Source organism: uncultured Allobosea sp., assembly GCF_945957345.1.
Lineage (GTDB): Bacteria > Pseudomonadota > Alphaproteobacteria > Rhizobiales > Beijerinckiaceae > Allobosea.
On sequence record NZ_CAMFKW010000043.1, the window covers coordinates 1 to 47324 of the forward strand.

45 protein-coding genes are annotated in these 47324 nt (G+C 65.9%); 26 read left to right on the plus strand and 19 right to left on the minus strand.

Annotation, left to right across the window (positions count from 1 at the left end; all coding sequences use genetic code 11):
• Window positions 1–99 (plus strand): aldehyde dehydrogenase family protein (locus Q0Q36_RS18945; RefSeq protein WP_293800405.1); only part of this gene is annotated, 99 nt, incomplete at its 5' end.
• A 97-nt stretch (window positions 100–196) separates the two neighbouring features.
• Window positions 197–1168, plus strand: coding sequence for an amino acid ABC transporter substrate-binding protein (locus Q0Q36_RS18950; protein ID WP_293800407.1), 972 nt, complete (start codon window positions 197–199; stop codon window positions 1166–1168).
• 233 nt (window positions 1169–1401) lie between these two features.
• On the opposite strand, the gene Q0Q36_RS18955 is transcribed toward Q0Q36_RS18950, so the two are convergent.
• Window positions 1402–2679, minus strand: coding sequence for an FAD-binding oxidoreductase (locus Q0Q36_RS18955; protein WP_293800340.1), 1278 nt, complete (start codon window positions 2677–2679; stop codon window positions 1402–1404).
• 11 nt (window positions 2680–2690) lie between these two features.
• A complete protein-coding gene (locus Q0Q36_RS18960) occupies window positions 2691–3359 on the minus strand; it encodes a haloacid dehalogenase type II (protein WP_265056949.1) in 669 nt (222 codons plus the stop codon).
• Window positions 3360–3680: 321 nt separating this feature from the next.
• Here Q0Q36_RS18960 and Q0Q36_RS18965 point away from each other — a divergent pair, with 321 nt between their 5' ends.
• The 7 genes from Q0Q36_RS18965 to Q0Q36_RS18995 all read left to right on the plus strand — a co-directional run bounded on the left by Q0Q36_RS18965 (window position 3681) and on the right by Q0Q36_RS18995 (window position 12178).
• Window positions 3681–4532, plus strand: coding sequence for a GNAT family N-acetyltransferase (locus tag Q0Q36_RS18965; protein WP_293800343.1), 852 nt, complete (start codon window positions 3681–3683; stop codon window positions 4530–4532).
• 14 nt (window positions 4533–4546) lie between these two features.
• Window positions 4547–5923 carry an aspartate aminotransferase family protein gene (locus Q0Q36_RS18970; protein ID WP_293800345.1) on the plus strand — a complete coding sequence of 459 codons (1377 nt, stop codon included), beginning with the start codon at window positions 4547–4549 and terminating at the stop codon, window positions 5921–5923.
• Window positions 5924–6215: 292 nt separating this feature from the next.
• The gene (locus Q0Q36_RS18975; RefSeq protein ID WP_293800346.1) at window positions 6216–6932 is read left to right on the plus strand and encodes an HAD-IA family hydrolase; all 717 of its coding nucleotides are present in this window, start codon (window positions 6216–6218) and stop codon (window positions 6930–6932) included.
• Window positions 6933–6996: 64 nt separating this feature from the next.
• Window positions 6997–8610 (plus strand): ABC transporter substrate-binding protein, encoded by a 1614-nt coding sequence (locus Q0Q36_RS18980; RefSeq protein ID WP_293800347.1) that lies wholly within the window; start codon window positions 6997–6999, stop codon window positions 8608–8610.
• Window positions 8611–8699: 89 nt separating this feature from the next.
• Complete coding sequence (locus Q0Q36_RS18985; protein ID WP_265056952.1) at window positions 8700–9650, plus strand: ABC transporter permease; 951 nt, start codon at window positions 8700–8702, stop codon at window positions 9648–9650.
• 3 nt (window positions 9651–9653) lie between these two features.
• The gene (locus Q0Q36_RS18990) at window positions 9654–10511 is read left to right on the plus strand and encodes an ABC transporter permease (RefSeq protein WP_293800348.1); all 858 of its coding nucleotides are present in this window, start codon (window positions 9654–9656) and stop codon (window positions 10509–10511) included.
• Window positions 10511–12178 (plus strand): ABC transporter ATP-binding protein, encoded by a 1668-nt coding sequence (locus Q0Q36_RS18995; protein ID WP_293800409.1) that lies wholly within the window; start codon window positions 10511–10513, stop codon window positions 12176–12178. The genes Q0Q36_RS18990 and Q0Q36_RS18995 overlap by 1 nt, the downstream gene beginning before the upstream one ends.
• 3 nt (window positions 12179–12181) lie before the next feature.
• Here Q0Q36_RS18995 and Q0Q36_RS19000 read toward each other — a convergent pair whose 3' ends face one another.
• A complete protein-coding gene (locus Q0Q36_RS19000) occupies window positions 12182–12670 on the minus strand; it encodes an Lrp/AsnC family transcriptional regulator (RefSeq protein ID WP_293800349.1) in 489 nt (162 codons plus the stop codon).
• A 213-nt stretch (window positions 12671–12883) separates the two neighbouring features.
• Between Q0Q36_RS19000 and Q0Q36_RS19005 the strand changes: the two genes are divergently transcribed.
• The 6 genes from Q0Q36_RS19005 (at window position 12884) to Q0Q36_RS19030 (ending at window position 18819) form a co-directional block, all read left to right on the plus strand.
• A complete protein-coding gene (locus Q0Q36_RS19005) occupies window positions 12884–14209 on the plus strand; it encodes an FAD-binding oxidoreductase (RefSeq protein WP_293800351.1) in 1326 nt (441 codons plus the stop codon).
• A 145-nt stretch (window positions 14210–14354) separates the two neighbouring features.
• Window positions 14355–15101 carry an ABC transporter substrate-binding protein gene (locus Q0Q36_RS19010; RefSeq protein ID WP_293800353.1) on the plus strand — a complete coding sequence of 249 codons (747 nt, stop codon included), beginning with the start codon at window positions 14355–14357 and terminating at the stop codon, window positions 15099–15101.
• 21 nt (window positions 15102–15122) lie between these two features.
• Window positions 15123–15779 carry an amino acid ABC transporter permease gene (locus Q0Q36_RS19015; protein WP_293800355.1) on the plus strand — a complete coding sequence of 219 codons (657 nt, stop codon included), beginning with the start codon at window positions 15123–15125 and terminating at the stop codon, window positions 15777–15779.
• Window positions 15780–15781: 2 nt separating this feature from the next.
• Entirely contained in the window at window positions 15782–16510 is a 729-nt protein-coding gene (locus tag Q0Q36_RS19020) for an amino acid ABC transporter ATP-binding protein (RefSeq protein WP_293800411.1), read from the plus strand.
• Window positions 16511–16521: 11 nt separating this feature from the next.
• Window positions 16522–17832, plus strand: a complete 1311-nt coding sequence (locus tag Q0Q36_RS19025; protein WP_293800357.1) for an FAD-binding oxidoreductase — start codon at window positions 16522–16524, stop codon at window positions 17830–17832.
• An 87-nt stretch (window positions 17833–17919) separates the two neighbouring features.
• Entirely contained in the window at window positions 17920–18819 is a 900-nt protein-coding gene (locus Q0Q36_RS19030) for a LysR substrate-binding domain-containing protein (RefSeq protein ID WP_293800359.1), read from the plus strand.
• A 10-nt stretch (window positions 18820–18829) separates the two neighbouring features.
• Here Q0Q36_RS19030 and Q0Q36_RS19035 read toward each other — a convergent pair whose 3' ends face one another.
• Genes Q0Q36_RS19035 through Q0Q36_RS19050 form a run of 4 tightly spaced genes read right to left on the minus strand, consistent with a single transcriptional unit; the run spans window position 18830 to window position 24580 of the window.
• Window positions 18830–20212, minus strand: coding sequence for an FAD/NAD(P)-binding oxidoreductase (locus tag Q0Q36_RS19035; RefSeq protein ID WP_293800361.1), 1383 nt, complete (start codon window positions 20210–20212; stop codon window positions 18830–18832).
• Window positions 20209–20526 carry a (2Fe-2S)-binding protein gene (locus tag Q0Q36_RS19040; RefSeq protein WP_293800363.1) on the minus strand — a complete coding sequence of 106 codons (318 nt, stop codon included), beginning with the start codon at window positions 20524–20526 and terminating at the stop codon, window positions 20209–20211. Before Q0Q36_RS19040 ends, Q0Q36_RS19035 begins: the two co-directional genes overlap by 4 nt.
• Window positions 20523–22511 carry a hydantoinase B/oxoprolinase family protein gene (locus tag Q0Q36_RS19045; RefSeq protein WP_293800365.1) on the minus strand — a complete coding sequence of 663 codons (1989 nt, stop codon included), beginning with the start codon at window positions 22509–22511 and terminating at the stop codon, window positions 20523–20525. Before Q0Q36_RS19045 ends, Q0Q36_RS19040 begins: the two co-directional genes overlap by 4 nt.
• A 5-nt stretch (window positions 22512–22516) precedes the next feature.
• A complete protein-coding gene (locus Q0Q36_RS19050; protein WP_293800367.1) occupies window positions 22517–24580 on the minus strand; it encodes a hydantoinase/oxoprolinase family protein in 2064 nt (687 codons plus the stop codon).
• Between the two features lie 184 nt (window positions 24581–24764).
• Between Q0Q36_RS19050 and Q0Q36_RS19055 the strand changes: the two genes are divergently transcribed.
• Window positions 24765–25907 (plus strand): FAD-binding oxidoreductase, encoded by a 1143-nt coding sequence (locus Q0Q36_RS19055; protein ID WP_293800369.1) that lies wholly within the window; start codon window positions 24765–24767, stop codon window positions 25905–25907.
• Between the two features lie 13 nt (window positions 25908–25920).
• Here the strand turns inward: Q0Q36_RS19055 and Q0Q36_RS19060 are convergent, their stop codons facing one another.
• Entirely contained in the window at window positions 25921–27975 is a 2055-nt protein-coding gene (locus Q0Q36_RS19060) for an FAD-dependent oxidoreductase (RefSeq protein ID WP_367187186.1), read from the minus strand.
• A 157-nt stretch (window positions 27976–28132) separates the two neighbouring features.
• On the opposite strand from Q0Q36_RS19060, the gene Q0Q36_RS19065 reads away from it, so the two are divergent.
• The 4 genes from Q0Q36_RS19065 (at window position 28133) to Q0Q36_RS19080 (ending at window position 32070) form a co-directional block, all read left to right on the plus strand.
• The gene (locus Q0Q36_RS19065) at window positions 28133–29113 is read left to right on the plus strand and encodes a LysR substrate-binding domain-containing protein (protein ID WP_293800371.1); all 981 of its coding nucleotides are present in this window, start codon (window positions 28133–28135) and stop codon (window positions 29111–29113) included.
• Between the two features lie 160 nt (window positions 29114–29273).
• Window positions 29274–30275: an ABC transporter substrate-binding protein gene (locus tag Q0Q36_RS19070; RefSeq protein WP_293800415.1), complete on the plus strand. Its 1002-nt coding sequence runs from the start codon at window positions 29274–29276 to the stop codon at window positions 30273–30275.
• 47 nt (window positions 30276–30322) lie between these two features.
• Complete coding sequence (locus Q0Q36_RS19075) at window positions 30323–31312, plus strand: iron ABC transporter permease (RefSeq protein ID WP_293800417.1); 990 nt, start codon at window positions 30323–30325, stop codon at window positions 31310–31312.
• Window positions 31309–32070, plus strand: a complete 762-nt coding sequence (locus Q0Q36_RS19080; protein WP_293800373.1) for an ABC transporter ATP-binding protein — start codon at window positions 31309–31311, stop codon at window positions 32068–32070. Before Q0Q36_RS19075 ends, Q0Q36_RS19080 begins: the two co-directional genes overlap by 4 nt.
• Here the strand turns inward: Q0Q36_RS19080 and Q0Q36_RS25130 are convergent.
• The 4 genes from Q0Q36_RS25130 to Q0Q36_RS19095 all read right to left on the minus strand — a co-directional run bounded on the left by Q0Q36_RS25130 (window position 32058) and on the right by Q0Q36_RS19095 (window position 35858).
• Complete coding sequence (locus tag Q0Q36_RS25130) at window positions 32058–32624, minus strand: hypothetical protein (protein ID WP_367187187.1); 567 nt, start codon at window positions 32622–32624, stop codon at window positions 32058–32060. The two genes, Q0Q36_RS19080 and Q0Q36_RS25130, sit on opposite strands and share 13 nt — an antisense overlap.
• A gap of 179 nt (window positions 32625–32803) precedes the next feature.
• Window positions 32804–33292 carry a hypothetical protein gene (locus tag Q0Q36_RS19085; protein ID WP_293800375.1) on the minus strand — a complete coding sequence of 163 codons (489 nt, stop codon included), beginning with the start codon at window positions 33290–33292 and terminating at the stop codon, window positions 32804–32806.
• A 12-nt stretch (window positions 33293–33304) separates the two neighbouring features.
• On the minus strand, window positions 33305–34177 hold the full coding sequence (locus Q0Q36_RS19090) for a hypothetical protein (RefSeq protein WP_293800377.1): 873 nt from the start codon (window positions 34175–34177) through the stop codon (window positions 33305–33307).
• The gene (locus Q0Q36_RS19095) at window positions 34116–35858 is read right to left on the minus strand and encodes a caspase family protein (protein WP_293800379.1); all 1743 of its coding nucleotides are present in this window, start codon (window positions 35856–35858) and stop codon (window positions 34116–34118) included. The genes Q0Q36_RS19090 and Q0Q36_RS19095 overlap by 62 nt, the downstream gene beginning before the upstream one ends.
• A 395-nt stretch (window positions 35859–36253) precedes the next feature.
• Between Q0Q36_RS19095 and Q0Q36_RS19100 the strand changes: the two genes are divergently transcribed.
• On the plus strand, window positions 36254–36967 hold the full coding sequence (locus tag Q0Q36_RS19100; protein WP_293800381.1) for a LuxR family transcriptional regulator: 714 nt from the start codon (window positions 36254–36256) through the stop codon (window positions 36965–36967).
• A 155-nt stretch (window positions 36968–37122) separates the two neighbouring features.
• Here the strand turns inward: Q0Q36_RS19100 and Q0Q36_RS19105 are convergent, their stop codons facing one another.
• Window positions 37123–37290 (minus strand): hypothetical protein, encoded by a 168-nt coding sequence (locus tag Q0Q36_RS19105; RefSeq protein ID WP_293800383.1) that lies wholly within the window; start codon window positions 37288–37290, stop codon window positions 37123–37125.
• A gap of 86 nt (window positions 37291–37376) precedes the next feature.
• Between Q0Q36_RS19105 and Q0Q36_RS19110 the strand changes: the two genes are divergently transcribed.
• Window positions 37377–38519, plus strand: coding sequence for an MFS transporter (locus tag Q0Q36_RS19110; protein ID WP_293800385.1), 1143 nt, complete (start codon window positions 37377–37379; stop codon window positions 38517–38519).
• 6 nt (window positions 38520–38525) lie between these two features.
• Here the strand turns inward: Q0Q36_RS19110 and Q0Q36_RS19115 are convergent, their stop codons facing one another.
• Window positions 38526–38699 (minus strand): hypothetical protein, encoded by a 174-nt coding sequence (locus Q0Q36_RS19115; protein ID WP_293800387.1) that lies wholly within the window; start codon window positions 38697–38699, stop codon window positions 38526–38528.
• A 436-nt stretch (window positions 38700–39135) separates the two neighbouring features.
• On the opposite strand from Q0Q36_RS19115, the gene Q0Q36_RS19120 reads away from it, so the two are divergent.
• From Q0Q36_RS19120 to Q0Q36_RS19130, 3 genes are all read left to right on the plus strand, one after another.
• Window positions 39136–40923 (plus strand): peptide ABC transporter substrate-binding protein, encoded by a 1788-nt coding sequence (locus Q0Q36_RS19120; protein ID WP_293800389.1) that lies wholly within the window; start codon window positions 39136–39138, stop codon window positions 40921–40923.
• A gap of 223 nt (window positions 40924–41146) precedes the next feature.
• On the plus strand, window positions 41147–42121 hold the full coding sequence (locus Q0Q36_RS19125) for a tripartite tricarboxylate transporter substrate binding protein (RefSeq protein ID WP_293800390.1): 975 nt from the start codon (window positions 41147–41149) through the stop codon (window positions 42119–42121).
• Window positions 42122–42197: 76 nt separating this feature from the next.
• Complete coding sequence (locus Q0Q36_RS19130; RefSeq protein ID WP_293800392.1) at window positions 42198–42344, plus strand: hypothetical protein; 147 nt, start codon at window positions 42198–42200, stop codon at window positions 42342–42344.
• Window positions 42345–42364: 20 nt separating this feature from the next.
• Here Q0Q36_RS19130 and Q0Q36_RS19135 read toward each other — a convergent pair whose 3' ends face one another.
• Window positions 42365–42850: a RecX family transcriptional regulator gene (locus Q0Q36_RS19135; RefSeq protein WP_293800394.1), complete on the minus strand. Its 486-nt coding sequence runs from the start codon at window positions 42848–42850 to the stop codon at window positions 42365–42367.
• Between the two features lie 91 nt (window positions 42851–42941).
• The gene (gene arfB, locus Q0Q36_RS19140) at window positions 42942–43361 is read right to left on the minus strand and encodes an alternative ribosome rescue aminoacyl-tRNA hydrolase ArfB (RefSeq protein ID WP_293800396.1); all 420 of its coding nucleotides are present in this window, start codon (window positions 43359–43361) and stop codon (window positions 42942–42944) included.
• 99 nt (window positions 43362–43460) lie between these two features.
• Between arfB and mazG the strand changes: the two genes are divergently transcribed.
• Window positions 43461–44297 carry a nucleoside triphosphate pyrophosphohydrolase gene (gene mazG / locus Q0Q36_RS19145; protein WP_293800398.1) on the plus strand — a complete coding sequence of 279 codons (837 nt, stop codon included), beginning with the start codon at window positions 43461–43463 and terminating at the stop codon, window positions 44295–44297.
• 12 nt (window positions 44298–44309) lie between these two features.
• On the opposite strand, the gene hflX is transcribed toward mazG, so the two are convergent.
• From hflX to Q0Q36_RS19160, 3 genes are all read right to left on the minus strand, one after another.
• A complete protein-coding gene (hflX, locus tag Q0Q36_RS19150; protein WP_293800419.1) occupies window positions 44310–45638 on the minus strand; it encodes a GTPase HflX in 1329 nt (442 codons plus the stop codon).
• A 73-nt stretch (window positions 45639–45711) separates the two neighbouring features.
• Window positions 45712–45960 carry an RNA chaperone Hfq gene (gene hfq / locus Q0Q36_RS19155; RefSeq protein ID WP_038365847.1) on the minus strand — a complete coding sequence of 83 codons (249 nt, stop codon included), beginning with the start codon at window positions 45958–45960 and terminating at the stop codon, window positions 45712–45714.
• A gap of 270 nt (window positions 45961–46230) precedes the next feature.
• Window positions 46231–47324, minus strand: a 1094-nt coding sequence (locus Q0Q36_RS19160; protein WP_293800403.1) for a sigma-54 dependent transcriptional regulator, incomplete at its 5' end; no start/stop codon positions are given.

A 47324-nucleotide genomic window follows, 5' to 3' on the forward strand; every position in this document is an offset into this window, starting at 1 on the left:
TTCGGCGGCGTCAAGCAGTCGGGCCTCGGCCGCGAGGGCTCGCAGCTCGGCATCGAGGAGTATCTCGAGGTCAAGGCCTTCCATATTGGCGGGCTTTGACGAGCAGCAGGGTCGGCTTCACAGAGTTGACGAAACAAGGGGGACTACCGTGAAAATCATAGCTTCCGCACTACTGGCACTTACTGTCTCGGCGACGATCGCGCCCGCCGAAGCCCAAACCACGACGCTCACCACGGTGAAAAGCCGCGGCGACCTGATTTGCGGCGTCAGCCCCGGACTCGCCGGCTTCGGGATTCCCGACGCGAAAGGCGAATGGATCGGCCTCGACGTCGATCTGTGCCGTGCCATCTCGGCTGCGATCTTCAACGATCCGATGAAGGTCAAGTTCACGCCGCTCTCGTCGAAGGATCGCTTCACGGCGCTCCAGAGCGGCGAGGTCGACCTGCTCTCCCGCACCTCGACCTGGACGATGTCGCGCGACACCACGCTGGGCCTGACCTTCGCCGGCGTGAACTATTATGACGGGCAGGCCTTCCTGGTGCAGAAGAAACTCGGCATCGACACCGCCCGCAAGCTCGACGGCGCCTCGATCTGCCTGCAGCAGGGCACGACGACCGAGCTCAACGTCGCCGACTATTTCCGCAAGAACAAGATCAAGTACGAGCCGGTCACCTTCGACAAGGGCGACGAGGCGATCAAGGCCTTCGAATCCGGCCGTTGCGATGCGCTGACCGACGATTCCTCGGCCCTCTACGCATTGAAGCTGAAGCTGGTGAAGCCGGAGGAGGCCGTCGTCCTGCCCGAGCTGATCTCGAAGGAGCCGCTCGGCCCTGTCGTCCGCAGCAGCGACCTGCAATGGTTCAATCTGGTGAAGTGGACGCTCGACGCCATGCTGAACGCCGAGGAGCTCGGCGTCACCAAGGCGAATGTCGACGAGATGCGGAAGTCGGACAATCCGGAGATCCGCCGCCTGCTCGGCGTGGAGGGCAAGTTCGGCGAGGGTATCGGCCTGACCAACGACTGGGTCTACCGCATCGTCAAGCTCGTCGGAAACTACGGCGAATCCTTCGAGCGCAATGTCGGCCAGGGCTCCGAGCTCAAGATCGCGCGCGGCAAGAACGCGCTCTGGACCGAGGGCGGCCTGCAATACGCTCCGCCGGTCCGCTGAAGGACGCAGGCAGCATCTTAAGGTATCGGGCCGAATATAACATTCAGCCCGATACTCGAGGTCATCCGATCTGCATCGGCTGTTCCGAAAATCGCATGACAATTTTCAGGCCGATGCTTCACAACCCCGCGAAGCTTTCAGCTTTGCGACAATAACGAAAATGGCACGCCCTGCACCGAGGGGCGTGCCAATCAACGTTTTCGCTATCGCAGGGTCCCCGCGCGCCTCTGCGCTCACTGAATCCGGTCGAGCATCTTGTAGTACATGCCCACCAGCGGCAGGAACCAGGGCTTGCCGAAATGGCCCGGCACCGCCGGCCAGGACAGCCCCTCGAGCGGATTGCGATTGGGGCGGCCGAGGATCGCATCGGCCATGATCATGCCCAGATGCGTCGACATCTGCGCGCCGTGGCCGGAATAGCCCATCGCATACCAGACGCCGTCCTCGTAGCCGGCGCGGGGATAGCGATCCCTGGTCATGTCGACCAGCCCGCCCCAACAATAGTCGATATCGACATCCTTGAGCTGCGGGAAGATGCCGGCAAGGCTCGCGCGCAGGATGGCACCGCTCTTCGCGTCGGAGGTCTGGTCGGACGTCGCGGAGAAACGCGCCCGCCCGCCGAAGATCAGCCGGTTGTCCGGCGCGAGGCGGAAATAGTTGCCGATATTGAGCGAGGTCACGGCCGTACGGTTGCTCGGCATGGTCGCCGCGACCTCGGCCTCGCTCAGCGGCCGCGTCGCGATCAGGAACGAGCCGACCGCAATGATTCGGCGCCGAAACCAGGAGAAGGGCCCGGAGGTATAGGCCCCCGTCGCCACCAGCACATCCTTCGCCAACACGCTTCCGCGCGGCGTCTGGAGGACATGCCGCCCACCTTCCAGCCGCCGCTCGGTCACGGGCGCGCGCTCATGGATCACCGCGCCGTGCCCGGCGGCCGCCGCGGCCAAGCCTGTTACGAAGCGGCCCATATGCATCATGGCGCTTTTCTTCGAAAGCATCGCGCCATGGAACGCGTCGGAGCCGACCTCACCCACGAGCTCGGCCCGGCTCAACATGGCCGTGTCGGGATCCGCCTCGCGATGCAGCACCTCGAAATTGCGGGTGAGCGAGGCGACGTGCTCCGGCTTGGAGGCCAGCTTGAGCTTGCCGGCCCGCCGGAACGAGCAGTCGATGCCCTCCTCCGCGACGATCCGCTCGATCGTGTCGACGGAATCGTCGAAGGCCCTGTAGAGGGCCACCGCACGCTCCCTGCCGAGCGCCGCCTTGGCGGCGATGAAGCTATGGGCGAGGCCGTTGTTGAGATGGCCGCCATTGCGGCCGGACGCTCCGTATCCGACGCTTTCCGCCTCCAGCACCACGACCTTCGCCCCGGCCATGGCGAGCTGGCGCGCTGCGGCGAGGCCGGTGAAGCCGCCACCGACGACGGCCACGTCATAACTGCCTTCGACCGGCCCCTTGGCGGCGCCGGTGAAGCTGTTGGCCGTGTCATGCCAATAGGATTTGAATTGCATCGGCCGGGGCCTCAGAGCCCGAACACGCCGGGCAGGCCCGAAATGTCCTTGATCTCGGTATAGCCGTAATAGGGATTCGCCGGCTCGTGCCCGCGATTGACCCAGACCTTGTTCTTGATCCCGAGATCATGCGCGGTCATCAGGTCGTAGCGGAACGAGGACGAGACGTGGCAGACGTCCTCCGGCCCGCAGCCCAGCATGTCGAACATGTACTCGAAGCCCTTCATGCGCGGCTTGTAGGATTGCGCCTGCTCGGCCGTGTAGACGGCATGGAAAGGCGCGCCGAGCCGGGCGACGTTATGCGGAATCTGGTCGTCCATGGCATTGGACAGGATGACGAGCGGGATTTCCTTCGCCACCTTGGCGAGGCCTTCCGGCACGTCCGCATGCGGCCCCCAGGTCGGCACCTGCTCGTAGACCCAGCGCGCATCCTCGGGGCGGAAGGCGACGCCATTCCGGCGGCAGGTCCGCTCCAGCGAATTGTAGACGACCTCTTCATAGGGCTTCCAGTCGCCGAGGATCTCGTCGAGCCGATAGGCCGAGAAATTCGTGATGAAGGTGCGCATCGCCGGCTCGTCCAGCTTGTCGCCGTAAAGCGCGCGCGCAGCCTTATCCATCGCGAAATAGATCAGTGTGCCGTGGCAGTCGAAGGTCACGAATTTGGGCTTGATGACGGTCATCCGCGGAAATCCCCTGTGGCGAAACGGTTGTATCCGTTAGCCAGGATCATAGCCGGGGCCGGAACGGCGCGAGCACCGCATTGCCCGCGACGGGAAGCACAAACTGCCGTCCGCCCTTGAGGCTATGGCAGAGAGTTCCGCCCGCATCGCAGTGGAGACCCACCTCGCTCCCCGATTGCCGGCCCCTTTCCGGCGTTCGTGGCATTCCATGCGGTCGCCGCGCATTCCTACGGTCGAAGATATCGCCCGGCGCCGTTCCTCAGGAGCAACTGCGCCGGCGCACCGCCTATCCATGAAGCAACGGATAAGAAGCGAAGCATCATGGACCAGGAAACGATCGATCTCGTCGCCTTCGACGAACGCCATCTCGATGGCGCCGTTCTGCTCTCGCGCGAGGCGGGCTGGCCCCACCGGCGCGAGGACTGGGCGATGCTCCTGGCTCTCAGCCACGGCTTCGTCGCGCTCCAGGGCGATGTGGTGGTCGGCACCGCGATGCTGACGCCATTCGGAGACAACTGCGCCACCGTGAATATGGTGATCGTCGCAGCCAGCATGCGCGGGCGGGGCCTTGGCCGGAAGCTCATGGATGCCGCCCTGCAGGCCTGCGGCGCCCGCGAATGCCGCCTCACTGCAACCGCGGATGGGCTGCCTCTCTATGAGAAACTGGGATTCAAGGCGACGCACGAAATCCGCCAGCACCAGGGCATTCCCGCCCCGCTGCCGGCGGATGCGGCGAACGACGCCGTCGAGCTGGAATGGGTCGGTTCGGAGAATTTCCCCTCAGTCGCCGCGCTCGACCTGGAGGCGCAGGGGATGGACCGCCGCCCGCTGCTCCGGCTCCTGACCGAGGCCGGGCGAATGGTCGTCCTGCGCGATGCCGGCCGAAGCGTCGGCTATGCCGCGCTGCGCCCATTCGGCCGCGGCGAGGTGATCGGCCCGGTCGTCGCAAATACGCTGGAACAGGCGCAGAGCCTCCTGAGCTTCCTGATCGCCAGCCGCCCCGGCGCCTTCCTGCGCGTCGACACGGCCGAATGGCATGAGCTTTCGCCATGGCTTTCCGCGCGCGGCCTCGTGGGCGTCGGCGGCGGCATCGCCATGCGCCGCAAGCCGGCCGGCCGGCAGCCGCCCGGCCCCGCCAAACCCTTCGCTCTCGCCAGTCAGGCGCTCGGATAGTCTGGAGAACCGCCATGTTGAGCAATTCCCTGATCGAACTCGATCGCGAACACTGGATTCACCCGGTCGCCTCCTATCGCGGCCATGAGAAGGCCGGCGTGCGCGTGCTACGCTCGGCGAAGGGCGCAACCATCACCGACGCGTCCGGCAAGCAGCTCATCGACGGCTTCGCCGGGCTGTGGTGCGTGAATGCCGGCTACGGGCATGAGAGCATCGTCGAGGTGGCTGCGAACCAGATGCGCGAACTTGCCTATGCGACGGGCTATTTCGGCCTCGGCTCCGAGCCCGCCATCCGTCTGGCGGCCGAACTCGCCGAGCGTTCGCCGGGCGACCTGAACCGCGTCTATTTCACGCTCGGCGGCTCCGACGCCGTCGACAGCACGGTCCGCTTCATCCGCTACTACCAGCAGGCCCGCGGCAAGCCGCAGAAGGACCAGTTCATCTCGATCGAGCAGGGCTATCACGGCTCCTCGACCGTCGGCGCCGGCCTCACCGCCCTGCCCGCGTTCCATGCCGGCTTCGGTGTGCCCTATGACTGGCAGCACAAGATTCCGTCGCATTACACCTACCGCAACCCGGCGGGCTCGGCGCCGGAGGCCGTCATCGCCGCCTCGCTGGCCGCCCTCAAGGCCAAGGTCGAGGCCGTGGGCGGCGCGGATCGCGTCGCGGCCTTCTATTGCGAGCCGATCCAGGGCTCCGGCGGCGTGCTCGTCCCGCCGCCCGGCTGGGTCAAGGCGATGCGCGAGCTCTGCCGCGAGCTCGACATCCTCTTCGTCGCCGACGAGGTCATCACTGGCTTCGGGCGCACGGGCCCGCTCTTCGCCTGCGAGGACGAGGGCATCGTTCCCGACCTGATGACCGTCGCGAAGGGACTGACCTCGGGCTATGTGCCGATGGGCGCCGTACTGATGTCGCAGGAGGTCTACGACGTCATCGCGGACGGCTCGGGCGCGGCCGCGGTCGGCCACGGCTACACCTATTCCGCCCATCCGGTCAGCGCCGCTGTGGGTCTCGAGGTGCTCAGGCTCTACGAGAACGGCCTGCTCGACAACGGCCGCAAGGCCGGCGCGCGCCTGATGGCAGGCCTCGGAAACCTCCGCGATCATCCTCTCGTCGGCGACGTGCGCGGCCGCGGCATGCTGGCCGCCGTCGAGCTCGTGACCGACAAGGCGAAGAAGACGCCGCTGCCGGCCGCTGCCGCGCCGGCCCAGCGCATCTTCGACCGCGCCTGGGACAAGGGCCTTGTCATTCGGGCCTTCGGCAACGGCGTGCTGGGCTACGCCCCCCCGCTGTGCTGCACCGACGCCGAGATCGATGCGATCGTCGAACGCACCCGCGCGACGCTCGACGAGACGTTGGCCGATCCGGATGTGCGCGCCGCGATGGCGTGACGCCGCGAGGCCCCGTGAAGGAGGGGCGGACGCTGGGTCAATCCCACGGCCGCCTCCCGAAGCCGAGATTCCGCGAAGGCTGCGAATTCGGAATTTTGTGCCGCGCGGTTTTCGACATTCAGCGTATCCGGCGAGCCAGCAATGGGAAACTCCCTCATGGCCGACGGAGACCGGCCAGGGGAATAGAGCGCAACCGTCACGACCAGCGGCCGAACAGCCCGATGACGATGCGACTGCGCTTGCTGACGACCACGGATTCCCGCCAGCGACCGGCGGGAGAAGCGGAGAGGCGATGGCTAAGAGTTTCGGCGACTTCCGCTATATGACGTTCGACGTCGTGGGCACCCTCATCGATTTCGAGGGCGGCCTTGTCGATTGCCTGGCGGCAATCGCCCGCGAAGCCGGCGTGCCCTTCGATGGCGAGGAAGCCCTCAGTCTCTACCGGGCAGCCCGTTACATGCCCGATGTCCAGCACTTCCCGGACGATCTCGCCCGCGTCTACGGCGTCATCGCGCCGAAGCTCGGCCTGCCCTTAGGCGAGAGCCGCGGGCAGCGCCTGCGCGACGCCGTCAAGGATTGGCGCCCCTTCCCGGACAGCGTCGACGCGCTTGCCCGCTTGTCGAAGCGCTACAAGTTGATCGCCATGACCAACGCTCAGTGCTGGGCCTTCGCGCATTTTTCCCGCGCGCTCGGCAACCCATTCTATGCGGGCTTCACCGTCGACGATACCGGTACGGAAAAGCCGGACCCCGCCTTCTTCGAGCAGGTCTTCGCCTTCGTCGAGAAGGATGGCGGCTCGCGCGAGCAGATCCTGCATGTCGCGCAGAGCCAGTATCACGACATCGGAATCTCCCGGAAGCTCGGCCTGACCAATTGCTGGATCCAGCGGCGCCACGCCCAGCCTGGCTATGGCGGCACGATCGAGCCCGAAAGCTTCACCGAACCCGACTTCCACTTCACCTCGATGGGTGCGCTCGCCGATGCCGTCGAGGACAGTCTGGTAGCCTGAAGAAACCCGCAACGAAGAAGACCAACGCCGAAGCAACGGCGCAAATCAGAAGAGGGGAATTCGCATGACCGACAAGATTTCTTCCAGCTGGACGAGCGCCGACGACGCCATCGTCGAGAATTCAATCCGCCGCGGCGCAAGCCGCCGCGACCTCCTGCAGATGCTGATGGCCGGCGGCCTTGCCGCTTCCGCCAGCAGCCTCGTGCTGGCGCGTGCCACCTCTGCGCTCGCGGCGACGCCGGTCAAGGGCGGCAACCTGAAGGCTGCCGGCTGGTCCTCCTCGACCGCCGACACGCTTGATCCGGCCAAGGCCTCGCTCTCGACAGACTATGTCCGCTGCTGCGCCTTCTACAACCGCCTGACCTTCCTGGACGGCGACGGCAAGCTGCAGATGGAGCTCGCCGACAAGTTCGAGACCAAGGACGCCAAGGTCTGGACTGTCACGCTCAAGAAGGGCGTCACCTTCCATGATGGCAAGCCACTGACCTCGGCCGACGTCATCTACTCGCTGAAGCGCCATCTCGACCCGGCCGTCGGCTCGAAGTCGAACTCGCTCGCCAAGCAGATGACCGAGTTCAAGGCGGTCGACCCGCTGACCGTGGAGATCACGCTGGCGGCGCCCAACGGCGACCTGCCGACCATCCTGTCGACGCACCACTTCATGATCATCGCCGACGGCACCACGAACTTCGCCAAGGCGAACGGCACAGGCGCCTTCGTCTGCGAGAACTTCGAGCCCGGCGTGCGCTCGATCGCGGTCAGGAACAAGAACTACTTCAAGCCCGGCGGCGCGAACCTCGACTCCTTCGAGTTCTTCGCGATCACCGACGATACGGCGCGCGTCAACGCGCTGCTCTCCGGCGATATCCAGCTCGCCGCAGCGATCAACCCGCGCTCGATGCGCCTGGTCGAGAGCCAGCCGAACGTCGTGCTGTCGAAGACCACGACCGGCAACTACACAAACCTCAACATGCGGCTGGACATGGCGCCCGGCAACAAGGCGGATTTCGTGGCGGGCATGAAGTATCTGCTCAACCGCGAGCAGATTCAGAAATCGGCGCTGCGCGGCCTCGCCGAGATCGCCAACGACCAGCCCGTTCCGCCGATGAACGTCTATCACAACAAGGACCTGAAGCCGAAGGCGTTCGACCCCGAGCGGGCCAAGGCGCTCTTCCAGAAGGCCGGTGTTCTCGGCCAGTCGATCCCGATCGTCGCCTCGGACGCTGCCGGCTCTTCGGTCGACATGGCCGTGCTCGTCCAGCAGGCCGGCAACGCCATCGGCATGAAGTTCGACATTCAGCGCGTTCCCTCGGACGGCTACTGGTCGAACTATTGGCTGAAGGCCCCGGTCCATTTCGGCAACATCAACCCGCGGCCGACGCCGGACATCCTGTTCTCGCTGCTCTACGCCTCCACGGCGCCGTGGAACGAGAGCCAGTACAAGTCCGAGAAGTTCGACAGGATGCTGCTTGAGGCGCGCGGCTCGCTCGACGAGGCCAAGCGCAAGCAGATCTACGGCGAGATGCAGGTGATGATCGCCGACGAGGCCGGCACCGCGATCCCGGTCTACATCTCCAACGTCGACGCCATCTCGAACAAGCTCAAGGGCCTGCTCCCGAACCCGCTCGGCGGCATGATGGGCTACGCCTTCGCCGAATACGTCTGGCTCGAAGGCTAAAGCCCTGCTTCTCCTGCGGGCCGGGCGCGTGCGTCCGGCCCGCATTTCGTGCCACACTCCGATCGGAGGTGTCAGCTGCGGGAGCGTCGATGAACCTTCACCTGTTGTCCCTGCTGGGCGGACGGCTGCTCGTCGCACTGCTGACGCTGCTGATCGTCTCCTTCGTGGTGTTCTGCGCCACCCAGATCCTGCCCGGCGACGTGGCAGAGGTGCTGCTCGGCCAGGCGGCGACGCCTGAGGCCGTGGCGGGCTTGCGCGCGGCGATGCACCTGAACGACCCGGCTATCCTGCGCTACTTCCGCTGGCTCGGCGGGATGCTGACAGGCGATTTCGGCATCTCCTACGCCAATAACCGACCGATCGCGGAGCTGGTCGCGGGGCGCCTGGGCAATTCGCTCCAGCTCGCGGCGGCGACAGCGCTGTTTTCGGTTCCGATCGCGCTCGCGCTCGGCATCACCTCCGCCATGCTGCGCGGCTCGGTTTACGACCGCTCGGTCACGATGGCGACGATCATGGTGATCTCGGTGCCGGAATTCATGATCGCGACCGCCGGAGTGCTGATCTTCGCGGTCTGGCTGAAATGGCTGCCGGCGCTGTCCTTCGCGCGGGACGTCCACTCCTTCGGCGAGATGCTGCGCATCTATGCGATGCCGGTCTTCACGCTGAGCTTCGTGATCTCGGCCCAGATGATCCGCATGTCGCGCGCCGCCGTTGTCGAGGCACTGAACACGCCCTATGTCGAAATGGCTCAGCTCAAGGGCGCCTCTCGCCCGCGGGTCGTGCTGCGCCATGCGCTGCCCAATGCGCTCGGCCCCATCGTCAACGCCGTAGCGCTGTCGCTTTCCTATCTGCTCGGCGGCGTCATCATCGTCGAGACGATCTTCAACTATCCCGGCATCGCCAAGCTGATGGTCGACGCCGTTTCGACGCGAGACCTGCCGCTCATCCAGAGCTGCGCGATGATCTTCTGCGCCGTCTACCTGCTCCTGATCACGACGGCGGATGTCATCGCCATCCTGTCGAACCCGAAATTGCGCTGACCCATGGCCATCGACGCAGCCAACACGACAGCCGCCAGCCCGCGCCGCGCGGGGTATCGGTTCAACCTCACGGGCTGGATCAGCCTTATCGTCATCCTCGCCTGGGCGGCGGTCGCGATCCTCGCGCCCTATGTCACGCCCCACGGCATCAGCGACATCGTCGACACCGACTATTTCGGCCCGATGAGCCTGCAGTTTCCGCTCGGGACGGACTATCTCGGGCGCGACATGCTCTCGCGTATCCTCTTCGGCGCGCGCTACACGGTCGGCATCTCGCTGGCGGCAACGCTGATCGCCTGCACCATCGGCGTCACGCTCGGCATGGCGGCGGCCGTGACCGGCGGCTGGTTCGATACGGCGTTGAGCCGCTTCGTCGATGCCCTGAGCTCTATCCCCAGCAAGCTGTTTGCGCTCGTTGCCGTCGCCGGCGTCGGCTCGTCGATCCCCGTGCTGATGCTGATCCTCGGCATCATCTACACGCCCGGTTCCTATCGCTTCGCCCGGGCGCTGGCCGTCAACGTCAACACCGCGGATTTCGTCACCGTGGCGCGCATTCGCGGCGAGAAACTGAGCTACCTGATCCGCGCCGAGATCCTGCCCAACATCATCGGGCCCGTGCTGGCCGATGTGGGCCTGCGCTTCGTCTTCATCGTGCTGCTCCTGTCCGGCCTGTCCTTCCTCGGCCTCGGCGTGCAGCCGCCGGAGGCGGATTGGGGCTCGCTGGTGCGCGAGAATATCGGCGGCCTGCCCTTCGGCGCGCCGGCCGTGATGGCGCCCTCCTTCGCCATCGCCAGCCTGACGATCGCGGTGAACATGCTGATCGACAACCTGCCGCAGAAAATCCGCGACCGGAGCGAATGATGGGCTCTCTCGTCGAAATCCGGGACCTCAAGGTCGAGGCGACCACCGATGCCGGCCGGCGCGTCGAGATCATCAAGGGCGTGAGCTTCGAGATCGCGCCGGGCGAGATCGTCGCGCTGATCGGTGAGAGCGGCTCGGGCAAGACCACGATCGCGCTGACCCTGCTCGGCTACACCCGCGCGGGCTGCCGCATCACCGGCGGAAACGTGCGCGTCGACGGCCGCGACATGGCCGCACTGTCCGAGAAGGAGCGGGCCAAGGTCCGTGGCGTCGCAGTGTCCTACGTGCCGCAAAGCGCGGCCGCCGCCTTCAACCCGGCGCAGCGCATCATGGACCAGGTGATCGAGATCACCCGCATCCATGAATTGATGCCGCGTGCCGAGGCCGAGGCCAAGGCGGTGGATCTTTTCCGTGCGCTCTCCCTGCCCTCGCCCGAGACGATCGGCGGGCGCTATCCGCACCAGGTTTCCGGCGGCCAGCTCCAACGCCTTTCGGCGGCCATGGCCCTGATCGGCGACCCGAAGGTGGTGATCTTCGACGAGCCAACGACGGCCCTCGACGTCACCACGCAGATCGAGGTCCTGCGCGCCTTCAAATCCGTGATGCGCCAGAGCCGGATGGCCGGCGTCTATGTCTCGCACGATCTGGCCGTCGTCGCGCAGATCGCCGACCGCATCGTCGTCCTGAAGGGCGGGGTCATCCAGGAAATCGGTGCGACCGCGCAGATCCTGTCGGCGCCGACACACCCCTATACCCAGGAACTGCTCGCTGCCTTCGCCCCTCCCGGGCGCGCGCCCGCACAGGTGGCGAGCCCGGAAGGCACGACTCCTCGCCCCGTGCTGGAGCTCGACTCGGTCAGTGCCGGCTACGGCAAGCTGCAGGCGGACGGGACCCCGCTGATCCTGGCTGTCGACAAGGTCGGCTTCAAGCTGGAGCGTGGCCGCAATCTCGGCATCATCGGCGAATCCGGCTGCGGAAAATCGACGCTCGCGCGCTGCATCGCCGGCATCATCCCGCCCACCTCGGGCACGATCGCCTTCAACGGCAAGCCGATGGCACCCCGCGCGCAGGACCGCAGCGCCGATGAATTGCGCAAGCTGCAGATCGTCTTCCAGTCGGCCGATACCGCGCTCAACCCGGCCAAGTCGATCGAAGACATCCTGGGCCGGCCTCTCACCTTCTATCATGACCTGCGCGGCGCCGCCCGCGACACACGCATCGACCGGCTCCTCGAGCTCGTACACCTGCCTCGCGCCCTGAAGCACCGGCTGCCGAGCGAATTGTCGGGCGGGCAGAAGCAGCGCGTGAACCTGGCACGCGCGCTCGCCGCCGATCCCGAACTCATCCTGTGCGACGAGATCACCTCCGCGCTCGACACCGTGGTGGCGGCGGCAATCATCGAATTGCTCAAGGACCTGCAGCGCGAGCTCGGCCTGTCCTATCTCTTCATCAGCCACGACCTGACGACGGTACAGGCGATCTGCGACGAGGTCGCGGTCATGTATCGCGGCGTGAAGGTCGAGCAGTTGCCGGCCGATCAGGTCGGCAAAGCAGGCGGCCACCCCTATGCGCGGCTGCTAATGTCCTCGGTGCCGAAGCTCGACCCGAGCTGGCTCGACAAGCTCGAACGCGACCCGGAACTCGTCGCCGCCTTCGCGAAACGCTGAAACTCAGTTCGTCGCCGTGACCGGAAACAGGCTGGTCAGCGGCATATGCGGTTTCACGATCGGCGATTTCAGCACGACGAAGCTGAAATACTTGTCGATGCCGATATCGAGGTCGATCAGCCGCTCCATCAGCGTCTGGTACTCGATAATGCCGCTGGTCACGAACTTGACGAGATAATCGTAGCCGCCCGAGACCAGATGGCACTCGATCACCTGGTCGAGTTTTTCGATGGCGGCGAGGAAGCGTGCGAAATCGATCTGCCGGTGGTTCTTCAGCGTCACTTCGGTGAAGACCGTCAGAGTCTGGCCGAGCTTTCCGATATTGATGCGGGCGGAATAGCCGGTGATGTAGCCGTCCTGCTGCAGCTTCTTGACCCGCATCAGGCAGGGGCTCGGCGACAGATTCACCAGCTCGGCCAGCTCGACATTGGTGATCCGGCCATTCTTCTGCAGTTCGTAGAGAATCTTGATGTCGATCTGATCAAGCTTCATGGGTCCCACCTCGATCGACAGATGATTGCGCCGCGCGTCGCGGCGCTGCGACAGCAGATCATGCCGTGAACGCTTCGCAGTGTCTAACAGGCGCCGGGCGCAGGCGATGACAGAATTGGCCTGTCGAAACCGAAGGAAATGCCGTGGCGATCCGATCTGCGGTGCACATGCCCGCCGGCAGGCAGATAGTCTCGCCTCCGCAAGGAGATCGTGATGCCGGCGCCACTGTTCGAGATCGAGACCAGCCCCGCCCTGCCCGAGAGCGCCGATGTCGCGGTCATCGGTGGCGGCATCGTCGGCGTCTGCGCCGGGTACTATCTGGCGCGCCGCGGCCTGAAGGTCGCGCTTGTCGAGAAGGGCCGCATCGGTGCCGAGCAGTCGAGCCGCAACTGGGGCTGGTGCCGGCAGCAGAATCGCGATGCCCGCGAGCTGCCGATGGCAACGGAGAGCCTCACGCTTTGGGATCGCTTCGCCGAAGAGATCGGAGAAGATCTCGGCTTCCGTCGCTGCGGCCTGCTCTACCTCAGCGACGACGACTCGCAGCTCGCCGGCTGGGCGAAATGGCGCGACTTCGCCATTGGCGAAGGCGTCGTCACCCATATGCTGTCCCCAGACGAAGCGTCGGCGCGAGGCAGCGCGACCGGCAAAAGCTGGAAAGGCGGCGTGTTCTCGCCGACGGACGGCACGGCCGATCCCGCCCGCGCCGCGCCGGTGATCGCGCGCGGCATCCTCAAGGCCGGCGGCAGCGTGCACCAGTTCTGCGCCGCGCGCGGCCTCGAGACGATGGGCGGGCGTGTCTCGGCCGTCGTGACCGAGAAGGGCACCATCCGCACCAAGACGGTCGTCCACGCAGGCGGCGCCTGGGCCTCCTCCTTCCTCAATCAATACGGCATCCGTTTCCCGCAATCCTCTGTCCGGTCGTCGATTCTCTCGGTCGGGCCGGGCGCTGCCGGCCTGCCGGAGGCGCTGCATACGGCCGCAGTCTCGGTCACCCGCCGCGGCGACGGCGGCTATACGCTGGCGATCAGCGGCGGGGCCCGCGTCGACCCCACGCCGCAGCAACTGCGCTTCGCCCGCCAGTTCGTGCCGATGTTCCTGCGGCGCTGGCGCAGCCTTGCGATCGGCGGGCTCGAAGGCTGGAAATCCGGCCACGAGACGCTCGGCCGCTGGAAGCTCGACGCGCCCACGCCGATGGAGGCCAGGCGCATCCTCGACCCGACGCCCGACCCGCGCCAGATCGCCGAGACCCATGCGCGCGCGCAGGCCCTGCTGCCGGCCCTCAAATCCGTGCCGGTCGCGGCGCGCTGGGCTGGCTATATCGACTCGACGCCGGACGGCGTGCCCGCCATCGGCGAGCTTGCCGGCCTGCCCGGCTTCATCGTCGCCGCCGGGTTCAGCGGCCATGGCTTCGGCATCGGTCCCGGCGCCGGCCACATGATCGCGGATATCGTCACGGGCGCGAAGCCGATCCTCGACCCCCGGCCCTATCGACCTGAGCGACTGGAGGGCTCCGCCTTCGGCAAGGTGGCCGAGTTCTAGAAGCCACCCTGCCCCGCATCGGGCCGCATAAGTCCGTCTTATGGGTCCGTCACGAATTCGTCTTGTCGCTCGCTCCGACAGGTACGGATGCTGCATGGCCCGGCGTGGACGACCGGGTGACCACGAAGCAACACAGGGGAACGGGATGATCGGGTTCAGAACAACGGTTGCCGCGCTCGGCATGATGGTCGCTGCTGCGACAGCCCAGGCGCAGACGGTCTACAAGGTCGGCTCTACGCCCACCGGCACACCCTTCACCTTCCTCGACGCGAAGACCAACACCATCCAGGGCATGATGGTCGATGTCATCGAGGAGATCGGCAAGGATGCCGGCTTCAAGGTCGAGATCCAGCCGATGCAGTTCTCGACGCTGATCGCGGCGCTCACCTCCGGCAAGATCGATATCATTTCCGCCGCCATGTACGGCTCCCCGGAGCGCGCCAAGGTCGTCGACTTCAGCCAGGACGTCTACGCCTATGGCGAGGGCCTGGTGGTCAAGTCCGACGACGCCAAGGACTATGTCGGCTTCGAGGATCTCAAGGGCAAGAAGGTCGGCGGCCAGATCGGCACACGCTATATCGACGCCCTCAAGGCATCCGGCGCACCGGCCGAGGTAAACGCCTATGACAGCCTGCCCGACATCCTGCGCGACGTCTCCAACGGCCGCCTGGACGCCGGCATCGGCGACTACCCGATCCTGGCTTACAACCTCGCGCAGGGACGTTTCCCGCAACTGCGGCTGGTCAAGTCCTACAAGCCGTCCGTGCCGGGCCCGATCAACATCGCCGTCAAGCAGGGCAATGCCGAACTGCTGGCGAAGATCAACACCAGCCTCGCGAACATGAAGAAGGACGGCCGCTTCGACACGATCCTGAAGAAATGGGGTCTCTGAGCGCGCGCCATTTCCTCAGCCATGACGCATTTTCTCAGCCAGGTTCCGACGTACCTGCCGATCCTGATGCAGGGCGTCTACCTCACTCTGCTGGTCACGCTCGGCGCCTTCGTCCTCGCGACGGTACTGGGCCTGGTCTGGGCCTTCATGCGGGTGAGCGGCATCGCGCCGCTCGCCTGGACGGCGCGCACGATCATCGTGGTCGTGCGCGGCATCCCCGGCATCGTCACCCTGTTCTACATCTATTTCGTGCTGCCTGATCTGGGCCTGTCGCTCAGTGCCGTGCAGGCCGCCATCATCGGCCTCGGCATCGCCTATTCGCCCTATATGGCGGAAGTCTTCCGGGCCGGCATCGAGGCGATCGACCGCGGGCAGACGGAAGCCGCGCTCTCGATCGGCATGGGCTGGGACCTGCTGATGCGGCGTGTCGTGCTGCCCCAGGCGATCCGCGTGGCGCTGCCGCCTTATGGCAGCACGATGGTCATGCTGCTCAAGGATTCCTCTCTCGCCTCGACGATCACGGTCGCTGAGCTGTCGCTGCAGGGCAAGCTGCTGGCGTCCTCGACCTTCGAGAACACCACGATCTTCACGCTCGTTGCATTGATCTACCTCGCCATGAGCCTGCCGCTCACGGCCTTCAACGCCTGGCTCGAACGCCGCATGAGGCAGGCCCGATGAGCATCATCGAACTGCGCAACATCAGAAAGTCGTTCGGCACGGTCGAGGTCATCCACGACGTCTCCTTCTCGGTCGAGAAGGGCGAGGTGGTCTGCATCATCGGGCCGTCCGGCTCGGGCAAGTCGACGCTCCTGCGCTGTATCAACGGGCTGGAGACCTACCAGGGTGGCGAGATCACGGTGCATGGCGAGCGCGTCGACACGGGCTCGTCGCGCATCCGGCAGGTGCGGGCACGCGTCGCCATGGTCTTCCAGCGCTTCAACCTGTTCCCCCACCGGACGGCGCTCGAAAACGTCGCGGAAGGCCCGATCTTCGTGAAGAAGGAGCCGCGCGAGGAGGTTCTGGCGCGCTCGCGCGAGTTGCTCACGCGGGTCGGGCTCGGCGCCAAGATCGATGCCTACCCGGCCCAGCTCTCCGGCGGCCAGCAGCAGCGCGTCGCGATCGCACGCGCGCTCGGCATGAAGCCCGACGCGATCCTGTTCGACGAGCCGACCTCGGCGCTCGATCCGGAACTGGTCGGCGAGGTCCTCGCCGTCATGCGATCTCTCGCCGACGAGGGCATGACGATGGTGGTCGTCACCCATGAGATGGGCTTCGCCCGCGAGGTCGCGGACCGCGTGCTGTTCCTCGATGGCGGCGTTCTGGTCGAGCAAGGCCCGCCCGACGAAGTGCTGAGCCGGCCACAGCATCCGCGCACGCAGGATTTCCTGCGGCGCATCCTGCCGTCCTGAGGGTTTCGCGCATGGCACGCCTGTCCGGTCCGTTCTTCAGCGACGACGCGGTCGACACGCCCTATTGGTGGGATGCGGCGAGGCCTGTGCCACAGTCCCCAGCCGAACTGCCGGCGCAAAGCGAGGTCACCATCGTCGGCGCCGGCTTCACCGGGCTCAACGCCGCGCTGACCCTGGCGCGTGCCGGCAAGCAGGTGACCGTGCTGGACGCGCAAGCGCCCGGCTGGGGCGCCTCCTCCCGCAATGGCGGGATGCTCGGCCCCGGCTGGGCCACCTTCGACACCGCAATGGCCTACGGGCCGGACAAAGCACGCGCCATCGTCGCGGAAAGCTTTCTGGCCCTGCAGCACGTCAAGGATGTCGTGGCGCGCGAGGCCATCGCCTGCGATCTCGCGGTGGTCGGCTACTTCAGGGGCGCAATGACGCCGCGGCTCTACGAGGCGATGGGGCGCAATCTCGACCGCATTCGGCAGGTCATGCCCTGCGATGCCTATCTGGTGCCGCGTAGCGAACAGCAGGGCGAAATCGGCACCGAGCTTTATCATGGTGGCCTCGCCATGCCCGGTTATGCCGGCCTGCACCCGGCGCGCTATGTCGCCGGCCTCGCTGAAGCTGCGCGCCGGCTCGGCGTGCAGGTCGTCAGCGGCGCACGGGTCACAGCGATCTCGCGGCAGGCGGGTGGGTTCGATCTCTCGGTCGGCGAGCGAAAGATCGCAACAAAGCAGCTGCTCGTCGCGACCAACGGTTATACCGGTGCGCTCCTGCCCTTCCTGCAACGGCGGATCATTCCGATCCGCAGCGCGCTGATCGCGACCGGACAGCTCCCGGCCGAGGTTATGGATCGCCTTATGCCGAAGCGGCGCATGCTGGCCGGCAGCCAGCGCGTCGTGACCTATTACCGTCCCTCCCCGGACGGGACGCGGGTTCTCTTCGGCGGTCGCGTCCTCAAGGTGAACGGCGAGAATGTCGCCCACGCCAATGCCGCGCATCTGCGGAAGCAAATGCTGCAGGTCTTCCCCGAGCTCGAACGGACGCCGATCACGCATTACTGGCACGGTCAGACCGGCTTCACCTTCGACAAGCTGCCGCATCTCGGCGAGCAGGAGGGCGTCTTCTACGCCTGTGGCTACAACGGCACCGGCATCGCGCGGGCGAGCTGGTTCGGCCATAAGATCGCGCAACGCATGCTGGGCAGCACGGAGTGGCCCAGCGCCTATGCCGATCTGCCCTTCCGCAGCCGCCCGCTCTATTACGGCAAGCCCTGGTTCCTGCCGCTGGCCGTGCTCTTCTACGAAATGCGGGATCGCTGGGACCAGCGATAGAGCGGGGAGATGCCCAGCGGCGCTTGAGGCTGGACATCCACGCTGGCGGCGGCGATGTCTGCGCTATCGCCGTTGATGGGACGACAGATGCGGGCGCGCCAACTCGAAGTCTTCTGCACACTGATGCGCTGCGGCACTGTCACCGGCGCGGCCGCGATGCTGAACATCTCGCAGCCGGCGCTGAGCCAGATCCTCCTCCATGCCGAGGATCAGCTCGGCTTCAAGCTGTTCAACCGCGTGCGCGGCCGGCTGGTGCCGACGCAAGAGGCGGAGGAGCTCTACTCCCAGGCCGAGCACATCTTCGGAGAGCTCGATGCGCTCCGCCGCCGGACGATCGACATGCGGCATGGCCGCACCGGGCTCGTCCGGCTCGCTGCATCGGCCCCGCCTTCCATGTCGATCGTGCCACGCGCGCTGACCGCGTTTCGTGAGGAGCATCCGGAGATCGTGGTGCGCTCGCTCATCGCCTCGCAGACATCCATCGTCGAGATGCTGCGCAGTGGCGAGGTGTCGCTGGGCATCGCCATGAACAACCTGCCACATGCGGGAATCCATGCCGAGACGGTGGGGCGCGCCACGCTGGTCTGCGTCGTTTCGGCCGAGCATCGGCTGGCCGCGCTCGATCGCGTCCGCTTCGCCGATATCCTCGACGAAACGCTGATATCGTATCGCGCCGACACGTTGCCGGGGCGCTTGCTGGCAGCCTCGGCCGAGGCGGAGGACTTCGCCTATGCGCCGGCGATCGAAATCGACCTGTCGATCACGGCCCTGCCCTATGTGCGCGACGGTCTCGGCATCGCCATCGTCGACAGCCTGCTGCCATGGGAACAGTTCAACGGCGTCGTGACCCGGCCTTTCGAGCCCCGGATCGAGGTGCCCATCGCCATCCTGACTAGCAACGACAGGCCGCTCTCGGCGAGCCACGAATTGATGCGTGATTGCCTGCGGGCGGCCTGCCGGGATCTCAATCGCGCTCCCGACGCATGAGCACTCGATCCTATCCGTTGCCCGCCGAATCCTGGAGCAGGGCAGAGATTGGGGCCGGCCTCACCGGCGCCTGCCCGCGCAACCGGCCCGCCGCAGCCGCGCAGGCATGGCCCGCGCTGCCAGCGACGATTTCCGACGCGGCGAGCTCGCAGTAGCGGCCCTGACAGCGCCCCATCCCCACGCGCCCGAGCGATTTGACGCGATTGACCTCGCCTCCACCGAAATCGGCGGTCTTGCGCAACTCGCCGGCCGTCACGCCTTCGCAACGGCAAACCACCGTCTCATCCGGCAATCCGGTCGCGGCGTGGGACGGCCAGGGAAAGGCCTGCGCTACGCCGTGCGCAAAGCGGCTGAACCGGGCAAGGCGCCGCTTCTCCGACGAAACACCGGCAGCCGGCAAGCCGAGATCCTGCAGGCAGGCCACAGCGGCAAGGCGCCCTGCGACCTCTGCCCCGTCGGCCCCGAGTATCCTGAGGCCGTCGCCGGCGAGATAGACGCCGCGTCCCGCCCGCCCCATGGCATCGGCCTGCGGCAGCCATTGCCGCCAGGTCTCATCATAGGCGAAGTCGCATCCGGCGAGGTCCGCGAGGCGTGTCTCGGCCCGCAGGTGCCAGCCGAGGCCGACCGCATCGCAAGGCGTGCGCTGCTCCCGGCCCGCTCCATCGCGCCAGAGCGCGGCGACCGGGCCGCGCTCATCCGCCTCGATGCGATCCAGCCGGACGCCGGCATGGTAGAGCCGACCAAGGCTGCGACGCATCATCAGCCCGCGCAGGGCAAAGAGCGGCCGCGCCGCGAGACCGGAGAAGCCGCGCAATTGCTGGCGCATGGATGAGGTATCGAGCACCGCCGCGACCTGCGCGCCAGCCTTCAGCAATTGCACAGCAAGCAGGGTGAGCAGCGGGCCGGTGCCGGCCAACACGATGCGCCGCCCCAGGGCGGCTCCTTGCGCCTTTAGCGCGATCTGCATCGCGCCGAGCCCGTAGACCCCGGCAGTCTCCCAGCCCGGCACAGGCAAGACGCGATCCATCGCGCCGGTGGCAAGGATCAAACGGTCATAGGAAATCCAGCGCGAGCCCGTGCCATCAAGCACCTGCAATCGCCCGTCCGCGATGGCGATGACGGAGCTGCGGGAATGATGAACGAGGCGGCCCGCCGCCGCCAGGGAATCGAAGGTCCGGTGCAGCGCGACGGCCTTGCCGGCCTCCGAGCCATAGAGGACCTCGGGCGGACGCGTGAAGCCCTGCGGCGGTCGCCGATAGATCTGGCCGCCGGCACGTTCGCCTTCGTCGATGACGATGGGCGTGAGGCCCCCGGCGACCAGCGCCTCGGCAGCCCGGATGCCGGCCGGCCCCGCCCCGACGACGACGACCCGAGGTCCCGTTGCGTCGCTCACGGCCATTCCCCCGGAGCATCGGACAGGAGGCGCATGCCTTCGATCAGCGGCGTCGAACAGGCCCGCAGCCTCGGTCCATCCTCCTGCCAGATCCAGCAGTCCTGGCAGGCGCCCATCAGGCAGAAGCCTGCACGCGCTTCCGGACCGAATTCCGAGCGGCGCAGGGCCGGCGCGACCGAGAGCACGGCGCTGAGCACGGTGTCACCCGTCAGGGCTCCCCGCTGGACGCCATCGAGGAAGAAGCGCAAGGGCGGACGATCCGTCTCTGCCAGTCGAACCAGCCGCCCCGCGGCCTCTCCCGCAGCCACGCTCATTCGGCCGCCTCGGCGAAGGAGGGCCGAGGCTCCGGCATCTCCGGGAAGCGGACCCGGGCTGCGGCAAAGGCTTCGTCGACGCCCTGAGCGCCAACCCGGCCCTTCATGCGGCGGAATATCTCCGTCTTGGCGAAGAAGCGCCAGTGGATCGGCAGGCCGGCAAGCAAGACCGTGAGCCTGTCATAGGCGTCCCGCGTCCACTGCGCCTCATAGCCGTCACGCTCCGGGCCGAAATGGAAATGACCGGATACCGGCGAGCGCTCGGCGCGCCGCGCCTTCGTTGCCTTTTCGTCCAACACCTCACCCTGCATGACGACGCCGTAATCCCGCTCCGCCGCTTCCGGCGAGACATAGCCGCGCACGACATCCTCCGCCACACGCCAAGCCTCCCGGTCGAAGGGATGGCCACGGCCGCCGCCGCCCGCCGAGCGGATTTCCAGCACGTCGCCGGGCTGCAGGACAGCGGTGTCGATATTGCCGAGCCGCCGCTCCTCCGGCTGGCCTGGATTGACCACCATGTCGGAAAGGCCCGCCGCCCTCCCGCCCAGCACGCCCCAGGGCCGGAAGAAGCTGCGGTCGCGATTGCGAGCGGTGATGCGGCTGTCCGGCGCGAAGACGCGAAACGCCATTTCGGTGGCAAGCCCGCCGCGCCAGCGCCCGGCACCGCCGCTGTCCTTGGCCAGCCCGTATTTGACGAACTCCACCGGCGTCTCGGTCTCGGTGATCTCGATCGGCGTGTTCTTGAGATAGGCCGCGTCAGCCCCGGAGCCGTTGGTGCCGTCACGATGCGGCATGCCGCCGCCGCCGCCCACCACCGGGTTGACCGCGGCGATGACGGTCCGGCTCGTGCGCTCGTCCGTCGTCATCACGTTGACGATGCAGTTGTTGCCGGCAGGCGCGGCGGGCAGCCGCTCCGGCACCGCCTGCGAGAACGCCCCGAAGATCACCGAGCGTAACCGCGCGCAGGTCAGCGAGCGCATGCCGACTGCCGCGGGGAAGACCGGGTTCAGCACCGTCCCCTCCGGCGCGATGCAGGTGAAGGGGCGCGTCAATCCGGTATTGAGCAGGATCTTCGGGTTCAGCGTGTAGAGGACGTAATAGACCCCGACGAGCAGGATCGTGTGTCGCGGGTTGCCGCCGCTCGGCACATTCAGCGAGGAGGCGAGCTGCGGGTCGGAGCCGGTGAAGTCCAGCACCGCCTCGTCGCCGCGGATAGTGAGCTTGAGCTTGAGGCGGCAGGGATTGGCCTCGACCGAATCCTCGTCGGCATAATCGGCGAACTCCCAGGTTCCGTCCGGCATGCCGCGCAGCACCTCGCGCGCCTGCGCCTCGGCCTGGTCGAGCAGTGCCTCGACGCCACCGAGGAACCCCTCGCGCCCAAATTTCTCGATCATGGCCAGGACCTTGCGCTCGCCGGTGTTCAGCGCGCCGACCAGCGCCTTGATGTCTCCGATGTTCAGGTCCGGCTTGCGGACATTCGTCGTCATGATCCTGAGGATCTGCTCGTCGAAGACCCCTTCGTTGACGAGCTTCATCGGCGGGAAGCGGATGCCTTCCTGATGGATCTCGGTCAGCGCCCGCGACAGCGAGGCCGGCACCGCGCCGCCCATGTCGGTGTTGTGGATATGCCCGCCGGTCCAAGCGACGATCTCGCCCTCATGGAAGACCGGCTTCCAGAGATGGGTATCGGGCGCGTGGGTAGCGACGAAGCAGGCATAGGGATCGTTGGTGAAGCCGACATCGCCGGGCTTGTAGTCGCCGATCATCTTGATCGCCGGAGCCCAGGACAGGCCCGGATACCAGGTGGCGCCCAACTCCATCGGCACGGCGAAGGTGTCGCCGCTGCGGCTGATCAGCATGACCGTGAAATCCTCCGTCTCCTTGACGAAGGCGGAATGGGCCGTGCGGTGCAACGTATGCGCCATGTTCTCGGCGGCGGCGCGCGCATGGTTCGCGAGCACCTGAAGCTTCATCCGGTCGAACATCGGCATCACTCCGCGAAAGTCAGATGAAGGTTGAGATGGCCATCGATCCGCGCGGTGGCGCCGGCAGGAATGGCGACCGTCGTGTCCTCCTGGGCGACGACGGCCGGGCCTGCGAAGCGGCTGCCGGGCGGCAGGTCGGCACGACGGTAGAGGCCGACGGCCTTTCGTTCCCCGCCCGTGTGGATCGTCAGCTCGCGCTCCGGGACGGCAACCGCATCCGTTTCCGCGGTTTCGGGAAAGGACAGGTTGGGGCCGGCGCCGATGGCCGAGAGCCGCAGATTGACGATTTCGATGCGGCCATCAGGATCGTCGAAATCGTAGATTCGCTGGTGTGTCCGGTGGAATTCCCCCGCGATCGCCGCCGGATCACCGGCTTCGAGCCAGGCCGGCTGCAGGGGGACCTCGATCTCGTAGCTCTGGCCGACATAGCGCATATCCGCCGAGAACCTGAGATCGGCCGGGCCGGCATGGCCTTGGGCCGCAAGCCAGCTTCGGCCCTCCTGAACCATCGCAGCCGACGCCGCCTTAAGTTGCGGCAACACCGTGGCGGACAGCTCGGCGAAAAGCGTGCGGACGAAATCGCCGCGCAGATCGGCAACGAGCCCGCCCAGCGCCGAGACGACGCCCGGCCGGCGCGGCGCCAGCACCCGGCTCATGCCGAGCTCCCGCGCAAGGAAGGCGCCTAGCATCGGGCCGCCGCCGCCGAACGGCATCAGCGTGAAGTCCTTGAGGTCGACGCCGGCCCGTGAGGACAGTTTCTCGACCTCGACGAACATCTCGGAGACGGCAATGTCGAGGATCGCCTGCGCGGTGTCGTCGAGAGAACGGCCAAGCTTGTCGGCCAAGTGCCCGACGGCGGCGCGGGCAAGGCCGGCATCCATCTTCAGCTGGCCATAGGCCATCTCGCTATGGCCGAGCCAGCCGCAGACCACCATGGCGTCGGTGACGGTCGCCTGCTCGCCGCCGCGCCCGTAACAGGCCGGGCCGGGCGTGGAGCCGGCCGATTCCGGGCCAACGCGCAGCACGCCCTGCCCGTCGACCGTCGCGATCGAGCCGCCGCCGATTCCGATCGAGCTGACCGAGACGGACGGGATGTATAGCGGAAACTCGCCGATCATCTCGCCGGTGCCGTATTGCGGCTCGCCGTCGATGATGAGAGCGAAATCGGCGGAGGTGCCGCCGATGTCGAGCGTCAGCACGCGTTTCTCGCCGGCTTGCCGGGCGAACCAGGTTGCGCCGATCACGCCCGAAGCCGTGCCGGAAAGCAGCATGGAGACGCAGGCGCGCTTGCCCTCCGCGGCATTCATGACGCCGCCATTCGACTTGGTCAGAAGCGCGCGTGCCGGTACGCCACGATCCGCCAGCCGCTGCTCCAGCGCCGTCAGGTAGCCGGCAATGCGCGGATGCACATAGGCGTTGAGGATCGCCGTCGTCGTCCGCTCGTATTCGCGGATGACCGGCCAGACCTCCGCCGAGGTGAAGACGAAGAGCTCCGGAGCCAGCCGCGCGATCTCGGCCTTCACCGCCTCTTCCTGGGCGCCGTCGCGCCAGGCGTGGAGAAAGGCGACGACGATACCGACGGCTCCACGCGCCCTGGCCGAAGCGATAGCGGCCGCGACCGCGTCGAGATCGGGCTTCACCGTCTCGCGCCCATCCGAGCGCATCCGGGCCGGAATGCCGAAGATGCGGTCGCGAGTGATGAGCTGCTCGGGGCGGGAGCAGAAGAGCGAATAGACCTCCGGCATGCGCAGCCGCGCCAGCTCGATGACGTCCTCGAAGCCGGCATTGGTGAAGAGCGCCAGCGGCGCGCCCTTGCGCTGGATGATGGTATTCACGCCGACCGTGGTGCCATGGACGAAGCGAGTGACCGCCGTCGGATCGAGGCCCTCACGCTCGGCCAGCAGCGAAAGGCCGGTCATCAGCTCGGCGCCCGGATCGTCAGGCGTCGTCAAGACCTTCAACGATGCGACCTGGCCCGAACGCGTCTCAAGCGCGCAGAAATCGATGAAAGTGCCGCCGATATCGACGCCGACCTTCCAGTCCGCACTCGGCACAGTTCCGCCGCCCATGTCCGCTCCTCTTGCTGGTGGTCGGAAGCTGACATGGAAGCCGCGATGCGGTCCAAGAGACATGCGAGGCAGGACCATAGGCTGGACTTATGGCCTGTCGGCCATCGCGTCTTTGACGGCTCCGCGCGTCCGCGCCAGGTTCGATCACACGGAGATCTGCCGCCTCTGCGGCAAGAGGCTGGACATGGATGTGATCGTGCTCGGCGGCGGCCTGATGGGAACCGCGGCAACCTTCTTCCTGCGGCGGCGCGGCCTGAAGGTCACGCTGATCGAACGCAACCGCGTCGGAACAGGCGCCACCGTCGCTTCCTTCGGCAATATCCGCCGGACAGGACGCCACCTCACGCAATTGCCGCTGGCGCATCGCTCGCGCGCACTCTGGGGCGAGGCGGAGCGCCTGCTCGGCCGCGACGTGGAGTTCCGCGCGACCGGCCACCTCCGGCTGATCTTCGAAGAGGACGCGCTGGCCGATATGCGCACCTATGCCGATGCTGCGCGGCCCTGGGGACTGGAACTCGAGGAACTCGGTGCAAACGAGATTCGGGCGCGCTTTCCCGGCCTCGGCCCGGGAGCGATCGCCGCCTCGTTTTCCCCGCATGACGGTTCCGGCAATCCGCGCCTCATCGCGCCAGCCTTCGCCGACGCCGCAAGCCGGCTCGGCGCGGAGATCGTCGAGGAATGCGAGGTCCGCAGCATCGACAGGACCGAAGCTGGTTTCCGCGTGACGACCTCCAGGGGCGTATTCGAGGCCGGCAAGCTCCTCAACACCGCCGGAGCCTGGGGGATGCGGATCGCCGCGCAGTTCGGCGAGCCGGTGCCCCTCACCCCGCGCGGGCCGCAGATGGGCGTCACCGAGCCCCTGCCCCATCGCATCCTGCCGGTTGTCGGCATCTGGACCCGTCGTCATGGAACCGACGCCTATTTCCGTCAGGTCGAGCGCGGCAACATCGTCTTCGGCGGCGCGGCCGAACGGGTCGACGTGCCCCTCGATCCCGGCCACGCCAAGGCCGATCCGGCTCGCCTGACGGCGCAGCTTCGCGCCCTAAGACAGCTCCTGCCGGCGCTGGAGAACGTCTCGGTAATCCGTACCTGGTCGGGCTGCGAAGGCTATCTCGCCGACATGCTGCCGGTCATGGGCCCGTCAGGCACGACGCCGGGGCTGTTCCACGCCTTCGGCTTCAGCGGGCACGGCTTCCAGATCGGCCCGGGCGTCGGCGACACGATGGCCGAATTGATCGCGACGGGCACGACGGATATCCCGCTCCACGACTTCCGGATCGAGCGCTTCGCCGACACGGACAGCGGCCGAAGTCCCGCCGCGGCTTGAAAGCGCCGACGGCTCAGAGCTTGGAGCAGAGCCGGTAGGCCTCGTAGATCGCGGAATAGACGTCCCGGCTCGACACGGCGTCGCCGATGCGGTGCAGAAGGAAGCTCCCCCGCGCGGGCGTTGCCGCCTCCTCGCTCCCCAGCATGAAAGCGATATCGGTCACGCCGTCATTGGCCGAGAGATGCCGCAATTCGTGATAGATCTCGGCGGCCGGCAGCGTGCCGTGTTCCACGATGATCTGGCTGGCCTCGACCCGGCTTTCCGCCCCCGTCAGCTCATTGCGGAACGTGGCCCGCAGGGCGTTGCCCCGGCGCTCGACCTTCTCCAGCCTGATATCGACCAGCGAGCGGATGCCGAGCTCGGCGAAGCGCTTCCGGAAGCTCGACTTGTCGATATAGGACATCTCGACGGCAAGCGCGTCGTCGGGCGTCGCCAGACAGACCGATCGCCCCTGCCGGGCCAGCTGCAATGCGCAGGAGGCCGCGGCCTGGCGACCTGTCCCGTCATAGATGAGCACGTCGCTCTTCCCCGGCACCGTGCCGGTCAGCACGTCCCAGACAGTGTCACAGAGTTCCGAACCTTCGAACCAGTCGGTATCCGGAACGCCGCCTGTGGCGACGATCACGAGATCCGGCGCCTCGGCGCGAACGGTGTCGGCCTCCGCATAGCAGTTCACCCGGACATCGACGCCGAGCCGTTCAAGCTCCGCGATGCGCCAGTCGACGATGCCGATCAGATCGCGACGCTCCTCGGCCGCCGTGGCGACGAGCAACTGCCCGCCGAGCTTCGCGGCGGCCTCGAACAACACGACCGAATGCCCTCGCTCGGCGCAGACGCGGGCGGCTTCCAACCCGGCCGGCCCGCCGCCAACCACGACTGCCTTCAGGCGCCGGGAGGCCGGCGCAACCTCATGGTCGAGCGCGGTTTCGCGCCCGCTGGCGGCGTTGTGGATGCAGTTGACCTTCTTGTAGAGGCAGTAGGAAGCACCGACGCAAGGGCGGATCCGCTCCTCCTCACCGCGCCTGATCTTCTCGACCAGATACGGGTCGGCGATATGGGCGCGGGTCATGCCGATCAGGTCGACGACACCCTCGCGGATAGTATGGCGGGCCGTCGCGACATCGCGAATGCCGCCGGCATGGATCAGCGGCAGCTTCGTCTCGCGGCGAAACTGCGCCACCGAGCCGAGATAAGGCGCGTTGCGCTGGAACAGGCCGGGCATGTTGTCCTCGGCCAGCGCGAGATCGGTGTCCATGCGGCCGTAGATGCAGTTGAAATAGTCGATATGGCCTTCGCGCTCGAAAATCCGGGCGAGTTGCAGGCAATCCTCGAAATCCGAACCGTCGGCCACGCCCTCGTCGATCACGAAGCGGATGCCGACGATCGCCTCGTCGCCGATGCGCTTGCGGATCGCCTCATGCACCATGAGCCCGAAACGCGCCCGATTCTCCGGCGAGCCGCCGAAACTATCGCTGCGCTTGTTGGTGCGCGGTGACAGGAACTGACCGATGAGATGGCCGCCGGTTACCGTCTCGATGCCGTCGAGCCCGCCCTCCATGCAGCGCAGCGCCGCATCGGCGTAATCCCGGACGATCCGCGCGATGTCCGCATCGTCCATCTCCTTGGGGAAATTGCGATTGCGCGTTTCCCTGACGCGCGACGGCGCCAGCACCGGAAGCCAGTTCCAGCCATAGGAGGTTGCGCGGCGTCCAAGATGCGACACCTGGCACATCACGGCTGCACCATGGCCGTGAATACGCTCGGACAGCGCAGCGAGATGCGGAATGATCCGGTCGCTGGAGAGATCGAGCTGGCCGCCACCCCAGCTCGAATCCGGCGATGTCATCGCCGAGCCGCCGATCATCGTCATGGCAAGGCCGCCACGAGCCTTTTCCTCGTGATAGCGCTGGTATCGTTCGAGCGGCAGGCCGCCATCGTCCAGCATCGAGGCATGGCTGGTGCTAACGATGCGGTTACGAAACCGCAGCCTCTTGATAGCGAACGACTCCAGGAGCGGATCGCACGATGCGGCGTGGGGCCGACCCGGCATGGCAACCGTTGCGCTCATCGAATGGCTTCCCTGATCGAACCGGAACGGGACGGCTGCGCTATTTCCGCTCCGCAAGCACGAAGCCGTTGTGTCGCTAAGCAGACACAATGATCGTGGCGGCAACCCTGCAACCGGACCAGATTGAAAAACCTTGGGAGAAGCATACGCTGAGCGTATGGCTCAGCTCTCCCGCCTCATTCCGTCAGCGCGCGGGCTTCTGGTTTTCGAGGCAGCGGCCCGCACCGGCAGCTTCACGGCGGCTGCTACGGAATTCAACGTCAGCCAGCCCTCGATCAGCCGCAGCGTTGCCGAGCTGGAAGCTGCGGTGGGCGCCCGCTTTTTCGAACGGCGGGCACGCGGGCTCGAACTGACCGCTGATGGAAGCGATCTCTTCGGCGTCGTCGGAGATGCCGTCGGGCGCATCGCCGATACGGTCCAGGCGATCCGACAGCGGCAGACTGCGGCGAAGCCGGTGGTTACGCTGTCCATGTCCAGCTCCTTCGTGGCCCATTGGCTGTTGCCGCGGCTGGGCGAATTCCATGCCGCCTTTCCGCAGATCGATATCCGATTCGATCTCATTCCCGGTGTCCTTGGCGGCGTCCCGGACAATGTGGATCTGGCGACGCGCATCGTCGAAGACGACGACCCGCGCTACCATCGCTGGTTCTTCGCGCCGGAGATCATCTTCCCCGTCTGCAGCCCGGCTTATCTGAAGACGCGGGGCAGGCTCGATCACGCCGGGGACGGATCGGGACATGTCTTCCTGTGGCTCACGGACCATGCGATGCCCAGATGGGTGCGGGAATGGGGCAATGTCGCCCATCGCAGCAGCTCGAAAGGCATCTGGCACGAATTCACCGACTACTCGGTCATCCTGCAGGCTGCGCTGAACGGGGAAGGCATCGCTCTTGGCTGGCTCAGCGTGGTCTCGAGTGCCTTGCTGAAAGGAATCCTGGTTCCCGCGTCTGACCTGATCATCCGCACGGGGCAGCACCACAGCCTGATCGCGCCGCGATCAAGACCCCTGAACCCGATGGTCGAAGGGGTGGCGCTATGGCTTAGAGCCCAGATTGCCGAGGAACTGGCCGCGCTCGACGAGGCGCTCCGGCCACGGCCGCAACCATCGCCTGACATCGCACGATCGGGGCTGAAATGATGGGCGCAGGCAGCCAGCGTGCACCGAAGTAATCAGCTCAATAATTTAGAATACTTATAATGTTTTCGACTCGACTAGCCCTTCCCCCGCGAGGTCATTAAGAACACGCCGCACAGACAACATTTCCTGGACATTGCGCGTGAGCCACTTCAAATCGCTCCTGGTCGCGCTTGCGGTTTGCGCCGCAGGTGCACTGACAAATCCGCTTGCGGCAGCTCCGACGAGCTACCCTCTGACGCTCGATAATTGCGGGGCGAAGGTCACCTTCCAGAAAGCGCCGCAACGCGCCATCGGGCTCGGGCAGAACAGCGCCGAGATCTTGCTGCTGCTCGGGCTCCAGGACCGGATGGTGGGCACGGCCTTCTGGCCGAGCAAGGTTCTGCCGCAGCTCGCCGAAGCCAATGCCAAGGTGAAGCTCCTGACCGTGGAGTTCCCCACCTTCGAGAGCATGCTCGCCGAGCGGCCCGATTTCGTCGCCGCGGCACTTCCAACCCTGCTCGGGCCGAGCAGCAAGGTTGCCAAGCGCGAGGATTTCGAGCGCGTCGGCGTTCCGAGTTATCTTTCCCCAAGCACCTGCCTGGACACCAAGGGCAGCAAGGACGCGTATGGCAACCGTGGCCAGCTCTGGAGCATGGAGACACTCTATCAGGAGATCGACGAGCTCTCGCGGATTTTCGATATCGCGGATCGTGGCCAGGCCCTGATCGCCGACTTCAAGGCGCGCGAGGCAGCGCTGCGCGCCAGCGTGACACCGGGCGACAAGAAGCTCTCCTACGTCTTCTGGTTCTCCAGCCCCTCCCCCTCGGCAGACGCCTATCTCGGCGGCAAGAACGGCGCTTCCGGCTTCATCGCGGACCTGCTCGGCGGCCGCAATGCCATTGGCGCCGAGGCCGAATGGCCGACATTGGGATGGGAAGGCATCATCGCCGCGAAGCCGGACGTGATTGTCGTCGCCAGCCTCGATCGTAACCGCTGGGAACTCGACAAGCCGGAGGCCAAGATCAAGTTCCTGAATACGGACCCGGCGGTCAGCCAGCTCCCAGCCGTCAGGAACAAGGCGATCGTGGTCATGGATGGCCAAGCCATGAACCCGAGCGTCCGCACGATCTATGGCGCCGAGCAGGTGGCGCAGCAATTGAAAGCGCTCGGCCTGCTCAAGTGATCTCCGGAAGCGGCGCTTTCGAAGGCAAGGCGGTCTTTGCCGGCCTGATGCTGGTATCGCTGGTGGCGATCGGGCTCGCCATCGGGCTCAGCACCGGCATCGGCGACCTGCCGATTCCGCTCGGCACGACCTTCACTGCCATCACCAACCGGCTCGGCTGGACCGCGACGGAGATCGACCGCGTCTACGAGACGGTGATCTGGGACTATCGCTTGAGCCGCGCACTGGTCGCGGCCTTCTGCGGCGCGGGCCTCGCATTGTCAGGCGCTATCATGCAGTCGCTGCTGCGCAACCCGCTGGCGGAGCCCTATGTGCTCGGGATCTCTGCGGGAGCATCGACGGGCGCGGTCGCCATCATCATCCTGGGCCTGGGCGGCGGCGTTCTCTCGCTGTCGGGGGGCGCCTTCTTCGGCGCCTTCGCGGCGTTCTGCTTCGTGGCCCTGCTGTCGAACGGGACGCGCGGCGGCGCCGACCGCACCATCCTGGCCGGCGTCGCGGCCTCGCAGCTCTTCAACGCCACGACCTCCTATATCGTCACCACATCCGGCAACGCCCAGCAGGCACGCGACGTGATGTTCTGGCTGCTCGGCAGCTTCGGCGGCGTACGCTGGCCGGAATTCATGCTGGTCTCGCTCGTCGTCAGCATCGGGCTCGTCGCCTGCCTCTGCTATGCCAGGACGCTCGACACCTTCGCCTTCGGCGACGAGACGGCGGCATCTCTCGGCGTCAATGTCGACCGGGCCCGGATCGTGCTCTTCGCCCTCACCGCGATGATGACCGCGACCATCGTCAGCATGGTCGGCTCCATCGGCTTCGTTGGCCTGATCGTGCCGCATACGGCGCGCGCGCTCGTCGGCCCGCTCCATGTCCGGCTCCTGCCGGCCTGCATGCTGATCGGCGCGGTCTTCATGGTGCTGGCGGATGTCGCTTCGCGAGCGCTGATCCCGCAGCAGGTGCTCCCGATCGGCGTCGTCACGGCGCTTGTCGGCGTACCGTTCTTCTCGATCATCCTCTACCGCTTGCAGCGCGCCTCATGAGCATCACGGCAGAGAACCTGGTCTGGCGGATCGGCAGCAAGACGATCGTTGACGGCGTCTCCTTCTCCGCGGAGCCAGGCCGGATGGTCGGATTGCTCGGCCCCAACGGCTCCGGCAAGACCTCGCTCCTGCGCCTCCTGACAGGCCTGAAGCGTCCGCAATCGGGCCGCGTGCTGCTGGACGGCAACGAGCTCTCGTCACTCGGCGCACGGGCCGTGGCGCGACGCGTCGCGTTCGTCGAGCAGCACGCGACCACCAGCGCCAATCTCCGCATCTCCGATATCGTCCGACTCGGGCGGTTCCCCCACCGATCCTGGCTATCGCGCTGGACCCGTGCCGACGACCGTGCCGTGGACGAGGCGCTGCTGCGCGCCGGCCTGCAGGATCGGCGCGGCGACCGCTGGCAGAGCCTCTCGGGCGGCGAGAAGCAGCGCACGCACATCGCCAGGGCGCTCGCGCAGACCCCGACCGAGCTAGTCCTGGACGAGCCGACCAACCATCTCGACATCCAGCACCAGATCGGCGTGCTGAAACTCGTCGCGAGCCTGCCGATCACCAGCGTTGTCGCCCTGCACGATCTCAACCACGCCGCCATGTTCTGCGATGCGGTGATCGTCATGCAGCAGGGAAAAATCGTGGCGTCCGGTGCTCCCGACGCCGTGATCACCGAAGCTCTCCTGCGCGATGTCTTTTCGGTCGAGGCCCGCGTCGAGACCTCTCCGCATCATCTAAGGCCGCATATCCACTACCTGCGCTGAGCGCCGCGCGCTTCGACCACGGAAGCGGCGCGCCATAACCGGACGTTTGCGCCTTGCCCGGAAGCGGACACTCGTGGCTTGGAGCGCATCGGCTCCTGCCCCATTGCCGACCGCGCAGAATTTTCGGCAGCCTGCTGTCTCTCTCCTGATTGGCAGAGAGATGCAACATGTTCGGCATTGAGTTTCGCCACTGGCGCGAATGACGCCGTAAGGACTGTTCTCGTGCCTCGATCATCGAGAAGCCGGCTCTCGATGTCGTCCGGCCACGCGGGTGAGCTTGCACTTGCCGTTCCGCCCGCTGCGATAATGGCCGAGGCTGCGAGATCCGGAATGATGCTCCAAGCCACGCTGGCGCAGATTTCGATGAGGCGAAGAGCGGAGCGGGTCGTGAATGCTGCAGCGAGGCGATCGCCGTGGAGCGCCGCCCAAGGCGCCGCGGCCTGAACATGGGCGTTTGCCGCCGACGAGAGGGCCCGGGTCCGCCTCCGACCTCGCCCTTCCATCACAGCTCGCAGCAGCATCTCGCCAGGCACTCGCCGACGGAGTGACTTCATCACAACGTCGCCCACAGCGACCACGAGGCCGGCAAGCCTGCCCCAGATCCCTGTTTGCGGGCGTCAGACCGGCTGGGCATTGCGCCAAAGCGCTGCCTTGCCCATACGCCAATTGGCGACATTTACTCACTGCCCGGAAGCCGACCTTGCTCGACGTCAGGCAGCGATACGCATCGACGTCAGTTTTTACCTTTTGCATCGAAATGAAAGACCGCCGTCGTCTGGCGGCCCAATCCATCCTCCGCCTGGATCCGGAAAACATGATGACCCGGCGGGACGCTCGCCAGCGGAATATCGATCCCGTTCGGCGTGACATAGCTGCGCAACCGCAGGGTGATGTCCACCGGCTGATTGCGCAGATAGGTGACCCTGACCTTGTCGGGATTGATCGGCACATCGTTACGTTGGGTGAAGCGGATGCGAAACGGCGTCGGCGCTGCGATCGTCACGCCGTTCCCGGGGGTCAGCGGTTCGATACCGGGACCGCGCGTGATCCCCTTGCCTTGTTCCCCCGATTCCGGGAGAGGAGGCAAAGCCGCTTCCTCGTTCGTCACGAGAATGACTGCCTGTTGAGCCTGCGCGCAGAGCGGCACTGTCACGAGCAGGCTTAAGGCGGCGGTCGCAGCCAGCGCGGCTCTGGCGGGGATATCGCGGGACGATGCAGTCATGATGAGCTCCTCCTAGCTGAGAAACCGGCTGAGACCGAGGATGCCCGACAGAATCGCCGCACCAATCGCCACACCGGACGTAATCAGGCTCTCGACCTTCTTCAGCCGCTTTTCGAAGGAGGCGTCCTCGACATCTCCAACGATATCCTTCGCGATGGCACGCGCCAGCCTCGCGAAGACGCCGCCGGCCGCGTCCGGCAACGTCGCGATCAAGACGACCCGCCGCAGCAGCGCACCGCTGACGAAGCCGAGAGCGATGCTCAACCCGTACTGGAAAGTCTCGCTCCATTCCTCGCGACCTGCCGGGAGCAACGGCACGCCGTCGGCACGCGCAACATTCCAGAGCATGCCAGCGATCGCGAGACAGGCGACCAGCAGCCCGACGATCACATCGATCCAGATGAAACCGGGCGCACCTTTGCGAAACAGGAAGCCGGCGACGAATGGGAGCCCGATCGAGAGCAGGCGCAAATAGACCAGCCTGGCATCCAGCAGCACGATCAGGATCGCATGAGCGGCAATGAGCGTCACGATCGGCATGATCGGAATAGCCCAACGGACTGATCCCGTTTCCCGCTGCGCGACCGCGATGCCTGCGGCCTCTGCAGGCAAAGCCGTCTGAGCGGCAGGCCGCTCCGACTGCGCGGCCTCTGCGGCCTCGGCCATGGAGGCTTCAAGAGCAGCGACCCGTTCCGACAAGGCGTCGATACTGTCCATCAGCGGCTTGGCGAATAAGAGATCACGAGTGCAATGCGGGCAAACGATCGCAGCCGCCTCGATCGTTTCGACACAATAGGGGCAACGACGGATGGCCACGGATCGCTCAGTTGATCTGTGCGTGCTGAACCGACCTGACCAGCGGCAAACGGGCCGCGCGCCACGCATCGACGCCACCGCGATACCAGTAGACACGCTTGTAGCCGCTCGCGACCGCCCGCATCGTGGCGTTGTGCGAAAGCCAACAGTCCCGCCCGGTGCAGAAGAAGACGACGGGGCGCTCCTTGTCGCCGAGAAGCGAGCCGAGCAGGCGGCTCAGCAAATCCGAAATCTTGGCCATTTCATCGGCTTTCGGGGTGACGACCCCGGCTCCCTGGAACCAGTATGCGCCCGGAAGCGTGTCATGCTCGGCATTCCACCCCCCCACATCGATCAGGACGGGCTTGTCCGCCCCGTTCATCATCTTGACGAGCCCCACCGTGGTGATCCTTTCCGCGCCGGGAGCCGTGAGTGGCGTCAGGCCGTGATAGGGCTCGGGATGCAGGTTGGAGGGGTTTCGGACATGGCTGTCGATGCCCTCGCCAGCGGGGTCCCCGCCCGGCGCTGCCCCCGCGAGCTTCGTCAGCGCGGCGGCGCTGAGCCTGTCGAAGCGATCGTAGGTCTCCAGGGTCGAGCTGTTCTGAATCTTCTTGAGGCGGCAGATCGAGCCCGAGCGCCTGTTGCACCAGTAGAGCGAGACGAGGGTCGCCTTGTTGGCGCTGGGGCTCGAGGTCGCCATGCCGTAATATCCGTTCGCGGAAACTGCGAAAGCTTTCGCACCCGGTTTCTTGCCGTAGAGAGCGTAGGCGTCGTCTGTCGCTATCGGCTGCGGCTCGCTGGACGGCGACGCAACGGCGCCCGGTCGGGTGTCCGTATTCGTGGACCGCTCGGCAGGTTCCACAGCGGGAGCGCCTGCAGCGGAACCCGGCGAAGCAGGTGCCGGAGCCGGGGGCGCGGCAGGCGTAGCCGGTACGGTGAGCGATGCAACCTTCGGCTCCGCTGGCGCGCCCTGCGGCACGAGCACAAGTTCACCGATCAGCGAGGAGTGATCCCACGGGACCTGTCGCCCGGCCGTGGCGGCGTAGACATCCGCCCTGACATTGCGCAGGACCTGGTTCATCTCCAATCCCGGCATGCGGATATATTTGAGCAGGGCACGGGCGAACGGGCTGTTGCGGCCGTCGCCATCGGCGGCGGTGCTGCCGGGCGCTGTGGCGAAGGCCACGAAGGTGCCGACTCCGGATTGAATGGGCTGAAGGCCGCGCGTTGCAATGGAGCGCATGCCCGCCAATCCCTGGAACGGATTGTCCCGGCAAGCGTCCAGAAGAATGATGCGGACGCGGGCACTGCTTTCCATCCCGGCAATCACGGCGTTGAGGTCGAGCGTCCGCAAGGCAACGTCGCTCGGAAGTTCCAGGTCGGCGTCGCGCGGAATCAGGAAATTCCGCTCCCCGATCTGGATCGCATGGCCGGAATAGTAGAAGGCGGCGACATCCGTACCCGGCAGCTTGCGGCTGAAGGTAGCGATGCCGTCCGACATGGCTTTTTGGTCGGGATCGCGGATCTCGGTCACGTCGAAGCCGATATCGCGAAGCGCCGCCGCCATATCGGCCTCGTCATTGAGACTGTTTTTGAGGGCGGGGACGTGCTCATAGCGCGAGACGCCGATCACCAGGGCGACCCTGCGTTCCGCATGGGCGGTCGAGACGGCCAGCATCGCGATGGCCGCGATCAGACCACGCGCCAAAATTGCCCTTATCTCAAGCTGACACCGCAATGCCTGAAATAGAGGAAGCTTATGGGGACCCATGTCGCGATAACCGAGAGAAGCATGCGGCGGCGAAGTGCATCATCGGCGAGCGTCGCCCAACGCGCACCTCCCTGAAACGGGAGGTGCTTTCGCTTCTGCGGATGCAATAGGAGCCGATGACAGGTCGGAGGATACCACATCGCGTCGACCAGACCGTCGCGCGTCTTTTCGGATGGCGGCGGCTTCATTCAGACCCGAAAAGCTTTCTCGCCTCCTGCAACGGCAAGCGTTCGATCGGGCACGACATTGACCCGGATCTCGAAGCCCGAGGCAGAGAGATCGGGCGAAACACAGCCACTGTCGCGTCGGCCGAACCATCATCCCGGCGATCCGGCCGGCTTGACCCTTTCGAATAAGCTGTCACGATCCCGTCCTCTGAGATCGGCGCCAACCCGATGAGCATGATCGACCCCTTCGCCGAAGCGCTGCTCAGATGCGGCAACCTAGCCGAGGTCGGAGCAACGTTCGCGGCGGTCGTCGCGAAAGAGGGCTTTGTCAGCTCCGCAGCGCGTGCCTTGAGTCCGAGCGCCGGGCAACCCGTTCAGACCTTTTTTCTGAATTGGCCTGAGAACTGGCAGATGCTCAGCGAGAAACGCCAGTTCACGCGCAAAAGCCCGATATTTCGCGCGACCAGGAGGCGCAGCTCACCTTTCACCTGGCGAGAACTTCAAGCGGAACGACGACAGAGTGATGGCGAAAAGGAAGTCTGGCGAACGGTGAAGGAGTGGGGCTGGACAGATGGCCTCGTGGTCCCGATCCATGGTCCGGGAGGGTACTTTGCTGCGGTGGGCATGTCGACGCGCGAACGGTCCTTCAAGGTAGATCAGAGCAAGCGGATGCGCTTGATCATGTTGGCGACCGCCACCCATGAGCGCTGTCGCATGCTGCTCGATCTCGACCGAAGCGACGATGCTTGGGATATGCTGACGGCCCGCGAATTGGAATGCCTGCGTTGGGTGGCCGACGGCCAGAGCGACGATGCGATCGGCTCCATCCTTGCGATCTCCTCGGAGACGGTTCGCTTTCATCTCGGAAATGCCCGCCAAAAGCTCGGCGTTCGCAATCGCGCGCAAGCCGTGGCGCAAATTTGCCTCAGAGGACTGTTGTGACGCTTGCAGCCTCTCTATCGCGATCGGACTGAGCAAACCAAATTGCACCGGATCAGTAAGCGGCCCGGCAGACCTCGTTCCTGCGATAGGGTCACCTCCTAGCTCAGCGGAAACGACGCGGAAAACTCTAACCCAAGCGATCCAGTTTTAAGGGCTCAGATCAGACGCCAGAACGGCTGAATTTTGCCCCCCGGAGAATCGACGATTATTGCGGATCGAAAACCGCGCCGGGCCATGTCCCGCACCTGAAGCCCCGCCTTGTGGTCGCGGCCCTTGCGCCAGCGCAGCGGCGTCCGATTGACAGCCTTGCCTGGATCGCTCATCAGGCTCGAGAGGTAACGTCCTCGCTCCCATCGCGGGATTTCAATGTCCGGGAACGGCCCGGCCCTTTTCCGCCCCGGGCCGCTTCATGACCACCGACACGATCAGCAAAGCCGGCGCAGCATCTCTGGTTCGCTGGTTCATCTCATCCGCGACCCTTCCCGTCCCGCAGGCCGCAGGGCCGGTCGCCTTCGCGCTGGTCGCGCTGGCTCTGACGGGCGACACCAGCGGCGGCGCCGGCATGATCCTGGCGATGACGCTGGCCCAGGTCGCCGGCGCGATCCCCATCACCAGGGCGGGAAGCGGCCTGCCGCCGACGGCCTTCCTGCGCGTGCTGGTGCTGTTCCGTACGGTGGCGCTCGGAGGTCTCGCCCTACTGGCGCACTATTCCGTGCCGTTCATCTGGCTGGTCGTGCTCTCGGCGCTGGCCGGAGCAGTGAACGGCGCCGCATTCGGCTACCTTCGGACCATCCTCAACCAGCTCGCGCCGTCGGCGAAGCTGCCGAGGGCACTCGGAATCGCGTCGACGCTCAACGAAGTGACGTTCGTCCTGGCACCCGTGATGGCATCCGGCCTGGGCACGCTGTCGCCGGTCTTCGCCGTCCTGGCGATCGCATCTCTCGGCGCCATACCGGCCTTGCTCGTTCCGACCGTGATGCCGGCACCGGCCGAAGAGGCGCATCAGGCCGATGGCTCGGTCGTTAGCCCAGCGATCCTGCTTTGGCTGATATGCGCCGCCGCGGGCAGTTCGACCGTGGCGGCTCTGGAGATCGGCGCCGTCGCCCTGGCGCTGCATTTCGGCTACGCGCCTGCCTTGGCGATCCTTTTCACCGTCCCTCTCTGCCTCGCCTCGGTGGCCGGCGGCATCTGGGTCAGCGTCCGCAACCGCATGGGAAGCCGCCGCGCGGTCCTGATCCAGCTGACGATCATGGCGTCCGGTGCCATTCTCGCCGCCTTGCAGATCTCCATGCCTGTCACGGTCCTCGGCGCCGTCCTGGTCGGCGTGGTCCTCGCGCCCCTGGGCACCTATTACTCGCTGATCCTCGATTCCCTCGCGCCGCCGAAGAGGCGGCCCGAGGTCTTCGCCTTGCTGCGCACCGCGAACGCCACCGGAATCATCATCGCCAGCGCCATCATGACGGCGGTATCTCTGCAGACGGCTCTGATCACGGTGAGCGGCCTGATGATCTGCGTGGCGCTTATCGTCGCCATCGCGTCACGCCGTCGTTGAAAGAGATCATCCCGGTCCGGCGGAGGCCGGGATGATCGAGCCCTCGGGGGCGCCGATCATCTGGTTCAGGCCCGCCGAGGCCCGAGGCCGCAGCGGCGGCCGCTTTCGGATCAGATCGGGGACGATGTCGGCATCGGTCCTGGCGGCATCGGGGCTTGCCCCATCTTCGGCTGCCGTCACGACGTGCCTCCGCCCCTGCTCGTCTCCTTGGTGCCTCGATGCCGACCTTCCGCTCGTGAAGAAGAGAGCGCTCAAGCCGATCAGGAAGATGAAGGTCGCGTATCGCGTGAACATAAACCCCCGCAGCCACATGTTCGCGGGGGCACTAAGGATCGGGAACTCTCAAATTGCGTTCAAACCGATCTGTAAAATTGCGCGCAAACTGCGGTTGCTCTTGAGAAAACACACTTTAAGCCAAGAGCAAGACGAAGAAAGCGTACGCACAGTGCCTTTACGTCAGTCTCTGCCTCGCGATGGGCGTTGCCGGCCTCCCCGACATGTTAGGCCTTTTCGCTGACTGGACGCCCGCGCCCGGCCATGCATTGCTGACGCGCCAACACAACACGGCATTCAATGCCGGGGGCATCATTTTGCTGAAAAAGGTGGAGGGATTTCGATGAAGGAAGAGGAAATCCGCGGCTTGGTCGCGGGTGTGAAGGATGGGTCGTTGTCGCGACGATCGTTCATCCGGAAAATGGCGGCCGTGGGCATCACGGCGCCGCTCGCGAGCCAGATACTGGTCTGGAACGACGTCGCGATGGCCCAGCCGGCCGATGGCTACAAGCCGACCAAGGCCGGCGGCGGCGGCCCGCTGAAGATCCTGCTCTGGCAGGCTCCGACCCTGCTGAACCCGCATTTCGCATCGGGCACCAAGGACCAGATCGCCTCGCGCATCTTCTTCGAGCCGCTCGCCGGCTGGGACAAGGACGGCAACCTCGTTCCGCAGCTCGCGGCGGAGATTCCCAGCAAGGCCAATGGCGGCCTCTCCGCCGACGGCAAGGAAGTGATCTGGAAACTGAAGCAGGGCGTGAAATGGCATGACGGCAAGCCGTTCACGGCCGACGATGCGATCTTCACCTGGGAATACGCTGCCGACCCGGCGACCGCCGCCTACACCACCGGCTCCTATGCCAATATCAAGGTCGAGAAGATCGACAACCACACCATCAAGGTGATCTTCAAGGAAGCGACCCCCTTCTGGGCGGACCCCTTCGTCGGCGTTGCCGGCATGATCATCCCGAAACATCATTTCGGCGACTACAAGGGTGCGAAATCGCGCGAGGCGCCGGCGAACCTGAAGCCTGTCGGCACCGGCCCCTACAAGTTCGTCGACTTCAAGCCGGGCGATATCCTGACCGGCACCCGCAACGAGGACTATCACGTCAAGAACAAGCCGCAATTCGACACGCTCGAGGTCAAGGGCGGGGGTGATGCGGTCTCGGCAGCGCGCGCCGTGCTGCAGACCGGCGAATACGACTATGCCTGGAACATGCAGGTCGAGGACGAGGTCCTCAAGCGCATGGAAGCAGGGGGGCGCGGCAAGGTCGTGGCGGTGAAGGGCGGCGACGTCGAGTTCATCATCCTGAACACCACCGATCCGTGGACCGAAGTCGATGGCGAGCGCTCCAGCGTCAAGACCAAGCATCCCTCGCTCAGCGATCCGGCCGTGCGCCAGGCGATCAACCTGCTGATCGATCGGGATTCGATCGAGAAGTTCATCTATGGCCGCGGCGGCGTCGCGACGGCGAGCTTCGTCAACGAGCCGAAGCAATTCAAGTCGACCAAGCTCAAATACGAGTTCAACATCGACAAGGCCAACAAGATCCTCGACGACGCCGGCTGGAAGAAGGGTGCCGACGGCATCCGTGAAAAGGACGGCAAGAAGCTCAAATACGTCTTCCAGACCTCGATCAACGCCCCGCGCCAGAAGACCCAGGCCATCATCAAGCAGGCTTGCCAGCGCGCCGGCATCGAACTCGAGCTGAAGTCGGTCACGGCCTCGGTCTATTTCTCGTCGGACGTGGCGAACCCCGACACCTACACCAAGCTGTACTGCGACATGGAGATGTACACCACCACGCAGCCACAGCCCGATCCGGAGCGCTTCCTCAACCAGCTCGTCTCCTGGGAGATCGCCAACAAGGAGAACAAGTGGCTCGGCCGCAACGTCTCGCGCTGGTCCGATCCCGAGGCCGACAAGGCCTACAAGGCTGCCCAGAAGGAGCTCGATCCGGTCAAGCGCGCGGCGTTCCTGATCAAGGTCAACGAGATCTTCTGTGAGGCCAATGTCCTCCTCCCGGTCCTCTCACGCACGGTCGTCGGCGCCTCCGCCAACAACCTGACCCCGGACATCTCCGGCTGGGAGGTCACGACCTGGAACCTGGCGAGCTGGTATCGCACCTGACCGTCATCCGCGGTCCGGAGGCCGGAGCATGATCCGGCCTCCATTCAAGCCTGGCCCCGGCCCAAACAGCGCCGGGGTCACTCTTTCGCGTTAGAACCCGATAGGCGGCGCTGCAGATGCTTCGGCATGGCGGTCCCGCCGAAAACTGCTCCTGTTCTCCTGAACCCTGCCCGCCTCGAAGGCAGGGGCTGAAAAAGCGCCGAATCAAGGGAGAAACACCAATATGACGACGAAACGAGACCTGATCCTCGCAACCGCGGCCTTCGCCCTGCTGGCTGCCGCGCCTGCCGCTGCCGAGACCTGGCCGCAACGGCCGATCACCTTCATCGTGCCCTTCCCGGCCGGCGGCGGCACCGACGCCTTCGCAAGGCCGCTCGCAGCCCAGCTCGACCAGCAGCTTGGCCAACGCATCATCATCGAGAATCGCGGCGGCGCCGGCGGCACGGTCGGCGCATCGGCCGCGGCGCGGGCGAAGGCCGACGGCTACACCTTCTTTGTCGGAGCGGCGCATCATGCCATCGCGCCGGCGCTCTACCCGAAGCTCGACTACAACATCCAGACGGACTTCATCCCGATCGCCGTCATCGCGCAGCCGCCGCAGGTGATCGTCGTCAATCCCGGCAAAGTGCAGGCCAAAACCGTGGCCGAGCTCGTCGATTTCGCCAAGAAGAACCCCGAGAAGCTGAATTTTGCCTCAGCTGGCAACGGTACGACGCATCATCTCGCCGGCGAGCTCTTCCAGATCTCCACCAAAACGAAGATGACCCATGTGCCCTATCGCGGCGCTGGCCCTGCCTTGCAGGACACGGTCGCTGGTCAGGTCGACCTGCTATTCGACGGCCTCGGCTCCTCGGCTGCCCAGATCCAAAGCGGCGCGCTGCGGGCGCTCGCGGTCGCGGCTCCTGCCCGCTCAGAAGCCGTCCCAGATGTGCCAACCGCTAAGGAGGCGGGCTTGGAGGGGTTCGAGGTTTCAACCTGGTATGCGCTCTGGGCACCGAAGGGCACGCCTCCGGAGATCGTGGTCAGGATGCGCGACGAAGTGCAGAAGGTCCTCAAGACGCCCGCCATCGAATCCGCCTGGAAGAAGAACGGCTCGCCGATGCCGACCCTGGCGGGTGACGATTTCGGCAAGTTCGTCACGGCCGAGGTCGAGCGCTGGGGCAAGGTCGTCAAGGAAGCGCAGGTCAAGCTGGAGTGAGGTCGGCGGCTCGCTGCGCTCCGTCCAGTCGCTGCATCGGCCTGCACGAAGGCCGCGATGCCGTGAGAGACAGAGCATGATGAGGTTGGCCGTCATCGGCCTGGCGATTGCATTGGCCGGCTTTGCCGCGCTGGTGGCGGTCGGCCTCCTCACCGACTTCGCGACCGTGCCGTGTCAGGACGGGGTGTGGGATGCGGCCAAGCAACGTTGCATCCCCACCTGACGGGCGCGGTTGCCACGCCATCAGGCCAGCGCGTCGCCGTCCGAATCCTCGTCTCCTGCACCATCGACGACGGCACGGACGATCGCGATCGAGAAGCCGGCGCGCGCCAATGCTGCGAGGTCTTTCTGGCGGCTCGCAGCCCGGTCACCACGCGACCACGGACCGAGCCGCTTGCGCCGTGCGGCTTTTCGGGCTGCGATCAACTCCTCTTCGTCACCGACGCTGCTGGCCCGTTCCGCAAGCTCCCGTTTCACCCCCTTCGCGGTGAGCGTGGCGGCAACGGCCCGCGCCGAACGGCCGCGGCGACGCAGCGTTGCAGCTCGCGCCTGGGCGAATCGCTGATCGTCGACGAGCCCGGAAGAAACACAACGCGCCACGACATCGTCGAGTGCGGTCGCGTGCAGAGCCGGGTCCTCTCCGTGGTAGCGGCAGCTCAGGGAGATCTTGCGCGCCAGCACGCGGCGCAACTGCGCGGCCGGCGCGGAATAGCGTTCGAGATAGTGCATCGCAGCGCGCTGAAGATAGTCGGGCGTGATCCGCCGTGGCGCTCGGGTAGGGCGTGCGCCCTGCCCCCGCCTATCGCCTTTCTCTAACATGCTAGTCCGATATCGGCTTCTGCCGGCCGGCCTTGACGCCGGAGCGCTTTTCCTTGGACGCGAGCCGGCGCTCCTTCGAGGCCTTTGTCGGCCTGGTCGCGCGCCGGACCTGCGGGCGCACGGCCGCCGCCCGGATCAGTTCCAGCAGGCGCTCCACCGCCTCCTCGCGATTGCGCTTCTGGCTGCGATGCGTCTGGGCGACGATGACGATCACGCCGTCCTGCGTCAGCTTGCTGCCGGCAAGCTTCATCAGGCGGATCGCGACATCGTTCGGCAGCGAGGGCGAGCGGCGCACGTCGAAGCGGATCTGAACCGCGCTCGACACCTTGTTGACGTGCTGGCCGCCCGGACCGGAGGCGCGCACGAAGCTTTCCTCGATTTCGCTCTCGTCGATCGCGATGGACGGGGTGGCTTGAATCATGGGAGGAGGATTATCAAAATTTTGCGCATTGCCTCAGCGAAAAACCGGTTCCCGCCTTTTCGCGCAATGCTCCGCCCGCATTCATGGAGACATGCAGCGTTGAAGCCTTCTCGCGAGATTGACGGCCTGATCGCGATCATGGCTGCACTGCGCACGCCGGGAACCGGTTGCCCCTGGGACCTGGAGCAGGATTTTGCTTCGGTCGCACCTTACACCGTGGAAGAGGCCTATGAGGTTGCCGACGCCATCGCGCGTGGCGACAAGCTCGACCTCAAGGACGAACTCGGCGACCTCCTGCTACAGGTCGTGTTCCACGCCCGTATGGCCGAGGAGGAAGGCTCCTTTGCCTTTCCCGACGTGGTCGAGGCGATCACCAGCAAATTGATCCGTCGGCACCCGCATGTCTTCGGCGATGCGCGCGATCTTTCGCCCGCCGAGGTGAAGGTGCTCTGGCATCGGATCAAGGCGCAGGAGAAGGCCGCCAAGATGGCCGCACGCGAGGCGGCTGGCTTGCCGCCGCAGGCGGAGGAGCGCGGCGTGCTCGCTGGCGTGCCGCACACCTTGCCGGCGCTGACCCGCGCCTGGAAATTGCAGGCCCGCGCCTCCACCGTCGGCTTCGACTGGAACGATGCCCGGCTCGTGCTCGACAAGATCCGCGAGGAGACGGCCGAGATCGACGAGGCTCTCGCCGGCGGCGACAAGGCCGCGATCCATGAGGAGATCGGCGACCTGCTCTTCGTCGTCGCCAATCTCGCCCGCCACGCCGATGCCGACCCGGAAGGCTGCCTCGCCGCCGCCAACGCCAAGTTCGAGCGTCGCTTCAAGGCGATCGAGACGGCGCTGGAAGCGGAGGGACGGACCGCGAAGGATGCCAGCCTCGACGAGATGGAAGCGCTCTGGCAGGCGGTGAAGAAGCGGGAGAAGTCCGCGGGCTAGCAACGGCAGGGCTTATCCCTGCCGCTCGGCCTCCGGAAATCGGGCCGTGAACGCCCCTTCCCGCTCCAGCGGCAGGCGAACGACGAGATTCAGCCCGCCATCCTCGCCATCGCGGCGTTCGAGGATTTCGCCATTGGCATGCAGCCAGGCCAGCGACTTGCCGTCTCCCGGAGCGAGCTCCAGCGCATAGACCGGGCGGCTCGACGCGATCCGGGTCTCGATCGCGCGTGTCAGGCGTTCGATGCCTTCCCCGGTCAGCGCCGAGACCAGAACCGGGCGCGATCCATCCGGCCTGAGCGTCGCGATGCCAAGCTGGCGCTCGCGCTCTGCGGGGTCGAGCAGGTCGGCCTTGTTCCAGAGCTCGATGACGCGCTGGCCATCGTCCGGATTAATGCCGAGATCACGCAGGATCGCCTGTACGTCGGCGGCCTGCGCCTGCGTATCCTCATGCGCGACGTCGCGGACATGCAGCAGCACATCGGCCTCGATCGCGTCCTCCAGCGTGGCGCGGAAGGCGGCGACGAGTTGCGTCGGCAGGTCGGAAATGAAGCCGACCGTGTCGGAGAGCATGATCCGTGCCCCATGCGGCAGCTTGATCGCGCGAGCGGTGGGATCGAGCGTGGCGAAGAGCATGTCCTGCGCGAGCACCTCGGCCGAGGTCAGCCGGTTGAAGAGCGTCGACTTGCCGGCATTGGTGTAGCCGACCAGCGCAACGATCGGATAAGGCACGCGTTTCCGGCTGGCGCGATGCAGCGAGCGCGTTCTCTTCACGCTCTCCAGGTCGCGCTCGATCTTGGTCATCCGCTCCTGGATGATGCGCCGGTCGGCCTCGATCTGGGTTTCGCCGGGGCCTCCGAGGAAGCCGAAGCCGCCGCGCTGGCGCTCAAGGTGGGTCCAGGACCGCACCAGCCGGCTCTTCTGGTAGTTCAGATGCGCGAGCTCGACCTGGAGCGCGCCTTCTTTGGTACGCGCCCGCCGGCCAAAGATTTCGAGGATCAGCCCGGTGCGGTCGATGACCTTGCAGCCGAAGGCCTTTTCGAGATTGCGTTGCTGGACCGGCGACAGGGCGCAGTCCATCACGACGAGCCCGATCTCTTCGAGCTTGATGCGCTCGGCGAGCTCCTCGACCTTGCCCTTGCCGAGATAGGTAGCCGGCCGCAATGCGGTCAGCAGTACCTGCACGGGCTCGACGACGGTCAGGTCGATCGCAGCGGCGAGGCCGACAGCTTCGTCCAGCCGCGCCGCGAAGGAGCGTTGATTGGCATCGACTGCGACGCCGCGCTTCTGCAGATAGGGTCCCACGACGAAGGCGCGCGTATTCGCCGCGATGTCGCGTTCGATCTCATCGAGCGGCTTCGCGCCTGTGACGCGCGTGGCCGCCCGATCGTTGTCGTCCTTGTGGCTTGCAGCCAAATCAGTTCTTGTCCGTTTCCTCGGGCTCGAACAGCTGCACCGGATGGCCGGGCATGATGGTCGAGATCGCGTGCTTGTAGACGAGCTGCGAGTGACCGTCACGGCGCAGCAGCACGCAGAAATTGTCGAACCAGGTGACGACGCCCTGCAGCTTGACGCCGTTGACGAGGAAGATCGTCAGCGGGATCTTCTGCTTGCGCACATGGTTGAGGAAAGTGTCCTGGAGATTCTGTGCCCGCTCGGCGGCCATGGGTAGTCCCTGTTGTTGGGATCGCCGATCGGATTAAAATCCAGCGATCCAATTCGTTCCGTTTCAGGCCGGCGGCGCATTCCACCAGCGTCGGAACACCGATGTTCCATTAGATCGTCGTCTTCGCCCGCAGCGCAAGTGCAGCAATGCCGACTTTAGATGCATGCCGCCTGCGTCATGTGCAAACGGTCATGCATGGCGCGCCTGACAGCCTCTCATCACCTCCCTTTTCGACGTTTCCGTCGAAAGCCGAGGCGATCGCTTTTCATACTAGCCGACGCCGAGAGACTTCAGTTTCCGGTGCAGCGCCGAGCGTTCCATGCCGATGAACTCGGCCGTGCGCGAGATGTTGCCGGAGAAGCGCGCGATCTGCGCGATCAGGTATTCGCGCTCGAATATCTCGCGCGCGTCGCGCAGCGGCAGGCTCATCAGGCGCTCTCCGCCGGAGCCCGACGGCGTCGTCGGCACCATCGCGCCGACCTCGGCCGGCAGCATCTCGATCGTGACCTCGGCGGTAGGGTCGCCCTTGGTCAGGATCATCAGCCGTTCGACATTGTTGCGCAGCTCGCGGATGTTGCCTGGCCATTCATGCGATTGCAGCACGGCCATGGCGTCGCTGCCGATCTGTCGCTTGGGCAGGCCGCTTGCGACCGAGATCTGCTCCATGAAGAACTCGATCAATTCCGGCACGTCCTCGCGCCGCTCCGATAGCGGCGGCACCTTGATCGGCACGACGCTGAGGCGGTGATAGAGATCCTCGCGGAAATGCCCGTCGGCGATGAGCTGCGCGAGATCCCGGCTCGACGAGGAGATGACGCGGACATCGACATGCACCCGCGTCGCGCCGCCGACACGCTGGAAATTCTGGTCGACCAGCACGCGCAGGATGCGGTTCTGCGTCTCGCGCGGCATGTCGCCGATCTCGTCGATATAGAGCGAGCCGCCATGGGCCTCTTCAAGCGCGCCGATCCGGCGCGAACGCCCGTCGCCGCCTTCGACGCCGAACAGTTCCTCTTCCATCGTCTCCGGCGTGATCGTCGCTGCGTTGATGACGACGAAGGGCCCGCTGGAGCGGGTCGAGGCGCCATGCAGCGTGCGCGCCGCCAGCTCCTTGCCACAGCCAGGCTCGCCGGTGATCAGCACGCGCGCGTTGGTCGGCGCGACGCGCTCGATCGTCTGGCGAAGCTGGTTGACGATGGTGGTGCGGCCAACGATGCGATCGGCCTGGACGGAGCGGGTCTTGAGCTCGCGAACCTCGCGGCGCAAGCGCGACGCTTCCAGCGCGCGCTCTGCGACCAGCACCAGCCGGTCGGCCTTGAACGGCTTCTCGATGAAGTCGTAGGCGCCGCTCTTGATCGCCGAGA

What these genes read in the sequence shown, in the direction of transcription:
- Q0Q36_RS18955 (WP_293800340.1), bottom strand. Translation starts at nt 2,679, where the DNA reads ATGCAATTCAAATCCTATTGGCATGACACGGCCAACAGCTTCACCGGC.
- Q0Q36_RS18960 (WP_265056949.1), bottom strand. Translation starts at nt 3,359, where the DNA reads ATGACCGTCATCAAGCCCAAATTCGTGACCTTCGACTGCCACGGCACA.
- Q0Q36_RS18965 (WP_293800343.1), top strand. Translation starts at nt 3,681, where the DNA reads ATGGACCAGGAAACGATCGATCTCGTCGCCTTCGACGAACGCCATCTC.
- Q0Q36_RS18970 (WP_293800345.1), top strand. Translation starts at nt 4,547, where the DNA reads ATGTTGAGCAATTCCCTGATCGAACTCGATCGCGAACACTGGATTCAC.
- Q0Q36_RS18975 (WP_293800346.1), top strand. Translation starts at nt 6,216, where the DNA reads ATGGCTAAGAGTTTCGGCGACTTCCGCTATATGACGTTCGACGTCGTG.
- Q0Q36_RS18980 (WP_293800347.1), top strand. Translation starts at nt 6,997, where the DNA reads ATGACCGACAAGATTTCTTCCAGCTGGACGAGCGCCGACGACGCCATC.
- Q0Q36_RS18985 (WP_265056952.1), top strand. Translation starts at nt 8,700, where the DNA reads ATGAACCTTCACCTGTTGTCCCTGCTGGGCGGACGGCTGCTCGTCGCA.
- Q0Q36_RS18990 (WP_293800348.1), top strand. Translation starts at nt 9,654, where the DNA reads ATGGCCATCGACGCAGCCAACACGACAGCCGCCAGCCCGCGCCGCGCG.
- Q0Q36_RS18995 (WP_293800409.1), top strand. Translation starts at nt 10,511, where the DNA reads ATGGGCTCTCTCGTCGAAATCCGGGACCTCAAGGTCGAGGCGACCACC.
- Q0Q36_RS19000 (WP_293800349.1), bottom strand. Translation starts at nt 12,670, where the DNA reads ATGAAGCTTGATCAGATCGACATCAAGATTCTCTACGAACTGCAGAAG.
- Q0Q36_RS19005 (WP_293800351.1), top strand. Translation starts at nt 12,884, where the DNA reads ATGCCGGCGCCACTGTTCGAGATCGAGACCAGCCCCGCCCTGCCCGAG.
- Q0Q36_RS19010 (WP_293800353.1), top strand. Translation starts at nt 14,355, where the DNA reads ATGATCGGGTTCAGAACAACGGTTGCCGCGCTCGGCATGATGGTCGCT.
- Q0Q36_RS19015 (WP_293800355.1), top strand. Translation starts at nt 15,123, where the DNA reads ATGACGCATTTTCTCAGCCAGGTTCCGACGTACCTGCCGATCCTGATG.
- Q0Q36_RS19025 (WP_293800357.1), top strand. Translation starts at nt 16,522, where the DNA reads ATGGCACGCCTGTCCGGTCCGTTCTTCAGCGACGACGCGGTCGACACG.
- Q0Q36_RS19030 (WP_293800359.1), top strand. Translation starts at nt 17,920, where the DNA reads ATGCGGGCGCGCCAACTCGAAGTCTTCTGCACACTGATGCGCTGCGGC.
- Q0Q36_RS19040 (WP_293800363.1), bottom strand. Translation starts at nt 20,526, where the DNA reads ATGAGCGTGGCTGCGGGAGAGGCCGCGGGGCGGCTGGTTCGACTGGCA.
- Q0Q36_RS19045 (WP_293800365.1), bottom strand. Translation starts at nt 22,511, where the DNA reads ATGTTCGACCGGATGAAGCTTCAGGTGCTCGCGAACCATGCGCGCGCC.
- Q0Q36_RS19050 (WP_293800367.1), bottom strand. Translation starts at nt 24,580, where the DNA reads ATGGGCGGCGGAACTGTGCCGAGTGCGGACTGGAAGGTCGGCGTCGAT.
- Q0Q36_RS19055 (WP_293800369.1), top strand. Translation starts at nt 24,765, where the DNA reads ATGGATGTGATCGTGCTCGGCGGCGGCCTGATGGGAACCGCGGCAACC.
- Q0Q36_RS19060 (WP_367187186.1), bottom strand. Translation starts at nt 27,975, where the DNA reads ATGAGCGCAACGGTTGCCATGCCGGGTCGGCCCCACGCCGCATCGTGC.
- Q0Q36_RS19065 (WP_293800371.1), top strand. Translation starts at nt 28,133, where the DNA reads ATGGCTCAGCTCTCCCGCCTCATTCCGTCAGCGCGCGGGCTTCTGGTT.
- Q0Q36_RS19075 (WP_293800417.1), top strand. Translation starts at nt 30,323, where the DNA reads ATGCTGGTATCGCTGGTGGCGATCGGGCTCGCCATCGGGCTCAGCACC.
- Q0Q36_RS19080 (WP_293800373.1), top strand. Translation starts at nt 31,309, where the DNA reads ATGAGCATCACGGCAGAGAACCTGGTCTGGCGGATCGGCAGCAAGACG.
- Q0Q36_RS25130 (WP_367187187.1), bottom strand. Translation starts at nt 32,624, where the DNA reads ATGAAGTCACTCCGTCGGCGAGTGCCTGGCGAGATGCTGCTGCGAGCT.
- Q0Q36_RS19085 (WP_293800375.1), bottom strand. Translation starts at nt 33,292, where the DNA reads ATGACTGCATCGTCCCGCGATATCCCCGCCAGAGCCGCGCTGGCTGCG.
- Q0Q36_RS19090 (WP_293800377.1), bottom strand. Translation starts at nt 34,177, where the DNA reads ATGCGTGGCGCGCGGCCCGTTTGCCGCTGGTCAGGTCGGTTCAGCACG.
- Q0Q36_RS19095 (WP_293800379.1), bottom strand. Translation starts at nt 35,858, where the DNA reads ATGGGTCCCCATAAGCTTCCTCTATTTCAGGCATTGCGGTGTCAGCTT.
- Q0Q36_RS19100 (WP_293800381.1), top strand. Translation starts at nt 36,254, where the DNA reads ATGAGCATGATCGACCCCTTCGCCGAAGCGCTGCTCAGATGCGGCAAC.
- Q0Q36_RS19105 (WP_293800383.1), bottom strand. Translation starts at nt 37,290, where the DNA reads ATGAGCGATCCAGGCAAGGCTGTCAATCGGACGCCGCTGCGCTGGCGC.
- Q0Q36_RS19110 (WP_293800385.1), top strand. Translation starts at nt 37,377, where the DNA reads ATGACCACCGACACGATCAGCAAAGCCGGCGCAGCATCTCTGGTTCGC.
- Q0Q36_RS19120 (WP_293800389.1), top strand. Translation starts at nt 39,136, where the DNA reads ATGAAGGAAGAGGAAATCCGCGGCTTGGTCGCGGGTGTGAAGGATGGG.
- Q0Q36_RS19125 (WP_293800390.1), top strand. Translation starts at nt 41,147, where the DNA reads ATGACGACGAAACGAGACCTGATCCTCGCAACCGCGGCCTTCGCCCTG.
- Q0Q36_RS19130 (WP_293800392.1), top strand. Translation starts at nt 42,198, where the DNA reads ATGATGAGGTTGGCCGTCATCGGCCTGGCGATTGCATTGGCCGGCTTT.
- Q0Q36_RS19135 (WP_293800394.1), bottom strand. Translation starts at nt 42,850, where the DNA reads ATGCACTATCTCGAACGCTATTCCGCGCCGGCCGCGCAGTTGCGCCGC.
- arfB (WP_293800396.1), bottom strand. Translation starts at nt 43,361, where the DNA reads ATGATTCAAGCCACCCCGTCCATCGCGATCGACGAGAGCGAAATCGAG.
- hfq (WP_038365847.1), bottom strand. Translation starts at nt 45,960, where the DNA reads ATGGCCGCCGAGCGGGCACAGAATCTCCAGGACACTTTCCTCAACCAT.